General features: G+C 69.7%; 44 protein-coding genes (1 of these 44 running past the window's edge). 17 read left to right on the top strand and 27 right to left on the bottom strand.

The genetic code is table 11. The features are described from left to right. Positions 1–427, bottom strand: the start of a protein-coding gene (locus AB0915_RS12940; RefSeq protein WP_366691114.1) for an adenosine deaminase. 728 nt of this gene lie to the left of the window's left edge; 427 of the gene's 1,155 nt are visible here — the first part of the coding sequence; it begins with the start codon at positions 425–427; its stop codon lies beyond the left edge, outside the window. Between the two features lie 187 nt (positions 428–614). On the opposite strand from AB0915_RS12940, the gene AB0915_RS12935 reads away from it, so the two are divergent. Further along, positions 615–1,292, top strand: coding sequence for an alpha/beta hydrolase (locus AB0915_RS12935; RefSeq protein WP_366691132.1), 678 nt, complete (start codon positions 615–617; stop codon positions 1,290–1,292). Between the two features lie 211 nt (positions 1,293–1,503). On the opposite strand, the gene AB0915_RS12930 is transcribed toward AB0915_RS12935, so the two are convergent. Next, positions 1,504–2,457: a LysR family transcriptional regulator gene (locus AB0915_RS12930; protein ID WP_366691113.1), complete on the bottom strand. Its 954-nt coding sequence runs from the start codon at positions 2,455–2,457 to the stop codon at positions 1,504–1,506. Positions 2,458–2,519: 62 nt separating this feature from the next. On the opposite strand from AB0915_RS12930, the gene AB0915_RS12925 reads away from it, so the two are divergent. The 4 genes from AB0915_RS12925 (at position 2,520) to AB0915_RS12910 (ending at position 6,015) form a co-directional block, all read left to right on the top strand. After that, the gene (locus AB0915_RS12925; RefSeq protein ID WP_366691112.1) at positions 2,520–3,824 is read left to right on the top strand and encodes an MFS transporter; all 1,305 of its coding nucleotides are present in this window, start codon (positions 2,520–2,522) and stop codon (positions 3,822–3,824) included. Between the two features lie 87 nt (positions 3,825–3,911). Then, positions 3,912–4,631 carry a L,D-transpeptidase gene (locus AB0915_RS12920; RefSeq protein ID WP_366691111.1) on the top strand — a complete coding sequence of 240 codons (720 nt, stop codon included), beginning with the start codon at positions 3,912–3,914 and terminating at the stop codon, positions 4,629–4,631. A 125-nt stretch (positions 4,632–4,756) separates the two neighbouring features. After that, the gene (locus tag AB0915_RS12915; protein WP_366691110.1) at positions 4,757–5,746 is read left to right on the top strand and encodes a sigma-70 family RNA polymerase sigma factor; all 990 of its coding nucleotides are present in this window, start codon (positions 4,757–4,759) and stop codon (positions 5,744–5,746) included. Next, complete coding sequence (locus AB0915_RS12910; protein WP_366691109.1) at positions 5,743–6,015, top strand: hypothetical protein; 273 nt, start codon at positions 5,743–5,745, stop codon at positions 6,013–6,015. Before AB0915_RS12915 ends, AB0915_RS12910 begins: the two co-directional genes overlap by 4 nt. A 24-nt stretch (positions 6,016–6,039) precedes the next feature. Here the strand turns inward: AB0915_RS12910 and AB0915_RS12905 are convergent, their stop codons facing one another. Continuing rightward, positions 6,040–6,393, bottom strand: coding sequence for an STAS domain-containing protein (locus tag AB0915_RS12905; protein ID WP_366691108.1), 354 nt, complete (start codon positions 6,391–6,393; stop codon positions 6,040–6,042). A gap of 319 nt (positions 6,394–6,712) precedes the next feature. Between AB0915_RS12905 and AB0915_RS12900 the strand changes: the two genes are divergently transcribed. After that, positions 6,713–9,985 (top strand): S8 family serine peptidase, encoded by a 3,273-nt coding sequence (locus tag AB0915_RS12900; protein ID WP_366691131.1) that lies wholly within the window; start codon positions 6,713–6,715, stop codon positions 9,983–9,985. A 98-nt stretch (positions 9,986–10,083) separates the two neighbouring features. Here the strand turns inward: AB0915_RS12900 and AB0915_RS12895 are convergent, their stop codons facing one another. From AB0915_RS12895 to AB0915_RS12835, 13 genes are all read right to left on the bottom strand, one after another. Continuing rightward, entirely contained in the window at positions 10,084–10,674 is a 591-nt protein-coding gene (locus tag AB0915_RS12895; RefSeq protein WP_366691107.1) for a Uma2 family endonuclease, read from the bottom strand. A gap of 97 nt (positions 10,675–10,771) precedes the next feature. Next, complete coding sequence (locus AB0915_RS12890) at positions 10,772–12,049, bottom strand: thymidine phosphorylase (RefSeq protein ID WP_366691106.1); 1,278 nt, start codon at positions 12,047–12,049, stop codon at positions 10,772–10,774. A gap of 193 nt (positions 12,050–12,242) precedes the next feature. Further along, positions 12,243–12,641, bottom strand: coding sequence for a cytidine deaminase (locus AB0915_RS12885; RefSeq protein ID WP_366691105.1), 399 nt, complete (start codon positions 12,639–12,641; stop codon positions 12,243–12,245). Then, positions 12,638–13,927: an ABC transporter permease gene (locus AB0915_RS12880; RefSeq protein WP_366691104.1), complete on the bottom strand. Its 1,290-nt coding sequence runs from the start codon at positions 13,925–13,927 to the stop codon at positions 12,638–12,640. The genes AB0915_RS12885 and AB0915_RS12880 overlap by 4 nt, the downstream gene beginning before the upstream one ends. After that, entirely contained in the window at positions 13,924–15,039 is a 1,116-nt protein-coding gene (locus AB0915_RS12875) for an ABC transporter permease (protein ID WP_366691103.1), read from the bottom strand. The genes AB0915_RS12880 and AB0915_RS12875 overlap by 4 nt, the downstream gene beginning before the upstream one ends. Then, entirely contained in the window at positions 15,036–16,628 is a 1,593-nt protein-coding gene (locus tag AB0915_RS12870; RefSeq protein WP_366691102.1) for an ABC transporter ATP-binding protein, read from the bottom strand. The genes AB0915_RS12875 and AB0915_RS12870 overlap by 4 nt, the downstream gene beginning before the upstream one ends. A 347-nt stretch (positions 16,629–16,975) precedes the next feature. Then, positions 16,976–18,019, bottom strand: coding sequence for a BMP family ABC transporter substrate-binding protein (locus tag AB0915_RS12865; protein WP_366691101.1), 1,044 nt, complete (start codon positions 18,017–18,019; stop codon positions 16,976–16,978). Between the two features lie 138 nt (positions 18,020–18,157). Next, on the bottom strand, positions 18,158–19,447 hold the full coding sequence (locus tag AB0915_RS12860; protein WP_366691130.1) for an amidohydrolase: 1,290 nt from the start codon (positions 19,445–19,447) through the stop codon (positions 18,158–18,160). A gap of 254 nt (positions 19,448–19,701) precedes the next feature. Beyond that, entirely contained in the window at positions 19,702–20,391 is a 690-nt protein-coding gene (locus AB0915_RS12855) for a hypothetical protein (protein WP_366691100.1), read from the bottom strand. 158 nt (positions 20,392–20,549) lie between these two features. Continuing rightward, positions 20,550–21,605 (bottom strand): hypothetical protein, encoded by a 1,056-nt coding sequence (locus tag AB0915_RS12850; RefSeq protein WP_366691099.1) that lies wholly within the window; start codon positions 21,603–21,605, stop codon positions 20,550–20,552. Positions 21,606–21,616: 11 nt separating this feature from the next. Beyond that, positions 21,617–22,552, bottom strand: a complete 936-nt coding sequence (locus tag AB0915_RS12845) for an N-acetylneuraminate synthase family protein (protein ID WP_366691098.1) — start codon at positions 22,550–22,552, stop codon at positions 21,617–21,619. Between the two features lie 12 nt (positions 22,553–22,564). Continuing rightward, the gene (locus tag AB0915_RS12840; RefSeq protein WP_366691097.1) at positions 22,565–23,806 is read right to left on the bottom strand and encodes an N-acylneuraminate cytidylyltransferase; all 1,242 of its coding nucleotides are present in this window, start codon (positions 23,804–23,806) and stop codon (positions 22,565–22,567) included. A gap of 35 nt (positions 23,807–23,841) precedes the next feature. Further along, positions 23,842–25,149, bottom strand: coding sequence for a DUF6716 putative glycosyltransferase (locus AB0915_RS12835; RefSeq protein WP_366691129.1), 1,308 nt, complete (start codon positions 25,147–25,149; stop codon positions 23,842–23,844). Positions 25,150–25,400: 251 nt separating this feature from the next. On the opposite strand from AB0915_RS12835, the gene AB0915_RS12830 reads away from it, so the two are divergent. From AB0915_RS12830 to AB0915_RS12820, 3 genes are all read left to right on the top strand, one after another. Next, a complete protein-coding gene (locus AB0915_RS12830) occupies positions 25,401–26,378 on the top strand; it encodes a glycosyltransferase family 2 protein (RefSeq protein WP_366691096.1) in 978 nt (325 codons plus the stop codon). Further along, positions 26,378–27,760 carry a polysialyltransferase family glycosyltransferase gene (locus tag AB0915_RS12825; protein ID WP_366691095.1) on the top strand — a complete coding sequence of 461 codons (1,383 nt, stop codon included), beginning with the start codon at positions 26,378–26,380 and terminating at the stop codon, positions 27,758–27,760. The genes AB0915_RS12830 and AB0915_RS12825 overlap by 1 nt, the downstream gene beginning before the upstream one ends. A gap of 229 nt (positions 27,761–27,989) precedes the next feature. Next, entirely contained in the window at positions 27,990–29,135 is a 1,146-nt protein-coding gene (locus tag AB0915_RS12820; protein ID WP_366691128.1) for an acyltransferase, read from the top strand. Between the two features lie 197 nt (positions 29,136–29,332). Here AB0915_RS12820 and AB0915_RS12815 read toward each other — a convergent pair whose 3' ends face one another. Both AB0915_RS12815 and AB0915_RS12810 read right to left on the bottom strand, forming a co-directional pair. Beyond that, positions 29,333–30,172, bottom strand: coding sequence for a barstar family protein (locus AB0915_RS12815; RefSeq protein WP_366691094.1), 840 nt, complete (start codon positions 30,170–30,172; stop codon positions 29,333–29,335). 95 nt (positions 30,173–30,267) lie between these two features. Continuing rightward, positions 30,268–39,876, bottom strand: coding sequence for a polymorphic toxin-type HINT domain-containing protein (locus AB0915_RS12810; protein ID WP_366691093.1), 9,609 nt, complete (start codon positions 39,874–39,876; stop codon positions 30,268–30,270). A gap of 246 nt (positions 39,877–40,122) precedes the next feature. Here AB0915_RS12810 and AB0915_RS12805 point away from each other — a divergent pair, with 246 nt between their 5' ends. Beyond that, entirely contained in the window at positions 40,123–42,048 is a 1,926-nt protein-coding gene (locus tag AB0915_RS12805) for a tachylectin-related carbohydrate-binding protein (RefSeq protein ID WP_366691092.1), read from the top strand. A 63-nt stretch (positions 42,049–42,111) separates the two neighbouring features. Here the strand turns inward: AB0915_RS12805 and leuE are convergent, their stop codons facing one another. The 3 genes from leuE to AB0915_RS12790 all read right to left on the bottom strand — a co-directional run bounded on the left by leuE (position 42,112) and on the right by AB0915_RS12790 (position 45,169). After that, positions 42,112–42,807: a leucine efflux protein LeuE gene (leuE, locus tag AB0915_RS12800; RefSeq protein ID WP_366691091.1), complete on the bottom strand. Its 696-nt coding sequence runs from the start codon at positions 42,805–42,807 to the stop codon at positions 42,112–42,114. A gap of 80 nt (positions 42,808–42,887) precedes the next feature. Then, on the bottom strand, positions 42,888–43,499 hold the full coding sequence (locus AB0915_RS12795) for a Uma2 family endonuclease (protein ID WP_366691090.1): 612 nt from the start codon (positions 43,497–43,499) through the stop codon (positions 42,888–42,890). 89 nt (positions 43,500–43,588) lie between these two features. Beyond that, complete coding sequence (locus AB0915_RS12790; protein WP_366691089.1) at positions 43,589–45,169, bottom strand: methylmalonyl-CoA mutase family protein; 1,581 nt, start codon at positions 45,167–45,169, stop codon at positions 43,589–43,591. Between the two features lie 224 nt (positions 45,170–45,393). On the opposite strand from AB0915_RS12790, the gene AB0915_RS12785 reads away from it, so the two are divergent. After that, complete coding sequence (locus AB0915_RS12785) at positions 45,394–46,290, top strand: L,D-transpeptidase family protein (RefSeq protein WP_366691088.1); 897 nt, start codon at positions 45,394–45,396, stop codon at positions 46,288–46,290. Positions 46,291–46,478: 188 nt separating this feature from the next. On the opposite strand, the gene AB0915_RS12780 is transcribed toward AB0915_RS12785, so the two are convergent. The 5 genes from AB0915_RS12780 to AB0915_RS12760 all read right to left on the bottom strand — a co-directional run bounded on the left by AB0915_RS12780 (position 46,479) and on the right by AB0915_RS12760 (position 51,926). Next, positions 46,479–47,597: a hypothetical protein gene (locus tag AB0915_RS12780; RefSeq protein ID WP_366691087.1), complete on the bottom strand. Its 1,119-nt coding sequence runs from the start codon at positions 47,595–47,597 to the stop codon at positions 46,479–46,481. Further along, complete coding sequence (locus AB0915_RS12775) at positions 47,576–48,310, bottom strand: RNA polymerase sigma factor (protein WP_366691086.1); 735 nt, start codon at positions 48,308–48,310, stop codon at positions 47,576–47,578. Before AB0915_RS12775 ends, AB0915_RS12780 begins: the two co-directional genes overlap by 22 nt. Positions 48,311–48,644: 334 nt before the next feature. Continuing rightward, positions 48,645–49,217, bottom strand: coding sequence for a hypothetical protein (locus tag AB0915_RS12770; RefSeq protein ID WP_366691085.1), 573 nt, complete (start codon positions 49,215–49,217; stop codon positions 48,645–48,647). Positions 49,218–49,359: 142 nt separating this feature from the next. Then, complete coding sequence (locus AB0915_RS12765; protein ID WP_366691084.1) at positions 49,360–50,100, bottom strand: DUF4328 domain-containing protein; 741 nt, start codon at positions 50,098–50,100, stop codon at positions 49,360–49,362. Between the two features lie 215 nt (positions 50,101–50,315). After that, the gene (locus AB0915_RS12760; RefSeq protein WP_366691083.1) at positions 50,316–51,926 is read right to left on the bottom strand and encodes a family 20 glycosylhydrolase; all 1,611 of its coding nucleotides are present in this window, start codon (positions 51,924–51,926) and stop codon (positions 50,316–50,318) included. 258 nt (positions 51,927–52,184) lie between these two features. On the opposite strand from AB0915_RS12760, the gene AB0915_RS12755 reads away from it, so the two are divergent. The 6 genes from AB0915_RS12755 to AB0915_RS12730 all read left to right on the top strand — a co-directional run bounded on the left by AB0915_RS12755 (position 52,185) and on the right by AB0915_RS12730 (position 57,134). Beyond that, positions 52,185–52,784: a 2-oxo-4-hydroxy-4-carboxy-5-ureidoimidazoline decarboxylase gene (locus tag AB0915_RS12755; protein ID WP_366691127.1), complete on the top strand. Its 600-nt coding sequence runs from the start codon at positions 52,185–52,187 to the stop codon at positions 52,782–52,784. Positions 52,785–52,978: 194 nt separating this feature from the next. Beyond that, on the top strand, positions 52,979–53,359 hold the full coding sequence (gene sdhC / locus AB0915_RS12750) for a succinate dehydrogenase, cytochrome b556 subunit (RefSeq protein WP_345515112.1): 381 nt from the start codon (positions 52,979–52,981) through the stop codon (positions 53,357–53,359). A gap of 5 nt (positions 53,360–53,364) precedes the next feature. After that, the gene (locus tag AB0915_RS12745; protein ID WP_037688285.1) at positions 53,365–53,838 is read left to right on the top strand and encodes a succinate dehydrogenase hydrophobic membrane anchor subunit; all 474 of its coding nucleotides are present in this window, start codon (positions 53,365–53,367) and stop codon (positions 53,836–53,838) included. A 29-nt stretch (positions 53,839–53,867) separates the two neighbouring features. After that, positions 53,868–55,622: a succinate dehydrogenase flavoprotein subunit gene (sdhA, locus tag AB0915_RS12740; RefSeq protein WP_366691082.1), complete on the top strand. Its 1,755-nt coding sequence runs from the start codon at positions 53,868–53,870 to the stop codon at positions 55,620–55,622. Then, entirely contained in the window at positions 55,622–56,380 is a 759-nt protein-coding gene (locus tag AB0915_RS12735; RefSeq protein ID WP_366691081.1) for a succinate dehydrogenase iron-sulfur subunit, read from the top strand. The genes sdhA and AB0915_RS12735 overlap by 1 nt, the downstream gene beginning before the upstream one ends. 178 nt (positions 56,381–56,558) lie before the next feature. Next, positions 56,559–57,134 carry a hypothetical protein gene (locus AB0915_RS12730; protein ID WP_358859619.1) on the top strand — a complete coding sequence of 192 codons (576 nt, stop codon included), beginning with the start codon at positions 56,559–56,561 and terminating at the stop codon, positions 57,132–57,134. Between the two features lie 200 nt (positions 57,135–57,334). On the opposite strand, the gene AB0915_RS12725 is transcribed toward AB0915_RS12730, so the two are convergent. Beyond that, a partial coding sequence (locus AB0915_RS12725; RefSeq protein ID WP_366691080.1) for a MarR family transcriptional regulator occupies positions 57,335–57,671 on the bottom strand: 337 nt, incomplete at its 5' end.

Here is a 57,671-nt window from a genome sequence, read left to right as displayed (position 1 = left end):
GACGGGCCCGGCGCTCGCCCTCGCGGAAGCCCTCGTTGACCGCCTCGACAACCTCTTCGAGGGTCAGCCCGGATTCCAGGTGCTGCTCGGGGGCGTACCGCACCTCCGCGTACACGACACCGTCCGCGGCCAGGTCCTCGGCGCACTCGGCGGCCACCCGGAACAGGCCCTCCCGGGTCTGCATGACGGCACAGGTGTGGGCGAACGTCTCCAGGTAGCGCTCCAGCGAGCCGGAGTCGGCCGCCTCACGGAACCAGATGCCGAGCTTGTCCGGCTCGGTCTCGGGAAGGGCTTCGTAGCCCGCGTCACGGGCCAGGTCGACAATCGTGCCGGGGCGCAGACCGCCGTCGAGGTGGTCATGGAGCAGCACCTTGGGGGCGCGTCGGATCTGGTCGGTGCCGGGCACATGGAGGGTCGGGCTCATCATCTGGGCACTCTAACGCCTACGCGCGTAGAGCGCTGCGCGCCGATGCGTAACAGTGACCGCGAATAGGGGTGGCGTACACCTCTTCTTCTGACACTGTTCCGTCATGGGACAGCGCGCACTTCCCCTGCCTGCTCCGAGGCTGGGACGGGCCGTGAAGACGGCCGGAGCACAACCTGCGGTCAGCGGCGTGGTTCTGCTGCTCCCGGACGGCGAGGCCGACTCGCACCGCCGCCCTTCCCCTCTGTCGTACGCGCTCCAGCTGCCGCTCGCCCGCACCCTGGCCCGCGCGGGCCAGGACGACGGGCTGGCCGCGCATGTCGTGCACTACCGCTGCCGGGGCTGGAACGCCACGGACGCGCAGCTCGCGGCGGACGCGGAGTGGGCGGTGGAGGAGGTCGTACGACGCTACGGCGACATCCCCGTCTGTCTGGCCGGCCACGGCATGGGCGGCCGGGCGGCGCTGCGCGCGGGTGGCCATGCGGCGGTCAACTCCGTTCTGGCGATGGCGCCTTGGCTTCCCGGGGACCCGTCGGGGGAGCCGGAGCCGGTGAAACATCTGCTGGGCCGCCAGGTGTTGCTCGTCCACGGCACGAACGACACGCGGTCCGACCCGGAGTTGTCGTTCCGGCTGGCCCAGCGCGCCAAGAAGGCCAACCGGGACACCTGCCGCTTCGAGGTCCACTCGGACGGCCACGCCCTGCGCCAGCACCGCGCCGAAGTGGTGGCACTGGCCGTGGACTTCGTCCGAGGATCACTGTTCGGCCGGGCCTACGCCCGCCCGGTCGCCGATGCCCTGGCGGCGCCCCCGCCCCTGGGGCTGCGGATGCCGCTGGCGGCGGGGTTCGGGCGGTCACTGGGGCGGTAGGCCAACCATCACTCTCCACCGGAACAGCCGCAAAGATCACAGTCTCGGTCCATCCCTCGTCAACCACCCCCGCTTCCACCGCACACAGCGGCAGATCGAACACGTCACCGGTTTCACCTTCACCACCTCGTCCACCGACTCGAACAAGAAGGCCGGCTTCTACGACAAGAACGCACTCATCTGAGGGCTGCCGAGGGCTGCTGAGGGCTACTCACTCCGGCAGCAGACGCCCCCGGCGTGACAGCAGGAACTGCTTGAACGCCGCCACCGGGGGTGTGTCCGGGTGGCCGTCCAGCCAGGCCACGCCGATCTCGCGGGCCGCGCGGGGGGCCGTGACCGTCAGTTCGACCACGCCCGGGCGGGCCACCGCCGGGGGCGGCAGCAGGGCGACGCCCAGGCCCGCCGCAACCAGGCCGCGCAGGGTCTCCGCCTCCTCGCCCTCGAAGGCGACACGTGGCTTGAAGCCCGCCTCCGCGCACAGGTCGTCGGTGATCCGCCGCAGGCCGTAGCCGGGTTCGAGGGTGACGAACGCCTCGTCCGCCGCCTCCACCAGGCGGATCCGCCTGCGGGAGGCGAGGCGGTGGTCCTCCGGGACGACCAAACGCAGCCGCTGCTCGTCGAGGCGGCGGGCGACCAGGTCGGGGGCGTCTGGGACGGGAGAGGTGAGGCAGAGGTCGAGGCCGCCGGCCCGGAGGCGTTCGATCATCGCCTCGCCGTAGTTCTGTACGAGCTGGAAGCGGACCCGGGGGTGGTCGGCGCGGAAGGCGCGGAGCAGGGCGGGAACGGTCTCGGAGCCCATGGTGTGCAGGAAGCCGAAGGCGACCTTGCCCGCCGTCGGGTCGGCGTCCGCGCGTACCGAGTCCGCGGCCCGCTCCACCTCGGTGAGGGCCCGCTCGGCGGAGCCCAGGAAGGTGCGACCCGCGGGGGTGAGCGAGACGGTACGGCCCTTGCGGGCGAACAGGGCGACGCCCAGGTCCTGTTCCAGCCTGACCATGGCCCGCGACAGCGTGGACTGCGGGACACCGAGCTCGTGCGCGGCGCGCGTCACATGCTCGTGGCGGGCCACTGCCTCGAAGTACGCGAGCCGCGGCGCGAGCACTGCCCGAATGTCTTCTTCGTAACTACTCGGTGACAGCCGAGGCTGTGAGCTGCGTTCATGCGCCATGGGATTGATTATCGCAAGTTCGTGCATTGGACGCATGAATCAGAGAGACCTACTTTCGAGGTATGCCTCCTGCCAGTACCAAGGCGTCCACGCTCACGCTGGACGCCTCAGCCCCGTCCTCGCCCGTCGCGCCCGTTTCCTCCCCTGACCAGCTGGAGCCGGGCCGGCCCGGCTACCGCCGGATGAGCTTCGCGCTCTTCGCCGCCGGTGTCGCGACGTTCGCACTCCTCTACTCCACGCAGGCGCTGCTGCCCGCCGTCTCCGCCGGATTCGGCGCCACGGCCGGACAGGCCAGCTGGACGGTCTCGGCGGCGACGGGTGCGCTGGCGCTGTGTGTGCTGCCGATGAGCGCGCTCTCCGAGCGGTTCGGGCGACGGCAGATGATGACCGCGTCGCTGACGGTCGCGGTACTGGTCGGGCTTCTCGTCCCCTTCGCCCCCTCGCTGGGCTGGCTGATCGCCCTGCGCGCCGTCCAGGGCGCGGCCCTCGCCGGACTTCCCGCCTCCGCGATGGCGTACCTCGCCGAGGAGGTGCGGCCGAGGGCGCTGGTCGCCGCGATCGGACTGTTCGTGGCGGGCAACAGCATCGGCGGCATGAGCGGCCGCATCCTCACCGGCTGGATCGCCCAGCTGTGGGGCTGGCGGGCGGCGCTCGGCGCGGTCGGGCTGCTGGCCGTGGCCTGCGCGGTCGTCTTCCACTTCATGATCCCGAGGGCCCGTCACTTCACGCCCGGCACGCTGAACCCGAAAGCCCTGGCCAAGACAGTGGGCGGGCACCTCACCGACCCGCTGCTGCGCAGGCTGTACGCGATCGGCGCACTGTTCATGACGGTGTTCGGCGCGGTCTACACGGTGATCGGCTACCGGCTGGTCGGGGAGCCGTTCAACCTCCCGCAGGGCGTCATCGGCTCGATCTTCCTGGTCTACCTCGTCGGTACGGTGTCGTCGGCCGCGGCGGGCAGGCTCGTCGCCCGGCTCGGCCGCCGGGGCGCCCTCTACCTGGCCGTCTCCACCACGACCGCCGGTCTGCTGCTCTCCCTCGCCGACCAGCTGACCGCCGTACTTCTCGGTCTGGTCCTGATCACGGCGGGCTTCTTCGCCGGGCACGCGGTCGCCTCGTCGTCCGTGAGCCGGACCGCGACGACCGGCCGGGCGCAGGCATCGGCGCTCTACCAGTCCGCGTACTACCTGGGCTCCAGCGCGGGCGGCACGCTCGGCGCGATCGCCTTCCACTCCGGTGGCTGGGCCGGCACGGTGACGCTGGGGCTGCTCGCGGTCCTCGGCGTCGTCTCGATCACGCTGTACGGGTCGCGGGTCGCCCGCGCCGAGCGGCGACGCCTCGTCCCGATGGCTTCCATACAGAACTGAGACATACACCCGCACAACCGCCGACTCCCCTTCGCGCGTCTATCAGGCGTAATCAACGCAACTCGGCGCGAAGGGAAGTCGGCGTACATGGCAGTCGTAGGGAAAATAAGGGGAGTCCGGACGCGGCGTGCGGTCGCGCTGTCCGTCGCCGGGCTGATGGCGGCGCCGGCGCTCGTCCTGGGCGGTGGCACGGCGGCGCAGGCGGCATCCTCCTGCACCACATCCACCGGGCCGTACCAGAAGCAGGTCGAGAACTATCTGAACCGGCCGGTCGACGGGAAGCAGTCGGCCGCCGACTGCAAGGCGATCCAGTCCTTCCAGCGCACCTACGGGGTCACCCCTGACATCGGGTACGCGGGACCGGTCACCTGGCAGACGATGAAGACGCTCACGGCCCAGAAGGCGGCCGGCAAGAACCCCAACAAGGACAAGAAGTGCCCCACGAACAAGGGGCGCATCGCGTGTGTGGACCTGACCCGGCAACTGAGCTGGATCCAGGACGGATCGAAGCTGAAGTTCGGTCCGGTGCCGATCCGCAGCGGGCGGAACGGGTACGAGACGCGCACCGGTTCGAAGAAGATCTACATGCGGCACATCAAGCACTGGTCGTCGGTCTACCACGTGTGGATGCCGTACTCCCAGTTCTTCGACGGCGGGCAGGCGTTCCACTCGGTGAATCTGAAGATGTGGAACCCGCCCGGCTCGCACGGCTGCGTCAACATGCGGGACGCGGACGCGAGGACGTACTGGAACCTGCTGAAGAACGGCGACGACGTGTACGTGTACGGGCGCAAGCCCGGAACGTGACCGGAATCGGGGACGTGGCCGGAGAGCGGGCGGCTTCGGCGCTTCCCGCCCTCCGTTGTCAGTGGCCTGCGGTAGCTTCCCAAGTGCCGAAGTGAGCGGCGTCACGGCACAACAGGGGTGGAACGATGAGTGATCTGACGGCACCAGCGGATATCGACAGCCGTCTGGAGGGACACCGGGTCGAGCTCACCGGTTACTGCTACCGCATGCTCGGCTCCGCCTTCGAGGCGGAGGACGCGGTACAGGACACGCTGGTGCGCGCCTGGCGGAACTTCGACACGTTCGAGGGCCGTTCCTCGCTGCGTTCCTGGCTGTACCGGATCGCCACCAACGTCTGCCTGGACATGCTGAACGCGGGCAAGAAGCGGGCCCGCCCGGTCGACCTGACGGACCCGACACCGCTCGCCCAGGCCGCGCTCAACCCGCTCCCGGAGAACACCTGGCTGGAGCCGATGCCGGACGGGCGGATCCTGCCGTCGGTGGCCGACCCGGCGGAGGCCGCGGTGGCGCGGGAGTCGGTGCGGCTGGCGTTCGTCGCCGCACTGCAGCATCTGCCACCCAGACAGCGTGCCGTGCTGATCCTGCGCGAGGTGCTGGCGTGGAAGGCGAGCGAGGTCGCCGAACTGCTCGACACGTCGGTCGCCTCGGTCAACAGCGCCTTGCAGCGGGCGCGGGCCACGCTCACGGACCATCGGAGCGCGGCCACCGACACCGCTGATCCGCTCGACGAGAAGCAGCGGAGGCTCCTTGAGCGGTACGTCGCGGCGTTCGAGGGCTACGACATGGCGGCGCTGACCGCGCTGCTCCGCGAGGACGCCGTGATGACCATGCCGCCGTTCGACCTCTGGCTCCAGGGGCACGACGACATCACGGGCTTCATGAGCTCCCTCGGTGCGGGCTGCGCGGGTTCCCGCCTGGTGGCGACCATAGCCAACGGCACCCCGGCGTTCGCGCACTACAAGCCGGATCCGGACGGTCCGGGATTCGTGCCGTGGGCGGTGCAGGTCATCGATATCTCGGACGGTGCGATCACCGGCCTGCACTGCTTCCTCGACGCGCCCCGCTGGTTCCCGCTCTTCGGCCTGCCCGACCACCTCGAGGCCGAGGCGGCGTGACGCGGCGGCTGCGGCTGCGGCACGCGCTGGTGGCGGGCTGGGTGGTGCTGGCGCTCGGCGGCTGGGGGGTGACGCAGTGGCTGGGTGAGCCCGTCGCCACCGAAGGGCCCGGCCGCGCCACTCCCCCCGCCTCCGGCGCCGAACCGGGACCGCAGCCGGAGCACTGGTATGACGGCTCCTGCGCAGGCGACGCGAATGCGCCGCCGGCACCGCACCCCCCGGCCTCGGCGGCCCCGCTGGTGGCCGTGGTCTGCGCGCGGGCCGGCTGACGCCGGGGAGCGGGGCCGGGCACCTCAGCCCCGCTCCCCCAGGTCCACCACATCGGCCAGCCCCACCAGGTCCAGCAGATGCTGCAGTCCGGGCGGCACTCTGCGCAGCCGCAACTGTCGGCCGCCCGCCCGGCGCGCGATGAGCCCCAGCCGCGCTATCGCCTCGACCAGGGCCAGATCCGCCTGTACGACCCCGCCCACATCGCAGTCCACCTCCGCGTCCGGGTCACGGACGGCCCCCTCGGGGTCGTGGAGCAGTGCCTCCAGCTCGGCGCAGAGTCCCGGCACGGTCGCGCGGGTGACGCGGCCGGTGACGACGAGAACGATCGGGGTCTTGGATTCCACATCAGGGAGACCGGTCCGGCGGCCGAAACTCATCGCTGCGCCGCCGCGCTCTTCCTCTCCGGCGCCGACCTGCTGTCCGCCACATCCACACGTCCGGTCCAACGGCCTCCCCACCCACCGCGGATCGATGAATTTCCGTCAACTACGTTCAGCAGCAGCACGCGTGTGAACCACTGAGGTCAATTTCCCCTCTAGGTACGTGAACCGGCGAGCACCGGTGCCACATCGGCGCGTGCGGACCAATGGTTCCGAGAGATCACCTCATTCTCCAGGGGGAAAGTTGCGCAGACACGTGAGAAACGCGTGTGTTTCGACCATCGCCACGGCAGCCGCCGTGGCGCTCGCGGCCGGGATGACCACACCGGCCATGGCGCAGCCGGAGCAGGCCCGTCCGGCCACCGGAACCAAGTCCGTGACCCGGCATCAGCTGACGCTGATCACCGGCGACCGGGTCTCGGTGGACGCGAAGGGCCGGGTCGTGGACTTCCGTCCCGCCAAGGGGCGCGAGCAGATACCCGTGCAACGGGAAATACATGGCGGGCACACCCTGCTCATACCGGCCGACGCCCACCGGCTGATCAGTTCCGGCAAGCTGGACCGCCGGCTGTTCGACGTCACCGAGCTGAACCGTCCGGAGAACCGCCGGGCCCAGCGCACCGGCCTGAAGCTGATCGTCGGCTACAAGGGTGCGCAGGCCGCCGCCGCGAAGGCGGACGTCCGGGACGCGGGCGCCACCCGGGTCGTCCGGACCCTGAAGTCGCTGAACGCCCAGTCGGTGACCACTCCGAAAAGCGACGCCAAGGACATCTGGCAGGCGCTCACCAGCAAGACCTCCCAGGGCGCCCAGCGCACCACCGCGGCCGGCATCGACCGGGTCTGGCTGGACGGGGTGCGCCGGGCGAGCCTCGACAAGAGCGTGCCGCAGATCGGTGCGCCGACCGCCTGGAAGGCCGGTTACACCGGCAAGGGCGTCAAGATCGCCGTCCTGGACACCGGTGCGGACGCCACCCACCCGGACCTCAAGGGGCAGATCCTCGAGTCGAAGAACTTCTCCGAGTCGCCCGACACCAAGGACCGGTTCGGGCACGGTACTCATGTGTCCTCGATCGCGGCCGGTACGGGCGCCAAGTCGGGCGGCAGGTTCAAGGGGGTCGCACCGGACGCCAAGCTGCTCGAGGGCAAGGTCCTCGACGACAACGGCTTCGGTGGGGACTCCGGCATCCTGGCCGGCATGGAGTGGGCGGTCGCGCAGGGCGCCGACATCATCAACCTGAGTCTCGGCGGCCCCGACAGCCCCGACATCGACCCGCTCGAAGCAGCGGTCAACAAGCTGTCGGCCGACAAGGGCGTCCTGTTCGCCATCTCGGCGGGCAACGAGGGCGACGGCGCAGGCACGGTCGGCTCCCCGGGCAGTGCGGACGCCGCACTGACCGTCGGCGCTGTCGACGACAACAACAAGCTGGCGGACTTCTCCAGCCGCGGACCGCGCGTCGGCGACGGCGGCATCAAGCCCGATGTCACCGCACCCGGTGTGGACATCACGGCGGCCGCCTCACCCGGTTCCGTGATCGACCAGGAGGTCGGCCAGAACCCGCCCGGCTATCTGACGATCTCCGGCACGTCGATGGCGGCCCCGCATGCCGCGGGCGCCGCGGCGCTGCTCAAGCAGGAGCACCCGGGGTGGAGAAACACCGAGCTGAAGGGCGCGCTGACGGCCTCCACCAAGCCGGGCGCGTACACGCCGTTCGAGCAGGGCACGGGCAGGATCGCCGTCGACAGGGCGATCGCCCAGACCGTCATCGCCGACCCGGTCTCGGTCGGCTTCGGGGTGCAGCAGTGGCCGCACACCGATGACGCGCCGGTCACCAAGCAGGTGACGTACCGCAACCTCGGGACGACCGATGTCACCCTCGACCTCGCGTTGACCGCCACCGGCCCGAAGGGCAAGCCGGCTCCGGCCGGCTTCTTCACCCTCGGCGCCGAGCACGTCACCGTCCCGGCGGGCGGCACGGCCGAGGTACCGCTCACCGTGAACACGAAGCTCGGCGGCACGGCGGACGGCGCCTACTCCGCCTATGTCGTCGCCACCGGCGGCGGCCAGAGCGTCCGCACCGCGGCCGCGGTCGAGCGGGAGATCGAGTCGTACGACCTCACGATCAAGAACATCGGGCGTGACGGCAAGCCCTCCACGTACTACGACAACAGCCTCTGCGGCCTCTCCGGCTCCGCGGCCGGCGTCTGGCTGAACCCGGCGAGCCCCGACGGGACGGCAAAGGTCCGTGTCCCCAAGGGCGGTTACTTGCTGAACTCGGCCGTCTACGTCGACCCGAACGACTTCGCCAAGGGCACCGACTGGATCACCCAGCCGAAGCTGGACGTCACCAAGAACCTCACCGTGACGCTCGACGCCCGGAAGACGAAGCCGGTGACGTTCACGCTTCCCGCCACCGGCACGAAGTCCCTGCTGGCCGCCCCCGACCTCCAGTTCGACACCAGGGACTTCGGCCTCAGCTTCGGCTGGTTGCTGAACTCGTACAAGGGCTTCCGTACCGCGCACGTCGGCCCGAAGGTCACCGACGGCTCGCTCTCCCAGCACTGGCTGGGCACCTGGGCCAAGGGATCCTCGACCCGCTACGACGTGGCGGTCGGCGGTCCGGTGACGCAGGCGGCGACCGGCTACACCCGGAAGTTCACCAGCAGTCAGCTGGCGAAGGTCACGATCGGTCTCGGCGCGTCCGGCATGGGCAAGACCGGATCGATCACCGCCTGGGGCACGCTGCCCGGCGTGGACGGGGGCTGGGCCACGTCGACGGGGCAGCCGGCCCCCGGGACCCAGACCGTCTATGTCTCCACCGCCGACAAGGTGCAGTGGAACTTCGACTTCGAACAGCGGGGCAAGCGGGACCGCTTCCCGGACGCCGAGGCGAGTTACTCGCTCGGTGACCCGCAGACCCTCAAGGCGGGCAAGACGTACCGGAAGCGGGTGAACACCGCGGTGTTCGGCCCCGCGCTCACCGAGGGGTACGGGTTCTTCCGCAAGGGCAACGAGATCCTCGGCGTCCTGCCGCTCGTGGCCGACGGCAACGGGAACTTCGGCAGGTCCGCGTACAGCTCGGTGAAGACCGTCCTGTACCGCAACGGCGCCAAGTTCGCCCAGAACAAGGACCCGCTGGAGGGCGATGTCCCCTTCACCGTGCCGTCCGGCGTCGCCGACTACAAGGTGACGACCTCGGTGCAGCGCAACGTGAGGATCTCCGCCGTCTCCACCCGGATCGACGCGAGCTGGACGTTCCGGTCGAAGAAGACCAGCGAGTTCGTCCAACTTCCCGCCTCCACGGTGCGGTTCACGCCCCCTGTCACGCTGGACAGCAAGGTCACGGCCGGCCGGACCGCGTCGGTGCCGGTGAAGGTGCAGGGTGCGGCCGCCGGCAAGAACCTCAAGTCGCTGACGGTGTATGTCAGTTACAACGCCGGTAAGACCTGGAAGAAGGTCACGGTCAAGTCCGGCAAGATCTCCGTGAAGAACCCGGCCAAGGGGAAGTCGATCTCCTTCAAGGCCAAGGCCACGGACAAGCAGGGCAACACGTCGTCGGTGTCGATCTACAACGCCTACTTCGGCAAGTAGGCACCCCGACGGCGACGCATGACGGCGGCCCGCCAGGACGGATCACTCCGTCCCGGCGGGCCGTTCGCGCACCGACGGGACCGGTGCGGCATCGCTTCTCAGCCGGCCGGGAAGACCTCGGTGTCCAGTACCAGCGCGAACGGCTCGGGAAGCGTCAGCTTCCCCCCGTACTCGACCGCGTCCAGGACCCGGTAGGTGCCGTCGGCGGGTTCCCCGTACAAGGTGGCGGTGGGGCGGCCGGAGTGCCAGGGGTCCAGGAGCAGGAAGAGTTCGACACCGGCCTTCGCGTACCCGTGTGCCTTGCCGATGCGGTCGTGGTTGGCGTTGGCCTGCGAGGTGATCTCGACGACGAGCCGGGCCTCTTTCGCCGGTACGCGGTTGCCCGGCCCGGTCGCCACGGCACGCGGCACGACGACGAGATCGGGGACGTAGAGCCCGGCCCGGCCCGGCACGGCGACACCGAGGGTCTGATAGATCCCCCAGTCCTCCGGAATCACGGTGTAGAGCCTGCGCTGCAGCAGTTCCGCGGTGGTGTTGTGGTCCTTGGACGGCGGTGGCGACACGGTGACGATCCCCTCGATGATCTCCACCTTGCAGCCCTCGGGTGCGTCCGTCTCCTCCCAGATCCGGACGAGGTCGTCCCAGTCCTGGCCGTGGCCCGGCGCGGGGTCGACGGTGAGTGCGCTCATGGCGGTCTCCTCTATCGGTGCGTCACCGAGTCCAGCATGCCGAACGGGACCGGCGGCAGTCCACCGGTCCCGTTCACCCGGACGGGTAAGCCGCAGGTCAGGCGATACGTTCCCGCACCACGGGGGTGGCCGTGAAGTCCGTACCGGCCGGGGCGATGTCGTACGCGGAGGGCAGGGCCTTGAGTGCGTAGTCGAACTTCTCCGGGGTGTCCGTGTGGAGCGTCAGCAGCGGCTGCCCCTCGGTCACCGGGTCGCCCGGCTTGGCGTGCAGCTCGATGCCCGCACCCGCCTGCACCGGGTCCTCCTTGCGGGCCCGGCCGGCGCCGAGGCGCCAGGCGGCGACGCCGATGTCGTACGCGTCCAGGCGGGTCAGTACGCCGGAGGACGGCGCCGTGACCACGTGCTGTTCGCGGGCGACCGGGAGCGCGGCGTCCGGGTCGCCGCCCTGGGCGGAGATCATCCGGCGCCAGACGTCCATCGCGGAGCCGTCGGCCAGGGCCTTCTCCGGGTCGGCGTCCTTGAGCCCGGCCGCGTCCAGCATCTCGCGGGCCAGGGCAAGGGTGAGGTCGATGACGTCCTTCGGGCCGCCGCCGGCCAGGACCTCGACCGACTCGCGCACCTCCAGGGCGTTGCCCGCGGTCAGGCCGAGCGGGGTGGCCATGTCGGTGAGGAGCGCGACCGTCCGTACGCCGCTGTCGCTGCCCAGCGCGACCATGGTGGAGGCCAGTTCGCGCGCGTCCTCGATGGTCTTCATGAAGGCGCCGGAGCCGACCTTGACGTCCAGGACGAGCGCCCCGGTGCCCTCGGCGATCTTCTTGGACATGATCGAGCTGGCGATCAGCGGGATGGCCTCGACGGTGCCGGTGACATCGCGGAGCGCGTACAGCTTCTTGTCGGCGGGGGCCAGCCCGTCACCGGCGGCGCAGATCACGGCGCCGGTGGTGTCCAGGACGTTCAGCATCTCGGCGTTCGAGAGGTGGGCGCGCCAGCCGGGGATGGACTCCAGCTTGTCGAGCGTGCCCCCGGTGTGGCCGAGACCGCGGCCGCTGAGCTGCGGCACGGCGGCGCCGCAGGCGGCGACCAGCGGGGCGAGCGGCAGGGTGATCTTGTCACCGACGCCGCCGGTGGAGTGCTTGTCGGTGGTGGGGCGGGAGAGCGCGTCGAAGTTCATCCGCTCGCCGGAGGCGATCATGGCGGCGGTCCAGCGGGCGATCTCCGTACGGTTCATGCCGTTCAGCAGGATCGCCATGGCCAGCGCGGACATCTGCTCGTCGGCGACCTCGCCTCGGGTGTATGCGTCGATGACCCAGTCGATCTGCTCGGGGCTCAGCTCGCCGCGGTCCCGCTTGGTGCGGATGACGGAGATGGCGTCCATGTCCTGGGTGTCCTTCCGGCCGGTACGTGCGCAAGAGTCCCGAATGACTCTACGCGCATAGAGGGTGGAAACGGGTGTGGCCCTCCCGAAGTTTCAGGAGGGCCACGGGAGTTCTGGGCCTGTTCTTTCGGATCAGGCCGGGCTCGCGGGTACTGGCGCGCACCCTGATCCGGCCTGATCCGAAAGCAAAGTTCTACCTGAGATGGTCCGGCCCGAACGCCTGCGGCAGCATCTCGTCGAGCGTACGGAGACCGTCCGGGGTCTCCAGGACGAGCTCCGGTCCGCCGAACTCGTACAGCAGCTGACGGCACCTGCCGCAGGGGACCAGGATCTCGCCCGCCCCGTCCACACAGGTGAAGTGGGTCAGCCGGCCGCCGCCGGTGGCGTTCAGCTGCGAGACCAGGCCGCACTCGGCGCACAGGCCGAGTCCGTACGAGGCGTTCTCGACGTTGCAGCCGACCACCGTGCGGCCGTCGTCGACGCGTGCCGCGACGCCGACCGGGTAGCCCGAGTAGGGGGCGTACGCCCGGGACATGGCGTCCCGGGCAGCAGCGCGCAGAGCGTCCCAGTCGACGTCGCCGGCCGCGGTCACTTGCCCTGGCCCTTCCGGTACCGCATGCCGTCCGCCTTCGGCATCCGCAGCCGCTGCGCGGAGAGCGAGAGGACGAGCAGCGTGACGATGTACGGGGTGGCGCTCACGAACTCGGTGGGCACCGTGTCCGTGGCGAGGTACCAGACCAGTACGGCGGCGGCGATGACGGCGCTGACCGCACCCTGGACGAAGCTCTTGCGGTAGAGCTTCCAGACGGCGAGCAAGGCCAGCACGACCACCAGCAGGAGCAGCAGCGCGTGGACGGACTCGCCGCCGTTGCGCAGCTGGAGCGCGTCGGCGAAGCCGAACAGGCCCGCGCCCATGGCGAGTCCGCCGGGCCGCCAGTTGCCGAAGATCATCGCGGCGAGACCGATGTATCCGCGGCCGCCGGTCTGGCCCTCGTTGTAGATGTGCGAGGTGACCAGGGAGAGGAAGGCGCCGCCGAGTCCGGCCATGCCACCGGAGATGATCACCGCGATGTACTTGTAGCGGTAGACGTTCACGCCGAGCGACTCGGCGGCGATCGGGTTCTCGCCGCACGAACGCAGCCGCAGCCCGAACGAGGTCTTCCACAGGACGAAGAAGGTCACGGCGAAGAGGACCGCGGCCAGAACCGTCAGCAGCGACACATTGGTGACCAGACCGCCGAGGACACCGGCCACGTCGGAGACGAAGAACCAGTGGTGCTTCTCGATCGAGTGCAGCCAGTCGGACAGGCCGGGGATCGTCACCGAGGTGATGTCGTCGGACGGTGGCGACTGCTTGGGGCTGCCGCCCTTGGCCGCCGCCTCGCCCGTGTTGAACCAGAGCTTGGCGAAGTAGGTGGTGAACCCGAGCGCCAGGATGTTGATGGCGATACCGGAGATGATGTGGTCGACGCCGAACGTGACGGTCGCGACGGCGTGCAGCAGCCCGCCGAGCGCGCCGCCGATGACACCGGCCAGCACGCCGAGCCAGGGGTTGGTCTGCCAGCCGGCCCAGGCACCGAAGAACGTACCGAGGATCATCATGCCTTCGAGGCCGATGTTGACCACACCGGCCCGCTCGGCCCACAGGCCGCCGAGACCGGCGAGCCCGATCGGCACGGCCATCGCGAGCGCCGCGCTGATCTGCCCGGCCGAGGTGACGTCCTGGGCGCCGGTGATGGCGCGTACCGCGGACAGCGCGAGCAACGCGCCCGCGACGATCAGCAGAACGACGGGGAAGGAGAGGCGGGTGAGGCCGCCCTTGCCACCGGAGACCTTGGTGGCCGCGGGCGGCGGGGTGGAAGTCGCCGTGGCGGTCACGCCGACACCTCCTGCTGGTCGGAGTTACGGGCGGCCTGTGCGGCGAGTTCCGCGCCGACCTTGCTCTGCTGGCGCTTGAGTCCGTAGCGACGGACGACTTCGTAGGCGATGACGACGCACAGGACGATGACGCCCTGGATGACGCCGACGATCTCCTTGTCGTACCCCTCGAACTCGAGCTTTCCGGTTCCGCGCTCCAGGAAGCCCCAGAGCAGCGCGCCGAGCGCGATGCCGATGGGGTGGTTGCGGCCGAGGAGGGCGATGGCGATACCGGTGAAGCCGATGCCGATGGGGAAGTCGCCACTGTACTCGTAGCTGTCGTTGAGCAGCGTCGGCATGCCGACCAGGCCGGCCACCGCGCCGGATATCAGCATCGACGTGACGACCATCTTCTTGACGTTGACGCCGCTGGCCTCGGCCGCGGAGCCGGACTGGCCGACCGTACGCAGATCGAAGCCGAATCGGGTGCGCGAGAGCGTGAACCAGTAGGCGATGCCCGCGACGACCGCGACCACGATGAAGCCCCAGACGGGCGACGGGGTGGTCGGGAACTCGAAGAAGTGCGAGGACTCCGGGAGCGGGGTGGTGGAGATCTTCGTGCCGGCCTCGTCGAGGTGACCGAGGCGGCCCTGCTGGAGCAGATAGCCGATGATGGCGGTCGCGATGGCGTTCAGCATGATCGTCGAGACGACCTCGCTGACGCCCCGGGTGACCTTGAGGACGCCGGCTATACCGGCCCACATCGCGCCGACGATCATCGCGGTGAGGATGATCAGCGGGATCTGGAGGGCGCCCGGCAGGGTCAGCGCGCCACCGACGGCGGCGGCGAAGAAGGCGGCGAGGCGGTACTGGCCGTCGACGCCGATGTTGAAGAGGTTCATCCGGAAGCCGACGGCCACCGCGAGACCCGCGAGGTAGTACGTCGTCGCCTTGTTGAGGATGTAGACCTGGCTGTCCGACTTCACCCCGTAGTCGAACATGATGCCGAACGCGCTGAACGGTTCCTTGCCGGTGGCGGCCAGCACGAGGGCGGTCACCAGGAAGGCGACCACGATCGCGAGTACGGGGGCCGCGATCCCCAGGAGCAGCCGCTCCTTGTCGAACTTCTTCATCGGTCCTCTCCCCCGTCCCGGGGGTCGGTGTCGGCGGCGTCCGGACCGGACTCCGCATCCGTCCCGGGCTCGGCGGGCGCTTCGAGACGGCCGGAGGCCGCTCCCGTCATCGCCGAGCCGAGCTCCTCCGGGGTGATGGTCGCCGGATCGGCGTCCGCGACCAGGCGGCCGCGGTACATGACGCGCAGGGTGTCGGAGAGCCCGATCAGCTCGTCCAGGTCGGCGGAGATCAGCAGCACCGCCAGGCCCTCGCGGCGCGCGTCGCGGATCTGGTCCCAGATCTGCGCCTGCGCGCCGACGTCCACGCCCCGGGTGGGGTGCGCGGCGATCAGCAGCTTCGGCGCGTGGCTCATCTCGCGGCCGACGATCAGCTTCTGCTGGTTGCCGCCGGAGAGCGAGGCGGCGGTGACCTCGATGCCGGGGGTACGGACGTCGTACTCGCGCACGATCCGCTCGGTGTCCGCGCGGGCGGCCTTGAGGTCGAGGAACGCGCCCTTGCTGTTGGGGCGCTCGGTGACATGGCCGAGGATGCGGTTCTCCCAGAGCGGGGCCTCCAGCAGCAGTCCGTGCCGGTGGCGGTCCTCGGGGATGACGGCCATGCCGTCCTCGCGGCGCTTGCGGGTCGGCGTCCGGGAGATGTCGGCGCCGTCCAGGGTCAGTACGCCGGTGTCGAGGTGGCGCATGCCCATGATCGCGTCGACCAGTTCGGACTGGCCGTTGCCCTCGACGCCCGCGATGCCGAGGACCTCACCCTTGTGGATGGTGAAGGTGATGCCGTCGAGCACCGCACGCACCACCCCGTCCGGGTCGGTGGCGGTCAGCCGCAGGTCGTCGACGGTGAGCATCGGCGTGTCGGTGACGGTCGACTCGCGGGTCTCCGGCGACGGCAGCTCGCTGCCGACCATCAGCTCAGCGAGCTGCTTGGGCGTGGTGGTCGCCGGGTCGGCGGTGCCCACCGTCGTACCGCGCCGGATGACGGTGATCTCGTCGGCGACCGACAGCACCTCGCCCAGCTTGTGCGAGATGAAGATGACGGTCAGGCCCTCGGCCTTGAGCTCACGAAGGTTGTCGAAGAGTGCGTCGACCTCCTGCGGCACGAGGACGGCGGTCGGCTCGTCGAGGATCAGGGTGCGGGCGCCGCGGTAGAGGACCTTGAGGATCTCCACGCGCTGGCGGTCGGCGACGCCGAGGTCCTCGACCATGGCGTCCGGGCGGACACCGAGGCCGTACGCGTCCGAGATCTCCTTGATCTTTGCGCGGGCCCGGTCGCCGATCCCGTACAGCTTCTCGGAGCCGAGGACGACGTTCTCCAGGACGGTGAGGTAGTCGGCGAGCATGAAGTGCTGGTGCACCATGCCGATGCCGCGCGCGATGGCGTCACCCGGGTTGTGGAACGAGACCTGCTCGCCGTCCACCGCGATGGTGCCCTCGTCCGGCTTCTGCATGCCGTAAAGGATCTTCATCAGAGTGGACTTGCCGGCACCGTTCTCGCCGACGAGAGCGTGGACGGTGCCGCGACGCACGGTGATGTCGATGTCGTGGTTGGCCACGACCCCGGGGAACCGCTTGGTGATGCCGCGGAGCTCCACGGCATGGGGACTGCTGGACGCGTTGATGGCGCACTCTCCTTGGCAGGAGCGGAGGGCGGAGGGCGGAGGCGGTGGGGTGGGAGGCGGTGGGAGCGGAAAAAGGTACCGCGCCCGGCACGCGCTACGCGCGTAGTGCCACCGAATCGTTGGCCACCTGACAGCAGGTGACCGGCAGTGCGCGTACGGCTACATTCCGGGCCCGGCCGGAAGCCGTACGCGAATCGGGGCCCGGCCGATCGGCCGAAGCAGCCAGGGGGCGCCTGCGACATTCCGCCGTCCGCCCGAAGGGCGGGCCAGGCGGAACGACGCGGGCACCCCCTGGCCCGGGCTCCGATCGGCAGATCGGATCAGGTCGTGGTCTTGACCGTGACCGTGCCGTCGACGATCTTCTTCTTCGCCTCGTCGAGCTTGGCCTGGATGTCCTTGAGGTGGTCACCCGTGGTGGTCAGCGAGACGCCGCCCTTGGCCAGGGAGTACGACTGGACGCCGGTCAACGGCTTGCCGTCCTTGACGGACTTGATCAGGTCGTAGACACCGCCGTCGACGTTCTTGACGACCGAGGTCAGGATCGTGTCCTTGTACTTCGCCAGCGCCGGGTCCAGGGCCTGGTCGGAGTCGACACCGATGGACCAGGCGCCCTTCTTGCCCGCGACGGCCTCGATCGAACCGGCACCCGAGCCGCCCGCGGCGGCGAAGATGACGTCCGCACCCTTGTCGAGCATGCCCTTGGCGGCTTCCTTGCCCTTGTCGGGGCTGCCGAAGCCGGACAGGTCCGAACCGGTGGACAGGTACTGGATCTGCACCTTGGCCTTCGGGTTCGTGTCCAGGACACCCTGCTGGAAGCCCGCGGCGAACTTCTTGATCAGCGGAAGGTCCACACCGCCGATGAAGCCGACCTGGCCGTCCTTCGACTTCAGCGCCGCCGAGACACCGGCGAGGTACGAGCCCTGCTCCTCGGTGAAGACGATGGAGGCGACGTTCTTCACGTCGGAGACCGAGTCGACCAGGCCGAAGTTGACCTTCGGGTACTTCGCGGCGATCTTGTCGACCGCGTCCTTGTAGGCGAAGCCGATGGCTATGACCGGGTTGTAGCCGCCCTCGGCGAGCGACTGCAGACGCTGCTCACGGTCGGCCGGGGTCTCACCGTTCTTGGCGGTGAGCTCCTTCGTCTCGGCCTTGAGCTCGGCCTTGGCCTTGTCCAGACCACGCGCGGCGGAGTCGTTGAACGAGTTGTCGCCCCGGCCGCCCACGTCGTAGGCCATGCCGATCTTCATCTGGCCCTTGTCCTTGGAGCTGGTGCTCTCGTCGGACGAACTGCCGCACGCGCTGGCGGTGAGCGCGAAAGCCGCGGTGATGGCACACGCAGCGGTGATCTTGGATACCCGGCGCAAGGGAAGGCTCCTTCAAACCTGACCGAAGCGCCTCTTCCGGCGCTGGTTTCGCCGAGATCGTAACGCGCGTAGATGTCAGATAAAGCCCTGTACGGAAGCCGTTATCGGATCGTCGCGAACCTGGGGTGACCTGTCCGGTTACGGACGGTTGCCGTCGAGCAAAGCCGCAGCGGTGAAAAGCTCCACGCCAACGGTGATCGCCTCCTCGTCCGCGTCGAAATCGCCCCGGTGCAGATCAAGGCGCCGGGTGTCACCGGGCGTGCGCACCCCGAGCCGCGCCATGGCCCCCGGAACGTGCTCCAGATACCAGGAGAAGTCCTCCCCGCCGAGACTCTGCTCGGTGTCCTCGATCGCATACGATCCGCGGCGCCCTGCCATCGCGGCGGCCAGCAGATCGGTCACGGCCGGATCGTTCACGACGGGCGGGACCCCGCGGATGTAGTCGATCACCGACTTGGCCCGGTGCATTCCGGCCACCTCGTCGATCGCGGCGTGGACCAGGTCCGGCGCCTCCCGCCATGCCGCCAGATCCAGGCAGCGGACCGTTCCCGACAGTTCGGCATGCTGCGGGATCACATTGCACGCGTGCCCGGCCTCCAGCCGCCCCCAGGTCACGGCGAGCCCGGCCCGCGCGTCGACCCGCCGCGCCAGCAGCGCGGGCACCTCGGTGGCCACCTTGGCGGCAGCGGTGACCAGGTCGGTGGTCAGATGCGGCCGGGCGGTGTGCCCGCCGGGCCCGTCGAGCGTGACCTCCAGCCGGTCGCAGGCGGAGGTGATCGCCCCGACCCGCAGCCCGATCCTTCCCACGTCGACCTTCGGGTCGCAGTGCACCCCGATGATCCGCCCGACGCCTTCCAGCACCCCGTCCTCGATCGCATCGGGCGCACCGCCGGGCAGCACCTCCTCGGCGGGCTGGAAGATCAGCCGCACGGGGTGCGGCAGCAGCCCCTGCCGGTCGAGCTCGGCGAGCACGAGCCCGGCGCCGAGGACGGTCGTCGTGTGAATGTCATGCCCGCAGGCGTGCGCCCGATCGGGGACGGTGGACCGGTACGGGACGCCGTCCTTGGTGTCCGGAATGGGCAGGGCGTCGATGTCCGCGCGCAGCGCGAGCATGGGCCGGGTGTCGCTGCCCGCCCGTCGCCCACCACCACCCTTGTTCGAGCTTCGCGCCCCTCCCGATGTACCCACGTCGCACAGGAGCCCGGTTCCGGTGGCGAGCACCCGGGGCCGGAGCCCGGCCTTCTCCAGCCGGGCCTTGAGGGCAGCGGTGGTGCGGAACTCCTGGTTGCCGAGCTCGGGGTGCATATGCAGATCGCGCCGGAACGCGATCAGCTCGGCCCGCAGGGGTTCGGGCAGCGTGCCGGGCAGGGCGGCGTCCTCGGGCAGGGCGGCGTCCTCGGGCAGGCCGGCATCGGAATCGCGGGACATCAACTGGTTCACCTGGTGAAGGGTAGGCCCCTTCACCCCTCAACTGGCCACAGATCAACAAAAGTTCAGCCGCATAGAGGAACAAAATGTGGCGTCGGAGCGTGTGCCGTGAGATGTAGGTGGGTAAACTCGCCCATTCCCCTCCGACGCCCCGCTGTCCGACTCCGTAGTGCGCCCGCCCATCGGATCCTCAACCGCAGGTAGACGGGCGGGCGGCGGGCAGGCAGCAGGGCTGGTCCCGGCGACCACATCGACTACGGCGCTGTCTCGGAGAAAGACTGCTCCGTGCTGCGCGCCGCGCCCGGTCGTCCCTGAGGCCGGCCCAGCCGCTCTCCGCCCTCGGGCAGCCCCCGGCGCATCGGCAGCAGCGCCGTCCCGAGGCACACGGCACCGACCGGCAGCAGATCCAGGGTCATGGCCGCCAGCAGGATCCCGGCCAGCACCAGCACCGGAGCCCGCCCCTTGACGACGTCCCGCCGGAAGAACGTCAGCAGCGTGACGAGGGTCAGCAGCCCGAGCCAGAACAGCATCGGCACCACGGTGTAGACGAGCGGCATCACACCGGGCACGTCCTGCACCCGCCCGAATATGTCGTTCATGGCCGGCTTGTCCACGGTGAGGAACCCGACCGCCAGGTCGACCACCGACTGGACCACCAGTGCCGCCGCCCCGAGCAGCCCCGTCCAGGTCGCCGCGTCGACCGCGACCCGCTTGCCGCCCCGCACCCCTGCCATCCTCCGCAACCCCAGGAACACCGGCACGAACGCGAGCAGTCCGGCCACGGACAGCACATGCGCCACCGTCCACCACGCACCGGGCCCGTAGTCGCTCACAGCCTGACCGGCCAGCCGCACCACTCCGTACCCGGCCATCAGGGCCGGGCCCGCGATGAATGCCCTGCCGACCGTCTCGTTCCGACGCTCCGCCATCGTCCGCATGTTCATGCTGCGATGCTCGCGCCCGGGCGCCCCTGCCCACCATCAGGGCTTCCCCCCAACAAACCCTGACCGCAGGCCACTTCCGAGTCAGCGTGGCTGAGGTGGTTCGGTGAGGGCGCTCGGGCAAGCCGCCCGGGCACCCTCAGCCCTTCGCAGGGGCAGGCTCAGGCCTCGGTCACCGCCGTCGCCCGCCACGGCGCGAGGCGCTGCACGTCCCGGGCCGTCTCCGTGACACCGCTCAGGAAACCCTGCGCGCGTGGCGACGCCGTGTCGCGCAGCCACTCCGGGGCGATGTCGCAGACCGCGACCTTGACCTCCGTGCCTGCCAGCGCCAGCGGCAGCGTGTGGACCACCGTGGACGGGAAGCTGAGGACCGTGCGGCCGATCGGGCCGCGGCGGGCGATGAGCTCCAGAGGGAGGTCCGGGCGGACGATCTCCAGGCCGGTGGCGGCTTCCAGGGCGTGGAGCTTGTCGGCGGACTCCCGGCGGTGGGCGAAGTAGCGGGTCGCGCCGTGGGTACGGGCCAGGGCGGCGACCGCCTCCAGGTACTGGGCCTGGTCGATCACGCCTGTCTCGGCCAGGGACGTGCCGACCAGGTCCGCGCCCTTGGTGAGGAGCGGCGGGCCGAAGCGGGCGCGGGTCCAGGCGAAGGTGTTGGGAGTGACCGTCACACCGGCCGGAGGCTCGACCGGCATGGCGGTGAACACCTCGACCTCGCGGGTCGCGGAGGGGGTGAAACGGCGGCGGGCGGTGGCCGTGACCGGGGCCAGGATCAGGTCGCGCGGACCCGAGCTGCCCCGCCGGTGCCAGCGCACCAGCCTTTCGCCAAGGGCGAGTTGGGCGACGAACTCCATCGTTGCCGTGCCGTCGTCGACCACTGTGAGCCGGCGGGCGCGGACCATGGACAGGAGGAGCTGCACGTAGCGGGAGAACGGGTCGCCGATCACGATCCGGTCCGCCCTGCGCAGCAGTCCCGTCAGGGCCCGGAGGGTCTTCAGTGGCGCGCCGGCCCCGCCGCGCGCCTCCTGCCAGCGGACGTTGACGCCTTCGTCGCGAGCCAGCTCCGCCATCCGGCGCAGCTGGCCGCGCGACATCGGGTCGACCGGGGGGAGGACGACGACCGTTATGTCCGCCAGGACATGGTCGTCGCCTCCCTCTGTGAAGGCCCACTCCAGGACGTTCAGGAGCTGGACCGGGCTCTCGACGAAGGCGAGGTTCACCGGTCGGCCCGTCAGACCGCGACCGGCTCGGCGGCCGGGGCCGCCTCGGTGCTCTCGGCGACGACGCCCGCGACGCGGCGGAGCTTCTTCATCGGGCCGAGCTCCGACTCGTACACCTTCTTGACGCCGTCACCGAGGGAAGCCTCGATGGTGCGGATGTCGCGGACCAGTCGGGTCAGGCCCTGCGGCTCGACGGAGGCGGCCTGGTCGGAGCCCCACATGGCGCGGTCGAGGGTGATGTGGCGCTCGACGAACGCGGCGCCGAGGGCGACGGCGGCGAGGGTGGTCTGCAGGCCGGTCTCGTGGCCGCTGTAGCCGATCGGGACGTTCGGGTACTCCTGCTGGAGGGTGTTGATGACGCGGAGGTTCAGCTCCTCGGCCTTCGCGGGGTACGTCGACGTGGCGTGGCAGAGAAGGATGTTGTCCGAGCCGAGGACCTCGACCGCGTGGCGGATCTGGCGCGGGGTCGACATGCCGGTGGAGAGGATGATCGTGCGGCCCGTGGCGCGCAGCGAGCGGAGCAGCTCGTCGTCGGTGAGGGAGGCGGAGGCGACCTTGTGGGCGGGGACGTCGAACTTCTCCAGGAAGGCGACGGCCTCGGTGTCCCACGGGGAGGCGAACCAGTCGATGCCGCGCTCGGCGCAGTGGTCGGAGATGGCGCGGTACTCGGCCTCGCCGAACTCGACGCGGTGGCGGTAGTCGATGTACGTCATCCGGCCCCAGGGGGTGTCGCGCTCGATGTCCCACTGGTCGCGCGGGGTGCAGATCTCCGGGGTGCGCTTCTGGAACTTGACGGCGTCGCAGCCGGCTTCGGCGGCCACGTCGATCAGCGCGAGCGCATTGTCGAGGTCGCCGTTGTGGTTGATGCCGATCTCGCCGGTGATGTAGACGGGCTGACCGGGGCCGGCGGTGCGGGTGCCGAGGGTGCGCAGGCGGGAGGTGCTCATGAGGGTGTTTCCTTACTTGGTGGTGGGGTTGGTGGGGGTGGAAAGGTGGCCGGTGAGGGTGGGCCCGAGCAGCCACGCCGCGATTTCGCGGATGGCGCCGAAGCCGCCGGGGGTGGTCGTGACGGCGCGCGCCGCGGCGCGTACCGAGTCATGGGCGCTCGCTACGGCGACGGGCCAGCCGGCGAGGGCGAAGCAGGGCAGGTCGTTGACGTCGTTGCCGACGTAGAGCACCCGCTCGGGGGCGATGCCGTGCTCGTCGCACCACTGCTTGAGAGCGAGGTCCTTGCGGTCGATGCCGTGCAGGACGGGGACCTTGAGCTTGTGGGCGCGGGCCGCGACGACCGGGTTCTGTTCCGTGGAGAGGATCAGCAGCGGCATTCCGGCCTTGCGCAGGGCGGCGATGCCCAGACCGTCTCCGCGGTGGACGGCGACGATCTCGCGTCCGTCGGAGTCGATCAGGACCCGGTCGTCGGTCTGCGTGCCGTCGAAGTCGAGGACGACCGCGTCGATGTCCTCGCGGGTCGGCAGCGGTGACGGGTCCAGGAGCGGTGCGAGGGCGCGGGCGCGGGCCAGGTCGTGCGGGTCGTCGATCTCCAGGACCCGGGCGGGGTCGGTGGTGACCAGCGCGGTGTGGCCGAAGAAGCGGTGCCGGTGGGTACGGAAGCCCGCGACGTCCATCGCGTAGGCGGCGCCGGTCTCCAGCAGGTCCTGGGGCCGGTCCTGGCGGCGCGGGCGGACGGCCTTGTCGTGATTGACGCCGTAGGTGTCGTCCTCGACCGCGCTGCCGTCGCGCCAGATGAAGCCGTGGAACGGGGCGACGGTGACGGCCGTGTCGGCGCCGTCGCGGACGACCGCGGCGGCCACGCCGTCGATGTCCTCGCGGGTGACGAACGGGCTGGTGCACTGGACGAGCAGCACCACGTCGGCGATGCGCTCGTGCATCGCCTCGTACGCGTCGAGTGCGTGCAGGACCGCCGCCTCGCTGGTCGCGGTGTCGCCCGCGATGGCCGGCGGGCGCTGGACGCAGTGCACGCGCTCGGCGGCGCCGAGCGCCTCGCCGGCCGCCCGGGCCGCGTCCGCGATCGCCGCGTCGTCCGTGGTGACGACGACGTCCGTGACCTCGCGGGCGGTCAGGCAGGCACGGACCGCACGGGCGACCAGCGGTATGCCGCCGACCTGGGCGAGATTCTTGGCCGGGACGCCTTTGGATCCGCCGCGGGCGGGGATCACGGCGAGCACGGTGGGCGGCGTCATCGCTGCTCCTGGTGTCGTGGTGGAAAGAGAGGTGGTCATAGCTCGCCCATCCGACGGATGACGGGGGCGACCCGTTGGACGCCCTGCCGATACGCGCCCCGCGCCGCTTCCCGTACCGCGTCGCGGACGGCACCCCGCACCCCGCCGGTCTCTCGCGGCGCGGCGGCACCGGGCAGCGGGTGGCCGTCGGGGGCCAGGTGGTGGCGGGCGAGGATGCCGGGCAGGTAGCCGGGGGCGGTGGCGGATGTGTAGTACGGGGCGAGGTCGGGCAGGCGGGCGGTGGCGAGCAGGGCGTCGACGCGGGCGCGGGCGTGGTCGTAGGCCGTGGCGTACGTGCCGTCGGCGGCGACGCCCTGGCCGGCCAGCCACTCGCTGTCGGGCTCCGGACGGTGGCCGCCGTCCAGGTGGTCCCAGGAGGTGAGCAGACCGGAGCCGATGAAGTGGTGGTTGCCGAGGGCCTCGCGGACGCCGAGGTCGCTGAGGATCGCGGTGGGGATGCGCCGGTGCAGGGACTCCAGTGCGGCGGTCGAGGAGACCGTGACCAGCAGGTCGGTGCGGTCGAGGACCTCGCCCATGTGCCCGTACACGAGGCGGAAGTTGGGCGGCAGTCCGCCGGGCAGCCTCTCCGCGAGCCGCTGGTAAGGGAGTTCCTCGATGTGCGTGGTGTGCTCGCCGGGCTTGGAGCGCAGCTTCAGCAGCACCTCGCGGTCCGGGTGCAGCCTGGCGTGCTCGACGAGCCTGCGCAGCAGGTACGTACGGTCGGCGCGGGACGCCGGTACGGAGGGCTGAGCGGCGAACACCACGGTGTCGCGGCCCTTCTGCGGCCGGTGCGGGGCGCCGCCGAGGAACGGCAGTGCGGCCTCCGTGACGGCCGAGGCGTCGGCGCCCACTCCCTCGTACACGGCGCGGAAACGCTCCGCGTCGTGGCGGGAGTTGGCGAGAACGACGTCGGCGCCGTGGCGCAGCAGCAGACCGTCGGCGAGCTTCTCGTAGACGACACCGACATATCCCGTGACGACGACGGGTCTGGCGGGCAGTTGCAGCGCGGCAAGGCCGTGCAGCATCGCCTGGACGGCTCCCCCGACGAGGGCGAGTACGACGACGTCGTAGCCCTCGTCCCGAACCGTGTGCAGGAATTCGACGGCCGTCACCTCGCGCACCCGGTCGGTGTCGATACCGACGTCGCCGACCTCGGCGAGCTGGCGCGGGGTCGGGGTGGCCCGGCCGCGCAGCAGGAGTCCGCTGATGTCGGTGCGCCGCACCGGTCCCGAAGAGGCGCCGGTGGTGAGGCGGCGCGCGGTGAGCGCGCCCCATTTCCACCGGGTGTCGGAGTCTGCGAGCACGGCTACCCGGAGGGCGGTCGTCTTATCGGTACGTGGGGGCACGTCCCAGAACTTAGGAAGGCTTTTTGATTCGCGGCCCAACATGACGGCAACAGCTGGTTAACAGCCCGCCGACAGGCGGCGAATCAGCTCCGCGAATGCGCCGCAAGCGGCACGGAATCGACCCGGTTCATCATTCCGACATTCTTCGTTCACCTGTCGTCCTCCCCGGGGCAAAGGCAAATGACGTGCCCCCGCCTAGCGTGTGGCTCGTGGTTAAGCTCTCCGTCATCGTGCCGTTCTACAACGTGCAGACATATGCTCCCGACACCCTGAGAAGCCTGCGGGCCAACGCCCGCGAGGACTTCGAATTCATCCTCGTCGACGACTGTTCGACCGACGGGACTCCGGAGATCCTCATGCGCGCCGAGCGCGAGCTCCCCGGTGCCGTCCTGGTCAGACACGAGAAGAACGGAGGCCTGGCCACCGCACGCAACACAGGGATCGACGCGGCGCGCGGCGAGTACCTCACGTTCCTCGACGGCGACGACTGGGTGGCTCCCGGCTACTACGACCAGCTGCTCGCCGCCATCACGGACCTGGGCTGCGATTTCGTACGCACGGACCACGTGCAGTTCACGGACCGGGCGCGCACCGTCCACCGGGTCCCGCACGGCCTGCGCGGCACCGTCATGCGGCCGCGCGACGTGATTCTGCCGTCCGACAAGTCGACGCCCGTGGACTACGCGTACGCCTGGGCCGGCGCCTATCACCGCAGGCTCGTCGAGTCAGGACTGCTCCGCTTCCAGGACGGGCTGCGCACGGCCGAGGACCGGCCCTGGATCTGGCGCCTGCACCGCGAGGCCGATTCCTTCGCGGCGATCGGCCTGCTGGGTGTCTTCTACCGGCGTGGCGTGGCGTCCTCGCTCACCCAGATCGGCGATGTGCGGCAGCTCGACTTCATCCGGGCCTTCGATCAGGTACTCGAGGAAACGGCACGGGACGCGGAGGCAGAGCGCCTGCTCCCAAAGGCAGTACGGACCTATTGCGCTGTCATGGCACATCACCTGGAATCCATCGAAAGGTTCGAACCAGCAGTGGCACGGAAATTGCGCTCCATGAGCGCGGCGTCTCTTCGGCGTATGCCCCAGGAAATTCTCGCCGATACGCTGAATTCGCTGGGCGACCGCCGTGCGGCCCAGTTGCGCCGCGTACGCCGTCGCTCCGTGTCCCGGGAGGTCGCGGCCTGATGGCTGGCATGTACACCGCACCGGCCGGCCGGTCCACCACCCAGATCTTCTCCGCGTGCACGCAGTATGCCGCCGCCACGGTCGTCGCGGCGTTGCGCGCGGGCCAGTTCGGTCCGCGCTCCGAGCACCGGCGCATTCTCGTCGTGAGCGACACCTCTCCCTCTCCCGAGCTGGGCACACCGCTCCATCGCAGGCCCGGATTCGAGAAACTGGAGTCCGAATTCGACACCGTGCACTCCTGGAACGAGTTCATCCAGCCGTTCCACCCCGCGGGATGGTCGCCCCGGGAGCAGGACGCCTCGCTGTGGGAGCGGGCTGTGCGCAAAGCGTGGGATCTCGGAGACGGACCGGTCGAGATCGCCTGCGAGTCCATCCAGGCCAACCCGTCCCAGGCCCTCGCGCAGATCTTCGGCGAGAGCCCGGTGCACATCTACGCCGACGGTCTGATGAGCTACGGTCCGACCCGCAACAAGGTCGACCCGATGATCGGCACCCGCATCCGCCGGCTGCTTCACCTGGACCTGGTGCCGGGCCTGCGGCCGCTGCTGCTGACCGAGTTCGGCGTCGAGTCCGAGATCGTACCGACCGACGTCTTCCTGAAGGTGCTGGACGAGCTTGCCGGATCGACCGAAGTCAACGGTCCCTCCGAGCCCGCACCGGCTCTGCTGCTCGGCCAGTACCTTTCCACGCTCGGCATCCTCACTCACCAGCAGGAGGAGGAACTGCACGCGCGGATGCTGCGCGGCGCCGTCGCACTCGGCCACACCCGGGTCGTCTTCAAGCCGCATCCCAGCGCGCCGGCCCACTGGGCGCAGCGGCTGGAGCAGGAGGCGGAGCGACTCGGTGCCGAACTCACCGTTCTCGACAGCCCCGTCCTCGCCGAGACGCTCTTCCGGAGCATGCGGCCGGCTCTGATCGTCGGGTGCTTCTCCACCGCGCTGCTCACCGCCGCCACGTTCTACGGACTCCCGGTCGCCCGTGTCGGCACCGACACCCTGCTGCAGCAGCTCACCCCGTACCAGAACAGCAACCGCATCCCGCTGACCATCGTCGATGCGCTGCTGCCCGACCTGGAGGACGCGCCCGCCGTCACCGGCTGGTCGCTTCCCTCCGCCGAACAGGTCCGGGGTGAACCGACCGACCTGGTCAGCGCTGTGGGCTACGCCATGCAACCGCAGATACAGGACGCGCTACGCCCCCATGCGGAGCGCTACCTCAGCCGGCACCACGGCAACATCTGGCGCTATTTCAAACGGCGTCGGCTGACCGCACTGGGGCTGCCCGGCGCCGTCCCCGCGCAACTCGCGTTCATCCCGCGCAATGCGACGGTGCGCCGGATCGCCCGCAAGGCCCGCACCTTGAAGCGAGCGGCAGCGAGCTGATCCGCGCTCTCCCGATCCTCGAAGCGAGCGGCGAGCTGATCCGCGCTCTTCCGCAGCTTCATGACGGCAATTGCCCTGGTTGCTTCCGGTTACGGCAGAAGTTCCGGCCGGTTACGCGAGCGGACCTGGGACGGCCGGTTCCAGCGAACCCACATGTCCCGGCCGGTTCCGGGAAAGGAGCGTCCCCGTGGCCGAAGCGCCCACAGCACCCGCGCCTCCAGCGGCTGCCATAACACCTGCCCCTTCCGCTGCCCCGTCCCCGGCCCCGCGGAACCCGCGCTCCGGCGGAGACGGAAACCGCATGCGGGCCCTGGACGGACTGCGCATCATGGCCGCACTCATGGTCTGCGCGTACCACTACGCGGGGAAGGGAGGGCCGGTCGCGCAGTCCTGGGGACAGTCTCCGGCCCATGTCTTCCCGACACTTTCCCAGGCGGCGGTCTACGGCTGCCTCGGAGTGCAGTTCTTCTTCATCATCAGCGGCTTCGTCATCTGCATGAGCAGCTGGGGGCGTTCAGCGGGCGACTTCTTCCGGTCCAGGGTCGCGCGCCTCTATCCGGCGTACTGGGTCGCGATCGTCCTCGTCACGGCGGCCGCATGTGTCCTGCCGGTCGTGGTCAAGCCATTGCGCTCGGACGAACTGCTGCTCAACCTGACGATGCTGCAGCAGCCCATGGGCGCGGACCGGGTGCTGGGCGTGTGCTGGACGCTCTGGGTGGAGCTGCGCTTCTACGTGCTGTTCGCGCTCTTCGTCGTCTGGCGTGGTGTCACGTACCGCAGGGTGGTGACCTTCTGCTGTCTGTGGACGTTCGCGGGGGTGCTCGCCCGGGTCGCCCAGACCCCGCTGACGGACGAACTGGTCATGCGCGACCACGCGCCGTTCTTCATCGGCGGCCTGGCCCTGTACCTGATCCACCGGTACGGCAGCGACCTGCTGCTGTGGGGAATCGTCGTGATGAGCTTTCTCCTCGGCCAGCGCTACTCCGTCACCGCGCTCTGGCACCCGGGCATGAGCGGCGACTTCCACCGCTCGCCGTACGTGATCCAACTGATCGTCGCCGCCGCCTTCCTCTCGGTCGCAGCGGTGGCACTGGGGTGGCTGCGCTGGGCGAACTGGCGCTGGCTCACCGTCGCCGGCGCCCTGACCTACCCGTTCTACCTGGTGCACGAACATCTCGGCTGGTTCGCCATCCGGATCCTGCACCGCGGCTGGGGCCTGCCTCCGATCCCGACACTGCTCGGCGCGGTCGGCTCGCTGCTGATCCTCGCCTGGCTGATCCACCGGTACGTGGAAAAGCCGGTCGGCCCGCGCCTGAAGCGAGCCATGACCACCCAGAGCGCCCGGTTGCACGCGGCGTTGCGCATGGGTGCGTGAGCGGGATGCGACGGAGTGGCCGTGCCGACGGGGGCACCGACACCGGCGTCTCCGCCACTGTCTACGCCCACGTCCGACTCCGCCTCCAGCACGACGCCATCGACCTCCTCGGCCACACACTCCACAAACCTGCCGAGACCACCGATCAGTCCGCCGACTGCGACTGCACGTGGGGAATGATGGCTCGCGATCAAGCCTCACGCCAGCTCGACAGCCACCCCGCGACGCTCGAAGCATTCGAGAATCAAACCCATCACAGTTTTGCCCTCGATATAAGTAGGCAAGGTTCCGAGTGCATCCATTGCAACCGCGGAGTCCTGCCAAACGAGCCGGAACGGGGCTGCTGGGCCGTGTCCGCCGAAGAGGCAGTCATCGAGGGCGGCCAAGTTTCCACCGTAATATCCGCCGGGCCCATTCATAGCTTCGCCGATAGCACAGTAGAAACTGGCGAGATCATCCACATGGGCACCTGCTAGCACATACTCCCCGGCGGGATTCTTTTCCTGGGACGATTCTCTCCCGCACATTCGAGCAACTTCGATCCAGCCCTCTCTCTGCCCCCGTGGGAGATTCACCCAATCATTCATGGTTGCGGGTGCACGGCGGCCCCAGGCTTCCCACAGAGCGCCCGCACTTGCCTCAGGAATTACGTTAAGCCAGCAGGAAATGACGGCTGTTACAGTGAGATCCGGATTCTCTGTCCAGCCTTCCAGTGTGGCGGACCCTGCAAAATACGAACCTATTACCTTCCCATGTGCACCGTGGATACCGATCCACACATTCCCCAGCTGTCCTTCGCTGAACGATCCAGCGGTCCAGGATCTTTTTAGGGTATCGGTAGGAATCAGGCCAACCAGCCGAGGATGAAGCCAGGCTCCGCCGCCACTCAGCTCGCCGACTGTTTCATCATCGAATTCAGAGAGCGCATCGGATGACCCAATGAAGAAATCATCAAGACCAGCAAAGTTTCCGAGATGAGTGCCTTCGTCATCATCCAGATGGAGCGAGAATTCGAAGGATGCGGCTGATGTGCCCATCGAGGCGAGTCCATTCAAATGAGGGCGCTCGAGGGGCCTGCGCTATACGCAAAGCCCCTCAGGCGTGCACCTGCGCATTAGCGAATACGGGCGATCTAGTTTCCGTAGCCCTCAGGGAACTCCTGAATCGTCCTGTAGTGGTTGTCGCTCCATCCCATGCGGCCCGACTCTTCGTGCTGCAAGATTCTCATTTCGTTCCCGGGGCGATTCGATGGCACGACCCACTCCTTCGAATCCTTCCAATGCCTCTGGGTCGGCTTGTCGCCACGAAATATCTTCTGCACGCCATCATCGTCGAGCTGAGGAATACCTTCCCCTCGCTTGACGGCCGTGTAGTGATACTTCACTTCCTTGGGAATAGGGAGTTCCCTCGGCCCGGAAGAAACCTTCTTGGCGCAGTTGTGAACGAGGACCGGAGTGGCACCCGCGACCACATAGTACGTATGCGCCCGGTCGACGCTCAGGTTGTAGACCGCCGCCGCCTGCGTCCAGCCGCGGACCGCTTCCACCTGGACGTGGGTGCCTGAGCCGGTCTCCAGCCACTGGCCCGGCTTCAGGTCCTCGGCCTTCAGCCACTTGCGTGCGGACGGGACCCAGAACGGGTGGCCGGCGGTTGCGGTCAAGGTGTCGGTGGCGGTGCCCTGGAGGCCGTCCGTGTCGAGGGTCAGGCGAACCAGTTTCTTCTGGCCCTTGCCCTTGATCGTGGCGGTGACCTCCTGGGTGGAGGTCTTGCCGGTGGTGGGGTCGGTGGCCCGTACCTTGTCGCCCGCCTCGACCTGTTCGATCGGTTGCCGGCTGCCGTCGGCCATCACCACTTCGGTGCCCGGTACGAAGCTGTTGCCCACCAGGTCCGAGGCGAGCTGGACGCATTCGACCGCCGACTCGACCCGGTCGAGTGTCTCGTCGGCCTTCTTGGCGGCCTTCGCGATGTCGTCCGCGTACTTCGCGGCCTTCGCCGTCATCCGGCCCGCCTTGGCCGCCCGGACCGCGCCCGCGCCGACGCCGCCGAGGGCCACACCGGCCACCGTCGCGACGGCCCAGGCGCAGGCCTCCATGTCGCCGGTGGTGACGCAGTCCCTGATGTCGTTGAAGCCGGTGACATCGCCGACCACGTTGCCGACCGTCTTGACGCCCTCCCACACCGCGCCCCAGTCGACGGAGTCGCGAACCGTCTCGACGACGGCGCCGACCTGTTCGACCACCGCCTCACGGATGGCGTCCGTCGCCTTCGCCACGTCCGCGATCACGTCCTTGGCCGCGCCGACGAGGATCGCCGGCAGATTGGGATCGGCCGTCACCACCGCCTTGGCCACCGCGATGAGCGGCCGGGCCGCGGCCACGATCTCGGGGATCGGGTTGTGCTTCGCGACGAAGGCGGCCGCCTCCCGGGCCTTGCGGCTGACCGCGGCCCGGGTCTCGTGGTAGATCCTGCGCGCCTCGGCCGCCTTCTCCCGGGCCCATTGGGTGAACCCGGTACTGCGTCCGACGCTCTTCGCGATCCGCACGCCGGCGTCGACGATCCGCTTGAGGCCGGACTTGCGGTAGATGTAGCTCGCCGCCTTGCCCGCGTAGCTGAGGGCCTTCTTCAGTGCGGAGATGGGGTGGCGGACCGTGTAGACGACCGCCTTGACGATGTTCTTGGCGGTCTTGACGGCGGCGCGGACGTACTTGTTCTTCTTGATCTTGTTGTACGCCTTCTTGCACCAGCCACAGCTGGGCCAGTGCCCGTCCGGGTCGGTGAAGTCCATCGGTGAGCCGGCACCGTAGGTGTAGCGGTTCGCGAGGATCGAGGCTCCGGAGGCGTACGTGTAGGAGTCCCGGGAGTCGAAGACCCCGGTGCCCGGGTCGTACCAGCGCGCCCCCATGTTCACCTGCGCGGTGTCGGGGTCGGTCCAGTCGCCCTGGTAGCCGGCGTTGCCCGCCGTGCCCGGCTGGGCGTCGCTCGACGCGGACGGCTGCCCGAACGGGTCGAAGGCCGTGGAACCGGTCAGTGCGGTGGCCGCGCCGTCGGTCGCCGACATGTCGCCGACCACGTCGCCGTGCTTGTCCGTCACCGTCAGCTGCGCCGCGCCGGTGCCCTCGGCGACCGAGAGCAGTTCGTCGGACGCGCCCCTGCCGTACGTGGAGTTGTTGTCCTTGACCGGGTCGGGGGCGAGGCCCGCGTAGCTGAAGTCCGCCTGGTTGCGGGAGGCCACCCGGTCCAGGGAGTCGTAGGTGTACTCCGTCCCGGACTCCCCCGCCTTCGTCAGCCGGTCGAAGGCGTCGAAGGTGAATTCCTCGGTCATCCCGGCGCTGGTCCGGCTGGCCAGGGTGCCGCGCGGGGTGTGGTCGTAGGTGTAGTCCCCGTCGGACAGCAGCCGGTTGCGTTCGTCGAAGGTGGCTGTCTTGTCGCCGTTCTTGACCCGGTTGCCGCTCTTGTCCCAGCCGTACTCGGTGGTGGTGCCGTTCTCCGTCCAGGAGGTCAGGCGTCCGGCGTGGTCGTATCCGTAACTGTTCTCACCGGCCTTGGCCGTTCCGGTGGTCTTCTTGGAGGTGAGGTGGTCGTCGGAGTCGTAGCCGTAGTCGGTCGACGCGATGGTGGCGCCTCCGCTGCTCTTGACGGTGTCCGTGTCGATCCGGCCCAGATCGTCGTAGGCGAAACTGCGCGACTGGCCGGCGCCGTAGTCGATCTCCTTGACGGAGCCCGCCCCGTCGTAGCGGTAGGTCTGGTTGGCGCCGGTGAGCGGGTCGGTGGCGGAGGTCAGCTGCCTGCGGGCGTAGCCGAAGCTCGCCGTGCCGGCGGCGTCGATGCGGGAGGTGAGCAGACCGTCGGCGTCGTACTCGTACGTCGCGGTGCCGGACGGCCCCTTCGCCTCGATCAGCGAGCCGCGGTCGTTGTACGCGTAGGTGTTGTCGCCCTTGGGGGACGAGGCCCTCGTCAGCCGGCCCGAGGAGTCGTAGCCGAAGTTCTTCTCCGCGGTGGCGGCCTCGGCGCCGCTGCCCGTCTCGTGGACGAGCAGCCCGGCCCGGTCGTAGCCGCGCTCGCGGGCCACGCCGCCGGGGGCGCTGAGCTTCACCGGCTGGCCTGCGGCGTCGTACGCGGTGGTCCAGGTGCGGTCCTGCGGTGCGGGGTCGCGGCTGGTCGCCGGTTCGACGACCGACTCGGCCAGGCCGAGGGTGTTGACCGTGTAGAGGGTCTTGTTGCCGCGGCCGTCGGTGTAACGGGTGCGGTTGCCCAGGGCGTCGTACCCGAAGGAGGTGGTGACGGACTCGGTGTCGGAGACGGGTTCGGTCTGCCCGGTCAGCCTGCCGAGGGCGTCGTAGTCGTAGCGGGTGGTGCGGCCCAGCGGGTCGGTGGAGGTGGTCAGGTTGCCGGCCGTGTCGTAGCCGTAGTCGACCTTGCGCAGCAGGCTGTTGGTCGCGTCCAGGTCGGAGTCCCGGACCAGTTGGCCGAAGGCGTCGAAGAGCTTGGCCGAGGTGCGTCCCATGCCGTCGGTGCTGCGGACCTCGCGGCCGCTCATGTCGTAGCCGAACTGGGTGACCACGCCGCCCGGGTCGGTCGCCCGGGTCAGTTGGCCCAGGTTGTCGTAGCCGTACAGGCTGATGCCGCCGCCGGGTTCGGTCTGCTTGACCACGTTGCCCGCGTCGTCGTACTCGTGGCGGGTGGTGAACGCGGCGGGCAGCGGCTTGCGTTCGATGCGGGTGGTGGTGACGGGCCGGTCGAGGTCGTCGTACGTGGTCTCGGCGCGCGCCCCGGACGGGTCGGTGACCGACAGGAGTTCGCCGGTTCGGGTGTAGGTGTACGACCACCGGGCGTGCTCGTCGTCCTTGCCGACGGGTACGTCCTTGTCGATGAGCCGGTTCTGCCGGTCGTAGTGGAACTCGGTGACCCGGCCGAGCGGGTCGGTCGCGGTGACCACGTTGCCCAGCGCGTCGTAGCTCCGGGAGGTCGTCGGGGTGACGGTCTCGGTGGAGCCGGGGGCCCGGTAGCCGGGGGCGGTGGCGGTGAGGGTGCGTCCCAGCCGGTCGTAGGTGGTGCGGTTGGTGTTGCCGAGGGCATCGACGGATTCGGTGACCGCGCCGAAGCTGTCGTAGCCGGTGTAGGTGGTCGGGCGGGAGGTGACAGTGTCCGCGCCGCCGGACTCGGTCGCCACGGAGGGCGAGGTGGCCGACAGCGGGCGGCCGACCTCGTCGTAGGCGTAGTCGGTGCGGTTGCCCGCCGGGTCGGTGCGGTAGGTGACGAGGCCGCGCTGGTCGTATCCGTAGACCGTGGTGCGGCTGTCGGTGCCGTTCTGGACGATCTCCTGCTGGGCGTTGCCCGCGTTGTCGTAGACGTACCGGACGGTCTCGGGTGTGACGCTCGTGGGCCACGGCACGTTGGAGGGGGCGCCGTTGGACGTGGTGGTCTCCACGTTGCCCGCGAGGTCGTAGGTGTACGTGGTCCGGCGGGCGAGCCCGGCCGGGTCGGTGACCTCGGACTTGGTGCGGCCGACCGCGTCGTAGGTGTACTCGGTGACGAGCCTGCCGTTGTTCGCCTTCTCGGTGAGGACGTTGCCGGCGCCGTCGTAGGTGTTGGACTCGACGACGATGTCCCGGCGGGTGCCGTCGGGGTTGTGGAATCCCTTGAGGGTGAGGGACTTGAGCAGGTCGTCGCCGAAGTACTCGTAGACGAGGTCGCGTCCCATCGCGTCGGTGTTGCGGACGACCCGGCCGCCCATGTCGTACGCGTACGACTGCAGGACGGTGTACTCCGGGTCCCCGCCGTCGTCGTCCCAGTCGCGCATCCGGGTCTCGGCCATCATGTTGCGCGCGGTGTACACGTAGTCGAAGTGGTTGCCGTTGGCGTCCACCATCGAGGTCTTGTTGCCGAGCGTGTCGTAGCCGTAAGTGGTCTCGCCGCCCTCGGCGTCGGTCACCTTCTCGGGCCGGCCGTACGCGTCGTACTCGAAGGTCATCACGCGTGCGGGGTCACCGCCGAGCACGTCGCCGACCTCGGTGCGCACGGTGTTGCCGTCGGCGTCGTAGCCGGTGACGGTGCGCTGCTGGTGCTTGGAGAGGGTGACGACGTTGGTGGCGGCCGGTTCGGTGGTGGAGACGAGCCGGGACAGCTTGTCGTAGGCGAGGGTGACGGTGGCGCCGGACGGCTGGGCGTCCGAGATGGCGGTCTCGGTCAGTTTGCGGCCCAGCGCGTCGTAGGTGAACTTCGTGACCAGGCCGGAGGGTTCGGTGACCTGGGCGAGGTCACCGCTATTGAAGTAAAGGTAGCGGGTGACCTTGCCGCACGGGTCGGTGGAGGTCAGCGGCAGCCCGGTGGGGGTGTTGCCGCCATTGACGGCGGGTTCGGCGCCCGTGGTGTAGGTGTTCTTGACGGTGCCGCCGTCGGCCGCCGTCTGCTGGGTGAGCAGCCCCCGGACGTCGTACTGGTACTGGGTGCGGAAGCGGGTGTCGGTGGGGCCGGAGGACCGGCCGTCGAGGGTCTGCGAGGGCTGGTCGGCACGCAGGTCGATGTCGCCGACCGGGGTCGGGTAGGTGGTGTACGAGGTCTGGCAGTCGTCCTTGGCCCGGCAGGTGGTGCGGCTGGTGACGTTGCCCCGGTCGTCGTAGCCGAGGGTGACCCGGTCGCCGTTCTCGCTGATGATGCCGGTCTGGAAGCCGTTGTCGTCGTACTCGAAGAGACGGATGGCGACACCGTCGGCGGGGTGCCGGATGAAGTCCGGTTCGCCGCCGCCGTCACCGGGCGGGTTGGTGCAGAACGCCGGGTCGCCCGGGTCGGGCTGGGTGCAGACCTCCTGCGGCGGGTCGGTGTCCGACGGACTTGGTGAAGGGTTGGAGTCGCGGGCGCCGAGCGCCATCGGCTCGCCGTAGCGGAGCATCCGCGAGGTCAGGCCGTCGTACTCGTAGAAGTACGGCGAGTCGACCGGGTCGTGGACCTCGACGGTGCGGCGCAGGTCCGTGTCGTTGCCGAAGACCGCGGGCGTACCGATCTTCCAGGTGCCGCCGTTGCGGTCGGTGTACTCCTGGACGCGGTCGCGGGCGGTGTCGTACGTGACCTCGGAGGCGGTGCGGCCCGACGGCAGCGTCGTCCGGGTCAGGACATCCGCGGTCCGGGTGCCCTCGCGGTAGTGACCGGCGACGGCCGTCGCACCGAGCGGGTGGTGGTAGACGGCGACGTCGTCGATGGCGCCGGCGAAGGAGCGGGGCCCGGTGCTGCCCCAGCCGGGCCATGAGGCCGTAGTGGTGGCGTGTGCGGCGCCGATCTGGTTGTAGGTCAGGTCGCCGGCGACGAGCTGCTTGCCGGTGAGGGTGCCGGAGAGCTTGCCGTCCAGGTAGAGGCTCTGGGTGGAGCCGGACGCCGAGAGCACGGCGTGGTGCCACTTGCCGTCGTTGACGTTCTTGGTGATGTCGGTGATCGGGGCGACGGTCCCGGTCCAGAACTGGCCGCGCAGCTTGCCGTCGTTGCCGACGTACAGGGCTGGCACACCGGTCCCGGGCGCGGTGCCCCAGGCCTTGTTCTGGTAGCCAACCAGCGGGCCGCCGACACCGGTCGCGGGCGTCTTGAACCACACCTCGACGGCCGTGTCCCGGCTCTTCTTGAGAGTGCCGGAGGGCAGCACGATGCGGGAGGTGTTGCCGTTGAATCCGGCCGCGGTGCCCGGGTCGCCGGAGAGGGCGCCGGCCGCGCCGAGGGTGACGTCGGTGGAGGTGCCGCGGTCCTTGCCGAGGTTGGCCTCGACGGCGCTGTCGGCGGCCGTGCCTTCGGCCTCGCCCAGCTTCCAGTAGGACTCGGGGCGGGAGTCGAGCACCGTGCTGCCGTAGTGGCTGCCCGCCCCGTACTCGTACCGGGTGCAGCCGCCGGTCGGGTCGCAGACCTTGTCGAGCAGGTCGCCGGTGTAGGTGTACGACCAGGTCAGCGGGGCGCCGTCGACCTGGTTGGTCGACACCGCGGTGACGTGGGAGCCGGTCCAGGTGAAGTTCAGCGCGCGGCCGCTGCGGGGGTGCGCGGCGCTCTGGATCTTCCCGCCGGACCAGGTGTAGGTGACCACGTTGGACGAGGCGTCCGTGATCTTCGTGAGCAGGCCGCCGGTGCTGAAGTCGTACGTGGTGCCGGACTTGTCCTGGAGCCGGTAGGTGCCCGCCGTGGCGTCGAGGGTCAGCTTGGCGTACCGGCCGGGCGGCGGGGCGAAGGTGCCGTCGGGGTTCTTGCCGAAGCGGACGTCCTGGCCGTCGGGGTAGCGGATGACGACGTTGCCGCTGCCGTCGTCGTCGGCGGTGAGCCGCATGTCGTACCGGGTCGACCAGCCCGCGCCGAACGCGAGGTCGCGCCGCGGGTCGAGGCTGTTGTACGTGCGGACGAGAGTCAGGTCGGGCCCGGTCGTGGTGAGCGACGCGTCGATGGCGGAGGAGGAGAAGTTCCCGACGTTCGGGTCGAACTCCTTGCCGGGCGCCTCGGACAGCCGCGAGGTGATCTCGGGCTGCGGCACGGCGGCGACCAGCGCGACCTGCGCGGTGGGCACCTCGTTGGACGCGTCCTTGACGAAGCCGCGCCACAGGTAGGTGGTGCCCCACTTCAGCCGGCCGGCCGGGACGGGGTAGGCGGACGACGTCTGGTAGGCGGAGGTGGTGCAGCCAGTCGGCTTGCCGTCCTTGCCGGCCTCGCAGATCTCGTACTTGTACTGAAGCGCCGAGCCAGGCGGGGCGTCGATGTCGACCCCGCTCGCCCACAGTTGCGGGGTGAGGGTCTGGGCCTGGTAGCCGTTGGGCGGGAACTGCTCCTTGACCACCGGGGCGATGTCGAAGACCTGGAGGGTGAGCCGGCCGGGCGGGACCTGTTCGTCGGTGAAGACCTTGCCGCCGGTGCGCACCATGGTGAAGTCGAGCAGATACGTACCCGGTGGCAGCGCCTTGATGGTCGCGTCGAGCGTGGTCTTCGCCCCGTGGGCAACACTGCCGGTCAGGTTGGCGGACCGCTGCTGGGTGACCAGCTTGCCCTTGGCGTCATAGGCGCGGTACGCGAGGTAGTAGGTGCTCGGGGTCCAGGTCTCGGCCCCCGTGTTCGTCACCGCGACCTTGACCTTGCCCGCCTGGTTCTGCAGCACCGGCGGGTCGGGGACGGGCTTGGGGAAGGCGTACGTGGCGCTGTACGGGGAGTGCGTGACGAACAGCTTCGGCGGGTTCGCGGTGGCGTGGCCGGTGAGCTTCTTGAAGGAGAGCGTGTCGGTGGCCGAGGCGCGCAGCGACAGGCCGTTGTTGGGCTGGGTGCCGTCGGCCCAGCGCTGGACCAGGTCGCGGCCGCCCTTGCCGAGGTCGAAGAGTTCCCCGGCCGCGGGGCAGCTGGACTTGGAGGCGCCGAAGGCGACGTGCCCGTACGCGAACGACCTGGTGGCCAGCGCCCCGCCGACCGAGGGGCCTGGATAGGAGGTGCCGGTTCCCGCGGTCCAGGACTGGGTCACCGGGTGGACGGAGACCGGTCGCGCCTTGCAGGAGGCGGAGTCGAAGTTCACGATCTGGAGCTGCGCCCCGAAGATCCGGTGATTGCGCAGCCGGTCGTCGAGGCCGGGGAAACCGAGGTAGGAGTAGGTCGCGCCGGACGGACCGCGGCCGACCTGGAGTTCGTCGGTGCCGACCACGGACGGGCCGCCGTCCCGGACGTACATGGACGTGGACGCGGCGCCGGTCTCGACGGACGGGTCGACGCGGACGGGGAAGGCGCGGTCCGGGTCGGTGAGCCAGCCGCGGTCGGCGTTCACCTTCAGGGCGGGGCGGCCATCCCGGTCGACGAGGGTGTAGCGGACCGCAAACGAGGTGGCGCCGCGGGCGTCCGTCATGAACCCGGCCGGGATGACGGCCCTGGTGCGGCCGTCGGAGCCGGTGAGCACGACCGAACCGTCCCGGACGGTGGCGTCGAGGCCGTCGAGCGCGAGCGGGAAGACGAACTCGGCGGGTGCGGACGCGGAGTGCAGGACCAGGGTCTCCTTGACCCCGCCGGCCTGCGAGTCCAGCCAGAGATCGGTGCCGGGCAGGACCTGCTCGTAGCTGACCCGGGTGCCGTCCGCCGTGCCCGGTGCGGCGGCGGCGCCGCTCAGCCCGTAGCCGAAGGACTCACCGGACGGGAGGGTGAGGGAGGCCAGCTGCGGGGCGTCGGCGCGGGAGGCCAGGCTGAGGCCGACCGAGTCGGCGGTGTTGGTCCACCCGGTGGCGTCCTCTCCCGTGCTCCGGCCGGTGCGGGCGCCCTGGGCGGGGCCCTTGCGCTCGGTCAGCTTCGAGTCGATCGAGTGCCAGTCACCCTTGTTGTCACGGTAGTTGATGGGGGTGGTGGAGATCTCGCTGGTGCGGGTGCCGTCCTGGTTGGCATAGGTACGGCTGCGCGCGTCGCGCTCGGAGACGATCTCCGTACTGGTCCCGCGGTCGAATCCGGTGACCCGGGCGGCGGGCGGCTCGGCGACCTCGGCAATGTTGGGCCGGACAGCGGGCCGGGCCGGTTGCGGGGCTCCGAGCGGGTACTTGGCGCGCAACGACTGCGGCGGCTCGGTGTTGCTCCGCCCTTCCGCGGTGTGGCTGAGCCCTTCGGCGCTCCCCCAGCGCTGGTCCGGCCCCTCGGCGGCCTTCGGCGGTTCCGGGAACAGCGGGAAGCCGGTGCCGGCCAGGGCCAGCGAGCCGATCGCGAGCACCACGACGACGGCCAGGCCGACGGACCTGCCCCAGATCCCACGTACCGCACGGGGCATCAGCAGACGGCGCGCGATTCTTCGGTACGCAGGCACGGACCCCCCAAGTGCGTTACGGAACAGACCAGTTGATGCTGAGTGCCGTGAGGGAGGTGTGTCGACACATGCACCGACTGTTCATGTACCCGTCAACCTGGAAAGCGCTGTCTTCACCCGGCCACTACCGCACCGTTCACCTCTGCTCGCCTAGCGTCCGGCTGCATGACTTCCAACTCGATGCCACGCAAAGCACGTTGGACTGCGGCCATGACCGCCACCGTCGCCGCAATCCCGCTGCTCGTGGCCCTGCCCGGCACCGCACACGCGGCGGAGGCCGCCACTTGCACCACCACGGGCCCCGTGTACGCCCTGGACTCTGCGGGCAAGCTGCTGCGTTACGACATGCCGACCCCGGTCAGCGGCGGCAATCTGGCCTCCCCCAGCACGATCGACACGACCTGGAGCGGCTACGGCCGGATGCTGGCGGGCCAGGGCGCACGCTTCTACGGAATCAAGTCCGACGGCCTCTACCTGAGCCACCGGGTCAGCTCGACCGGCGCCTGGGACATCCACCACAAGAAGATCAGCCCCAACTTCGGCTGGCTGACCAAGGCCGAGGACCGCGACCAGATCACCATCGACCGGGGTGACCGGATCTGGGTGCTGGACAACGCGGGCGCGCTGCGGACGTACAAGTACGACTCCGCCGCCGACACCTGGAGCGCCGACAGTGGGAAGATCATCGACCAGGGCTGGGAGCGCTACGACCTGATCGTCGCCGCCGATTCCGGCGTGGTCTACGGCCGTTCCGCCACCGACGGCCGGCTCTACCGCTCGCGCTACGACTTCACCAGTCAGCGCTGGCTCGAGCGGCACGTGGTGGAGAGCCTGGCCGACTGGCACCAGTATTCCAAGGGGATCACCTCGATCGGCGGTGACACCCTGGTCGGCGTAACCGGGACCGGCGCCGCCGACTACTACCGCTTCGATGAGAACATCCGCGACTTCCCGGTCTACAACAAGACCGTCGGCAGCGCGGGTTGGCAGAACTACTCCAACGTCGCCGGGGCCCCGGACGCCTGCCGCATCACCGCGAACCACACCCCCGCCTCCCCCTCGGTACCGCTGGAGAGCTTCACCCCGGCCGCGGTGACCCAGTCGTCCACGGGGTCCCTGGAGTTCGCGTACACGGACAACATCGGCCGCCTGGTGCACGGCCGGATGGCGGACACCTCGGACTACAACGGCGTGCAGTGGACCACCGTGTCCGGCAACGAGGCCTTCACCGGACGCCCCACCCTCAGCGAGCACACCGACGGGCGCATCGTCCTCACCGCGCAGAACACCTCCGGCAGCATCTGGCAGCGCAACCAGACCGCCAAGGCCTCCGCGGACTGGAACGACTGGAACGACCTGGCCGGCGCCATGGCCCACCACCCGGTCACCGCGAAGACCCCCGACGGGCTGCTCGTCCAGTTCGCCGTCGACAGCAACGGCAAGCCCTGGTACCGCATCCAGCAGCGGGCCAATGTCGACTTCATGGGCTGGATGCCGCTCGCCGGATCGGGGCTCGACGGCACCCTCCAAGCCGTCACCGTCCGCGACGGCATCCAGCTCTTCGCCACCACCACCGGCGGAACGCTGACCACCGCCCGGTTCACCAAGGACGGCAGCATCTCCGCCTGGTCCGGCCTCGGCGCACAGAACGTCAGCGGCACGCCCTCCCCCGTCGTCTACCCGGGGTACCGCATCCGGGTGTTCGCCAACGACGGCCAGGGCCACATCGTCACCGCCGCCCAGTCCGCCGAGAACGGTGCCTACGGTTCCTGGGAGACCGTCGACGGGCTGACCGCCGACGGCGAGCCGAGCGCCGTCATCTCCCCGCTGACCGGCCTCACCGAGATCACCGCGCGCGGCACCGACGGCACCATCCACAACACCGGCGAGACCACCCAGGGCAGTGGCACCTGGCGCCCCTGGCAGCAACCGACGTCCGAGGCCGCCGCCACCGCGCCGACCGCCTTCACCTACACGAACAGCAACGGCCCGACCTGGGCCTACACCTTCCGTACCGCCGACAACCAGACCCGCATCTACCAGGTCCGGCAGAGCTTCGCGCGCACCGCCGCAAGCACCACGCAGGACGCACCCCGGTTCCAGGGCCAGGCCCTGCCCAAGCCGTCCGACAACTGATCCGAGGCGTGGGGGCGGGCCGAGAGGGTGGCGCCGCCCCCGGCCCGCTGGGCGTCACCGCGGTCACACGCTGCTGAGCGAAAGCTTCGCGGCGAACCCCAGGAACAGCACACCCGCCGCCGAAGTGGCCCCGGCCGACAGCCGCTTGCGGCGACGGAACGCGGCGGACAGCCGGGTGCCGCCGAATATGAGCGCCGACAGGTAGAGGAAGCTCGCGATCTGCAGCAGCGTCCCGAGCAGCAGGAAGGACAGCGCCGGATAGGCGTACCCGGGGTCGACGAACTGCACGAAGAAGGAGATCAGGAACAGGATCGCCTTCGGGTTGAAGAGGCTCACCACCAGCGCCCGCCGGTACGGCCGCTCCACCGCCCCGGCCGCCGTCCTCGTCCCGCCCGGTCCGGCGGCCTCGTCCGGTCCGGCGGCCTCGTCCCTCAGCTCGGCGATCTGCCGGTGCCGCTCGCGCCACATGGACGCCGCGGCCCGCAGCATGCCGATCGCCAGCCAGGTCAGATAGCCCGCGCCCGCGTACTTGACGACGGCGAAGAGCACCGGCGTCGTCTGCAGCAGGGAGGCGGCGCCGAGCGCGGACAGCGTCATCAGCACGGTGTCACCGGTCCACACACCGGCAGCCGCCACATACCCGGTCCGCACACCGCGACGGGCGGCGACCGAGAGCACGTACAGCGAATTCGGCCCCGGCAGCAGAACGATCAGCACGAGGCCGACGAGATAGGTCGGAAGGTCAGTGACACCCAGCATGAGCAGGAGTGTCGCACGGGGGTACGACACTCCGCTCGGGTGTCTCAGCGGACGGTTCGGGGGTCCGGAAAGTCCCGGGGTCAGTCCTCGTCGCCGTCCAGGAGGCGGTCCACGGAGAGCTTCATCTCAACACCGACCACGTCCGGCACAGTGAACGAGGTCCCGCGCTTGTGGGACACCTTGTTCTTGTACTCGCCGCTCCGTGGATCGCTGCAGAGCAGCACCTGGTCATGCTTGCGATCGACCACGACGTAGACCGGAATGCCCGCCTGGGCGTAGTCCTCAACCTTGGGGCCGAGGTCGTCAGCCCAGTTGGCCGAGGTCACCTCCACCACCATGCGGAAGGCGTGGGCGGCGTAGCAGTTCTTCATTGCATGGGCGTCCCGAAAGTCTGCCTCGACGACCGACAGATCGGGAATCGCGTAGTCGTCCGGCCCGGTGGGCAACCACAGGCCGACCGCCTGGACGAGCCTGAGCCCCACCGTGCGCGCCTTGGCGCCGAATTCCTCGCTGAGCCAGGACAGCGCCAGCGCGTGCGTTCCGTCCGCCGGTGGTGTCACAGTGAGCCTCCCCTGGAGAATCTCCACGCGATGCCCAGGCAGCGAGCGTGCGAGCTGCTCGGCTGCCTCGCCGAGCGTCAGCTCGGGCTGTTCCTGCTCCCGCACCTGCTCCTCGTGCTGTATTACGGCCACGGCATCCTCCTTTCGGGGACCACTGTTCACGAGCTTATCCGTGGCCACGGACATTCGGCGAGAGATCACCCTCGCGGGTGCACATCGCCTCAGAACGCGTCCGACGGCACGTACGCCCCCCACACCTCCCGCAGCGCGTTGCACACCTCACCGACGGTCGCCCGCGCCGCCAGTGCGTCCTTCATCGGGTACAGGACGTTGTCCGTCCCCTCGGCCGCCTTCTTCAGCCGGCCCAGTGCCTCGTCGACCGCGCCCTGGTCGCGCTCGGCCCGCAGCTTCGTCAGCCGGGCCGCCTGCTGGGCCTCGATCGCCGGGTCGACGCGGAGCGGCTCGTACGGCTCCTCCTCGTCGAGCTGGAAGCGGTTGACGCCGACCACGACACGCTCGGCGCTGTCGGTCTCCAGGGCGATGCGGTACGCGCTGCGCTCGATCTCGTTCTTCTGGAAGCCGCGCTCGATCGCGCTGACCGCGCCGCCCATGTCCTCGACCTTGCCCATCAACTCCAAGGCGGTGGCCTCGACGTCGTCCGTCATCTTCTCGACGACGTACGAACCGGCGAACGGGTCGACGGTCGCGGTGACGTCCGTCTCGTACGCCAGGACCTGCTGGGTACGGAGTGCGAGCCGGGCGGACTTGTCGGTCGGCAGGGCGATCGCCTCGTCGAACGAGTTGGTGTGCAGCGACTGCGTGCCGCCGAGGACCGCGGCCAGCCCCTGGACCGCGACGCGCACCAGGTTGACCTCGGGCTGCTGCGCGGTGAGCTGGACGCCCGCGGTCTGGGTGTGGAAGCGCAGCATCAGCGACTTGGGATTCTTCGCGCCGAACTCCTCCTTCATCACCCGGGCCCAGATCCGGCGGGCGGCACGGAACTTGGCGACCTCTTCGAGGATGGTCGTACGGGCGACGAAGAAGAAGGAGAGACGCGGGGCGAACTCGTCGACGTCCATGCCGGCCGAGACGGCGGTACGGACGTACTCGATGCCGTCCGCGAGGGTGAACGCGATCTCCTGCGCGGGCGAGGCTCCGGCCTCCGCCATGTGGTAGCCGGAGATCGAGATGGTGTTCCACTTCGGGATCTCGGCCCTGCAGTACTTGAAGATGTCGGCGATCAGCCGCAGCGAGGGCCCCGGCGGAAAGATGTACGTGCCGCGGGCGATGTACTCCTTGAGGACGTCGTTCTGGATGGTGCCGGTCAGCTTGTCCGCCGGGACGCCCTGCTCCTCGCCGACCAGCTGGTAGAGGAGGAGCAGCAGGGCGGCGGGGGCGTTGATCGTCATGGACGTGGAGACCTTGTCCAGCGGGATACCCCCGAACAGCACCCGCATGTCGTCGATCGAGTCGATCGCCACCCCGACCTTGCCGACCTCACCGGACGCGATCGGCGCATCGGAGTCGTGACCCATCTGGGTGGGCAGGTCGAAGGCGACGGAGAGACCCATCGTGCCGTTGGCGATCAGCTGCTTGTAGCGGGCGTTGGACTCGGAGGCCGTGCCGAAGCCGGCGTACTGCCGCATCGTCCACGGCCTGCCGGTGTACATCGTGGGGTACACGCCGCGCGTGAAGGGGTAGGCGCCGGGCTCCCCCAGCTTGTCGTCGGCGTCCCACCCGTCGAGTGCGTCCGGCCCGTACACCGGCTCGATGGGCAGTCCCGACTCCGACTCGCGCGTCATCTGCTGTGCCTCCCACTGAAGCTACTAACTGGTAACCAACGATCCTCGCGACGGACTGTAGCGGCGGGCACGCGACCGGTGGAGGGGCACCGGCTGGGACCTTGCTCACAGGGTGCGTCCTACGGCCTTCGCCACCGCACTCACCATCATGCGCGGGCTTTGGCAACCGGGCAGAGCGGGAATCCGTCCCAAGAGACAACGAAGGAATCAGGGGGCCGAGGCTGATGCGGATACACAGAACCCGGCACGGCGCAGGAACGACACACCGGGCAGCCGCTACGGCGGTGAGCGCCGTAACCGTCCTGACGCTGGCCGCCACGACCGCGGGCTGCCAGACGCATGCCTCCGGCGGTTCCGCGGCGAAGCCCTCGTCCCCGCCGAAGACCTCCGCCCCGGCGGCCGACGACGCCAAGCCCGCCGCGACCCCCTCGCCGCCGACCGCCGCGCCCTCTCCGCCGGCGCCCACCGCATCGAAGCCCGCTCCGCAGGGCCGGACGCTGATGGCCACCGGCTCCGAGGGCAAGCAGGTTAGGGAACTGCAGGCCCGGCTCCGTCAGATCGGCCACTTCGACCGCAGCCCGACGGGCTACTACGGGACGCTCACCGTCGCCGCCGTGCAGTCCTTCCAGGGCAAGCGCGGTCTGTCCCGTACCGGCCGAACGGACACCGTCACCTGGCAGAAGCTGGTCGCCATGACGCGGAAGCCGACGGCCGCCGAGCTGAACCCGCCGACCACCCGGCCCGCCGCCAGGCCCGACAAGCGCTGTATGACAGGGCGGGTGCTCTGCATCAGCAAGAACAGCCGGACCCTGTCATGGATGATCGACGGCCAGGTCGTCTCCTCGATGGATGTGCGGTTCGGCTCGCAGTACACGCCGACCCGCGAAGGCACCTTCTCCATCTACTGGAAGTCCCGGCACCACGTGTCGACGATCTACCACACGGCCATGCCGTACGCGATGTTCTTCAGCGGTGGTCAGGCGGTGCACTACTCGGCGGACTTCGCGGCCCGCGGCTACACCGGCGCGTCGCACGGCTGCGTGAACGTCCGGGACGAGGGGAAGATCGCCGCCCTCTTCGACCAGGTGCGCAATGGCGACAAGGTCGTCATCTACTGGTGAGCAGAGGCGAGGAAAGGGGGCGCGGGCGGGACCGGGGGAACGTGTCCCACCCGCGCCAGATGCGCTGAGCCGAAGGTACGGGGGGAACCCCGGCTCTGTGCGCTGCCGATGACCAGTCGGCTCACTCCGTACAGCGCCGACGGACCGAAAAGTGTCACACCCGGTGCCGGCGGGGCGGCCGGACCGGCTCAGCCGTCGACCGGGACAGCCGGAGCCGTGGCCTTCGGGGAGGCGACACCGGTCGGGGACGCCGAGGCCGACGGGGCCGGGGTACCGGGCGCGAACCAGAGCGACTGGAGCGCGTTCGCACTGCCGTCGGCCCGGTCCGCCGCGTTTGCGCCGGCTTTGTTCTGCTCGTCGCCGCCGCTCTTCCCCTGCCCCTGGTCGTCCTCGTCACCGGCCTTGTCGACAATCTCCTGACAGAACTGGTCCAGGTTGTCGGCGCCGTCGGCCAGCTTTTCGAGGCGGCGTCTGCGGGTGTCGTTGAGCTTGCCGTCGCGGTAGTCACGGCACGCCTGGAGGGTCCCACCCGACGTGTCGTCCTGGCCGCCGTCGGGCGTGCCCTCGCTGTCGGTCGCGTCCGGGGAACGGGGGCCGACGCTCCCGCCGTTCGGCGCGCCGCTCCCGTCCGGCGTTCCGACCGGGCCGGGCGTGCCGTCCCGGTCGCCCTCGCCCTGGTGGGTTCCACCGGAAGAATCCGGGGACGGGTTCACGTCAGGCGATCCCGATGGCGGAGCGGTCGTCCTGTCGGACGCGTCCCCGGAGCCCCGTTCCTCCGGAAACGCCGACGCCGATACCGAGGAGGCCGGCAGCGGGTTGGCGTGTTTGCCGAACGGACCAGGAAGCACTCCCGTGCCTGCCGCGACGGCCACCCCGCTGAGCGCGCAGCCGGCGAGGGAGGCGGCAAGACCGAAACGGACGGAACGGCTCCAGTGCGACGCACGCCTGTGGCCGCCCCAAAAGGACAAAGGGCTGATGCGCACCGGTCCCAGCGTCTGCGGCCCACTGCCCTTCGCGGTGTGTCCCGCCGACCGGACGTCCGCCGATGCCGTCGCCCGTGTCCCTGCACGCGCGGTGCGCGGGACCGTCCGGAACGCGGCCAGCGCGGCGGCCTCGCCCGGCAGTTCACCGGTGGCCGGACGGGCGCTGCGGGCAGCCGCGCCCAGCGCGGCCGCGAGCCGTTCGGCGTCGGCGCGCGCATGGCCCTCGCCGGGATCGACCGGCTCGCCGCGGAGCAGTCGCTCCGCCGCGTCCCTGTCAAGCCATGCGTCCTGCTCGTCGGCCATCACATGTCCCTCTGCGTCCACGGACGCGAATCCGTCACACCGGCGGAGGTCGCCAGACCGGTCCGGGAAAGGCGCTGCGTGGGTACGGCGCCGAGTTCCGCCGCATGATCTGCCGCGCTCCCGTGCGGCAGAATTCCCCGCGACGCGCCCTCCTCGCCGCTCTCCTCGCCACCGTCGTCGTCGCTGTCCGCGCGGAGCAGCTCCGCCAGCCGTTTCAGTCCGCGGTGCGCGGCGGTACGTACCGCTCCCGGCCGCTTGCCCAGCGTCTCCGCCGCGCTCTTCGCATCCAGGCCGACCACCACGCGCAGCACGACGGCCTCGGCCTGATCCTGCGGCAGTTGGGCGATGAGGGACATGGTACGGCCGGTGGCCAGGGCCTCGATCGCCTCGTCGGCGGTGTCGGACTCGGCCGGTTTCTCCGACAGTTCGGTCTCGTCGCCGCCGATCGCCGGGCGCCTGCCGCGCATGCGCAGATGGTCCAGAGCCCGGTTACGGGCAATCCGCGCCGCCCAGCCGCGGAACCGGTCGGCGTCTCCGCTGAACCGGTCGAGGTCGCGCGCTATCTGAAGCCAGGACTCGGACGCCACGTCCTCGGCATCCGGCTCCCCCACCAGCGTTCGTATGTAGCCCAGCAGCCGCGGCTGCACAGCGCGGTACACAGAACGGAAGGCGTCCTCGTCCCCGTCCTGTGCCGCGAGCACCGCGGCGGTCAGCTCCGCGTCGTCCCCCAGCACTCCCTCAACCCGCCCTGCTGTCCTGAATCACAGCTGGTCACCACTACCGCGCCACCCTGCGCGACTCCGCACGCTACGTCCTCCGCAGGGGCCGCGTCCATGACTTGTACAAGCCGCAACGTCCTTGGACACAGTGAGGTGTGACAGAAAACGCACTCACGGCGCAGAGAAGAGCACGGGGTCGTCCTGCGGCCCCGCGGAAGACGACCGGGGCCTCTCCTGTGGGGGGTGGCGGCCCCGGTCGTCCTCGTTCTTCCGGGGAATCCCCCGAGGCCGCCCGGGGAGGGGCACCAGTCCAGGCAGTCGCGAACCGCCGGACACCGGACGGACCCGGTCACTCCCCGCCCGGTCCACGCCCCCTCGCCCTCCGCGCCGTCGCCGCGCGCAGCACTCGTTGTCCCTCCGTCGACGCGTCCCGCACCTGACGCAGGCCCACAGTCCCCGTACCGGAATCCGCGAGCATCTCCAGGATGAGGATCTGGCGGCGTACTTCCCCGGCCACCAGCGGTCCCGCCCCCGCCGGATCGCCCTCACGGCAGCGCCTCAGCAGATCCGCCCCGGCACCGGGCGTCGCGTCCTGCCCGAGGTGGACCTCAAGGGCCAGCAGCGAGCACGCGTCCGCCCACTCCCGGAGCCCCGGCCCCGCCCGGTCCGCGGGCGCATCGTCCAGCAGCTTCCGGATCTGCGGCGCCGCCCCCTCCGTATCCGCCGCGGCGTCCAGCACCGCGCGCACCTCCGCAAGGCGGTCCGGCCACACGGAACCGTCCGCGCATCCCGCCCAGAGCGGGCGCAGCGGATCCGGATCGGCCCCGGCAGCGGGCTGCGGCAGGCAGCGGTCGAGGCAGGCGACCGCGCTCGCGACGAGCCCCCTCTCATCGGCGGCGGCGATCAGTTCCAGCAGGCTCATCGGCGTCTCCCGTCAGCCCGTCCCCTTGCGTGCACGCAAGGGAACTTGGCGCTTCCTGTTACCGCATTCAGCGCCGAATGGCTCAAAATCATCACTGCGGGAGGCCGAATAGCGTCGCCCAGCGGGTGCACCCCCGCAGATGTCAGTGGGCCCGACCCGCTGAAGGCTGCACGGTGAGCGGATACACGCCGAGCGCCGCCCGCTCCCCCTGCATCCGGGTCAGCTTGCGTACGAAGAGGATCGCGAGCACCGCGGCCACGGCGTCGAGCGTGTCGGCCACCATCAGCTGCCCCGCCGCGTCCATGACCTCCTGCGGCTCCTCGGCCTTCATGTACTGCCGGGACGCGTACCGGCCGAAGACCAACGAACAGACCCACGCTCCCCACCACAGGTTCATCACAGTGGCCGGGACCGTGCGCCGGCTGCCGTCGGTGTTGGTCTGGGCGCTCGCGGTCCAGATGCCGCCCGCGATCCGGCGCGGCAGCACGAGGTTGGCGAACGGGACGAACCAGGCGCCGACCGCCCACCCGGGCTTCATCTGCTGCATGCTCGGGCCGAACACCTCGGCATTCAGCCGCACCCGCCGGAACCAGATGATGAAGACGACGGCGGTGGCCAGGGTCGTGACACCCTGCAGCGCGCCGGCTGACCCGTACAGATTGTCCGCCAGAGTCGCCTCCGCCTCGTCATACGTCGCGAAGTCGTTCTCCAGCCCGCCTCCCAGCAGGCTGCGGATGTTCAGCCCCGCCGCCACGGCGAGCAGGTCCACCACGGCGACGACGGCCAGCAGAATGACGACGGCCATCGCGAGCCCGTTCGGCGAGCGCAAGTACTGCTGCGGTGCGACGAAGGCCGGGACCGGTGGCACGGACGCCTGGGACATCGGCGTCGCCGGCCCGGCCGGGCCGGCGCAGAGAAGACAGTGTCCGTCCGCGGTGACGGGCGGTCTGAGACGGCAGGTGGAGCACAGCATGAAGTGGAACCCCCCAGGATTCTGAGCCGGGAACGCAGGAAACGCGCGCCTCTCCCCGAAACACGCGGCCTGCGAACGTAACCCCGGCCCACTCCACTGTCCACAGGGAATCCGCCCGGTCCCGCTCAGCCCGTCCCGTCGATCCGCGCGGCCAGCGCCCGGAACTGATCCCAGCTCAGCGCCGGTTTGCCTGGATCCCACAGCTTCTGGGCCGTCGCCCGCAACGGCATCCGGATGCCCTGCGCCACTTGCTGCGGAGTCTGCGCGTTCGGCAGGTCGCCCCAGACCGCGAACCGGCCGCCCAGGATCTGCTTCGAGTAGCGGGCCGGTACCGGCTGCGTGCCGCGCAGGACGAGCGGGGTCCACTGTTCATAGATCCGCTTCCCGGTCGGGTAGACGAACGCATGGGGCTGGCCGAGCACGTAATAGAGGAACTCGTCGTTGAGGTTCACCACGCGCCGGCCCTCGTTCAGATACTCCTCCGGCGGCCGGGCGCCGTACTCCTTGCCCGTCCAGTACTCGACCTCGATGTTCTTGTCGGCCTGGACGGTTCCGCCGCGGAAGAAGCCGTCGTTCCAGGCCTTGGGCTGCAGCCCGTGCGGGCGCACCACCGCCGCGCGGTCGTTGAGCCAGCCGGTGGCGAGATCCTTGATCCCGGCCGCCGGTCCGTACTTCTGCTGGGCGGCGCGCTGGAGCTGCGGGTACGAGGCGGCCGGGTCCTTCACCATCAGCGCGCGGTACTCGTCCCCGCCCAGGTGCCAGAACGCACCGCCGAAGAGCTGCGCGAACTCGCCGATCAGCTGGTCGACGAGTTTCGACGCGCCCGGATTGGAGATGTCGAGCGATCCGATCGAGCGCACGCCCGCCGTGTTGCGCAGCTGGAGGTCCGGATGGGCGCGCAGGACGGCGCCCAGATGGCCCGGTGAGTCGATCTCGGGGACCACGTCGATGTGCAGCCGGCCCGCGAGGCCGAGAATCCGACGGACCTCCGCCTTGGTGAGGTGCTGGGGCGACACCACCTCGGGGTGGGTGTCGGACTGGATCCGGAACGCCTGGTCGTCGGAGAAGTGCAGGCCGAGCTGGTTGAGCTTGAGGTCGGCCATGTCGCGCAACCGGTCCTCGATCCAGCCGACCGGGTAGTACTTGCGCGCGATGTCGAGGTTGAGTCCGCGCTGCGGCCGGTCGGGACGGTCGCGCACCTCGCCCTCGGGCATCGTGCCGTCGGCGCGCAGCGACTGCTTCAGCGTGCGGGTTCCGTAGAAGACACCCGCCTGGTCGGGTCCGGTGATGACGACCCGCTGGTCGTGGGTCTTCAGGGTGTACGACTCGGGGGCCCCGTCACCGGGGGCGCCGAGGGCCAGCTCGACATCGCCCGTACGGGCCGGGACGGCGCCCCGGTAACGGATCTTCAGCTCTTTGGCGAGCAGCTGCGCCTCGTCCGCGAGCGATCCGCTGCCCCTGGCGATCACGACGCCGCTGGTCGGGCCCGGCCGCCAGCCGGGGCCGCGGGCGGCGATGTGCTCGCGTACGGCGGGGATGGTCCGAGGCGCCGTGGAGAGCGGGTAACTGCGGGTCGGCGAGGGGGTGAGGGAGGCGTGCGAGGAGACGCCGGCCACGGACGCCTCCCCCGAGCGTCCGGTGTCCGCACCTTCCGGCCAGACGACGACGGTGATCGTCACGGCGGCTGCCGCGACGAGGGCCGCACCGGCCGCGAGGGCTCCGCGTGAGGGCGACATCGGTCAGAAACCTCCGGTTGTGGCGGGTAAAGGGAAGAAATAAGGAGATAGCCGGGCATTCTCCTCGACGAATCGTCCATCAGACGTCCCGAAACTCTCCCTTCCGGGTGAAATTCGTGCATCCGTCGCACAACCGTTGCCTGGCCCCGATAGCGTTGGGGCACATTCGTCCCTCCCTTCACCCTGTGGCTCCCTGGTCTCCGATCCCCCTCACCGCACCAGGCTCATAGGGATGCCGATGTTTCGAGGAGTCCCACGCTGTCCAGGCCCAGCGAGTCCCACGCCGGCCTCCCGGAACCACCGCAGCGGCGGGTCGGCCCGCCCGCGCTCCCCGCCCAGAACCGCGGCCCGGCCCCGGCCTGCGTCAGTGCCCGTCCCCTCGGCCTCGACCGGTTCAACACCGCACCCACCGCCGACGCCGAAGCCGCGCTGCTCGGCTGCTGCGGCAGTGCCCGCTGGGCGCAGCGGCTGGCCGCTCACCGCCCGTACCCCGATCTGGACGCCCTCCTCGCCGCCGCAGACGAGGCGGGGTACGACATGGCGCCCGCGGATCTCGCCGAGGCGCTCGCCGCCGAGGTCTCCCCGGGACTGCACCACGCCGCACCGCACTCCGCGCACCTCGCGCTGAGCGCCGCGCATGCCGCGTACGAGAGCCGCTTCGGCCATGTCTTCGTGATCTGCCTCGACGCCTTCCGCCCCGCCGAGCACCCGGACCAGGTGCTGGCCGGCATCCGGGCCAGGCTGGGCCACGACCCGGACGAGGAGCGCGTGGTCACGGCGGACGAGATGCGCCGGCTCGCCAGGGGCCGCATCATCGAGCTGGTGGCGGGCGCCGGGTCGCATGATCCGAACGCCTGACAGGCAGAACTTTCGAACCACGCCCTAGCCCGTCCGTGCCTGTTTCATTGCCACTTAGATCACACCAGAGGCCCCGGCGCGAGCGAACCGACAAACCGTCGCTACGATGGCCGGGGCCGGTGGACCGTACCCGGCCGGGTCAGACCGACAGTCAAGCCGGCCGACCCCAATCCCCGCTCCCGGAGGGTTCTTCCGTGCCGGCTGGAACGCTGTACCGCGGCCGGGAAGGCATGTGGTCCTGGGTGGCTCATCGAGTCACCGGTGTCCTCATTTTCTTCTTCCTGTTCGTACACGTCCTGGACACCGCTCTCGTCCGCGTCTCCCCCGAGGCCTACGACAACGTCGTGGCCACGTACAAGACCTGGCCTGTCGCGCTCCTCGAATACGGCCTGGTGGCCGCGATTCTCTTCCACGCGCTGAACGGTCTCCGTATCGTCGCCGTGGACTTCTGGGCCAAGGGCCCGCGCTACCAGAAGCAGATGCTCTGGTCCGCCATGGGCATCTGGATCGTGCTGATGGTCGGGGCCCTGTACCCCGTCCTCGGCCACGCCGTACGCGCAGTCTTCGGGAGCTGAGGCCAATGTCCACCGAGTCCTCCGCAATCGGCGCCGTCGAAGGCGTCAGCCTCTACGACGTCGACCACCCGGCCCCGGTCATCGAGCCCCCGCGCAAGCGGACGGGCAAGACGCCCAAGGCTTCGCGCACCAACTTCGAGATGTACGCCTGGCTCTTCATGCGCCTGTCGGGCATCGTGCTCGTCGTCCTGGTCATCGGCCACCTGCTGATCCAGCTCGTGCTGGACGGCGGTGTCTCCAAGATCGGCTTCGCCTTCGTGGCGGGCCGCTGGGCCTCGCCGTTCTGGCAGGTCTGGGACCTGGCGATGCTGTGGCTGGCCATGCTGCACGGCGCCAACGGCCTCCGTACGGTCATCAACGACTACGCAGAACGGGACAACACCCGCTTCTGGCTGAAGATGCTCCTGTACACCGCCACGGTGTTCACCGTCCTGCTGGGCACGCTGGTGATCTTCACCTTCGACCCGAACATCCGCTAGGCGCCGGGCCAGAGGGACCAGAGGAAATCATGCAGATCCACAAGTACGACACCGTCATCGTCGGCGCAGGCGGCGCCGGCATGCGCGCGGCCATCGAGTCGACGAAGCGCAGCCGTACCGCCGTGCTCACGAAGCTGTACCCGACCCGCTCCCACACGGGCGCCGCGCAGGGCGGCATGGCCGCCGCGCTCGCCAACGTGGAAGAGGACAACTGGGAGTGGCACACCTTCGACACGATCAAGGGCGGCGACTACCTGGTCGACCAGGACGCCGCCGAGATCCTGGCGAAGGAGGCCATCGACTCCGTTCTCGACCTGGAGAAGATGGGCCTGCCGTTCAACCGCACGCCCGAGGGCAAGATCGACCAGCGTCGCTTCGGTGGCCACAGCCGTAACCACGGCGAGGCCCCGGTCCGCCGGTCCTGCTACGCCTCGGACCGCACCGGCCACATGATCCTCCAGACGCTGTACCAGAACTGCGTCAAGGAGGGTGTGGAGTTCTTCAACGAGTTCTACGTCCTGGACCTGCTGCTGCAGGAGGTCGACGGCGTCAAGAAGTCCGCGGGCGTCGTCGCGTACGAGCTGGCGACCGGCGAGATCCACGTCTTCCAGGCGAAGGCGATCATCTTCGCCTCCGGCGGCACCGGCAAGTTCTTCAAGGTGACGTCGAACGCCCACACCCTGACCGGTGACGGCCAGGCCGCCGCGTACCGCCGCGGTCTGCCGCTGGAGGACATGGAGTTCTTCCAGTTCCACCCGACGGGCATCTGGCGCATGGGCATCCTGCTGACGGAGGGCGCCCGTGGTGAGGGCGGCATCCTCCGCAACAAGGACGGCGAGCGCTTCATGGAGAAGTACGCGCCCGTCATGAAGGACCTCGCGTCCCGTGACGTCGTGTCCCGCTCCATCTACACGGAGATCCGTGAGGGCCGCGGCTGCGGTCCCGAGGGCGACCACGTCTACCTCGACCTCACGCACCTGCCGCCGGAGCAGCTGGACGCGAAGCTCCCGGACATCACCGAATTCGCGCGTACGTACCTCGGCATCGAGCCCTACACGGACCCGATCCCGATCCAGCCGACCGCGCACTACGCCATGGGCGGCATCCCGACCAACGTCGAGGGCGAGGTGCTGGCCGACAACACCACCGTCGTCCCGGGCCTGTACGCCGCCGGCGAGGTCGCGTGTGTCTCCGTGCACGGAGCCAACCGTCTGGGGACCAACTCGCTGCTCGACATCAACGTCTTCGGACGCCGGTCGGGCATCGCCGCCGCCGAGTACTCGGCGAAGAACGACTACGTCGAGCTTCCCGAGAACCCGGCACAGCTGGTCATCGACCAGGTCGAGCGGCTGCGCAACTCGACGGGCACCGAGCGGGTCGCGACGCTCCGTCTGGAGCTGCAGGAGTGCATGGACGCCAATGTGATGGTGTTCCGTACCGAGCAGACCATCAAGACGGCCGTCGACAAGATCGCCGAGCTGCGCAAGCGCTACCTGAACGTGTCCATCCAGGACAAGGGCAAGCGGTTCAACACGGACCTCCTGGAGGCCATCGAGCTGGGCAACCTGCTCGACCTGGCCGAGGTCATGGCGACCTCCGCGCTGGCCCGTAAGGAGTCCCGCGGCGGTCACTACCGCGAGGACTACCCGAACCGCGACGACGTCAACTTCATGCGCCACACCATGGCGTACCGCGAGGTCGCGGCCGACGGCACCGAGTCGATCCGGCTCGACTACAAGCCGGTCGTCCAGACCCGCTACCAGCCGATGGAGCGTAAGTACTGATGGCTACCCCGACTCTGGACAAGGTGGAGGCGGAGTCCGCCGTCTCCCCGTACATCACGGTCACTTTCCGGATCCGCCGCTTCAACCCCGAGGTCTCCGACGAGGCCATGTGGCAGGACTTCCAGATCGAGATCGACCCGAAGGAGCGTGTCCTCGACGCCCTTCACAAGATCAAGTGGGACATCGACGGCACGCTGACGTTCCGCCGTTCCTGCGCCCACGGCATCTGCGGCTCCGACGCGATGCGGATCAACGGCAAGAACAGGCTCGCCTGCAAGACGCTGATCAAGGACATCAACCCGGAGAAGCCGATCCAGATCGAGGCCATAAAGGGCCTCACGGTCCTCAAGGACCTCGTGGTCGACATGGACCCGTTCTTCCAGGCGTACCGCGACGTCATGCCGTTCCTCATCACCAAGGGGAACGAGCCGACGCGTGAGCGTCTGCAGTCCGCCGAGGACCGCGAGCGGTTCGACGACACCACCAAGTGCATCCTGTGCGCCGCGTGCACCTCGTCGTGCCCGGTGTTCTGGAACGACGGCCAGTACTTCGGCCCGGCGGCGATCGTCAACGCGCACCGCTTCATCTTCGACTCGCGTGACGAGGGCGGCGAGCAGCGCCTGGAGATCCTCAACGACCGTGACGGTGTGTGGCGTTGCCGCACCACCTTCAACTGCACGGACGCGTGCCCGCGTGGCATCGAGGTCACCAAGGCGATCCAGGAAGTGAAGCGCGCGCTGATCACGCGTCGCTTCTGACCCTTCGGGTACGCCAGTTGCACAGGAGGCCCCGTTTTCCGCAGGAACGCTGCGGGAGGCGGGGCCTCCTGCTGCGCTGTGCGGATCCGTTCGGTACGGTCGTGCGGAGCCGGAGACCGGTTCACCGCCCGGGGCAGCAACGCGCGGGGCGCACAGGCTTGATCGAGAGCGGGGAACGTTGAGCGATCCGAATCCGTACGCGGACGACTCATACAAGTGGGGACCGCCCCAGCAGCCGGGCAATCCGCCCACCGTGGCGGATGGTCAGGGATACGGCTACCCGCAGCAGCTGCCCGACGCCGCGGCCCAGCCGGGCCCGGCCTACGGCTATCCGGCCGTGAATCCGCCGGCTCAGCCGCCCCTGCCCGGTTACGGGTTCCCGCCGCAGCAGGGCCCGGGGGCCGGCGGCGGGGCGCCGATGCTGTCGCTCGGGGACATCACCGTCATGAACGACTCGATCGTGACGCCGTCCGGCACACTGCCGCTCAAGGGCGCGGTGTGGACGGCCACCGACATGTCGCGCACCGAGGAGAAGATCCCGACGGTCGCGATCGTGCTGGCGATCATCTTCGCCCTGCTCTGCCTGGTCGGGCTGCTCTTCCTCCTGATGAAGGAGAAGAAGACGACCGGGTTCATCCAGGTCTCGGTGACCAGCGGCGGCCGGCACCACTCGACGATGATCCAGGCGACCGGCCCGGAGACGTTCCAGATGGTGATGGCTCAGGTCAACACCGCGCGCTCGATGAGCATCTGACGCATCGCAGGCGAACGAGCGGACGGGGCAGGCTCTGCCCCGTCGCAGCGTCCGGCACGCCCGCTCGCCGCGTCGGCCACAGGCCCTGATAGCTCCTTCCCCAAGCTCTCAGCTTCGTTCGAACAGGGGAGACCCCACCCCAGGACGTCCGGCCGCCTTGCCATCGCGCGCACCGGACGGCGCTCCTTTCGAAACACGCCCTAGTCGGCTCCGTCGCGGTCCTCCGCGACGACCATGATGCGGCGCAGCATGTCGTTGAGCAGGATGCGTTCGTCCTTGTCGAGTACGCCGAGGAGCCGGTACTCCTCGTGGCCGAGGAAGTCCATCGTGCCGAGCCAGGTCGAGCGACCCTCCTCGGTGAGTTCCACGTCGACCCGCCGCCGGTCCGTGGTGGAGGGCGTACGGCGAATGAATCCGCGCCGTTCGAGCGCGTCCAGCCTGCCGGTGACGGAGGCGGGGGCGAGGTCGAGGTCGGCGGCGAGTTCGGAGGGGGCCGCCTTCCCGCCGCGTCCGGCGAGCTTGTGGAGCGTCTCGAAC

Source organism: Streptomyces sp. NPDC048411 (assembly GCF_040704695.1).
GTDB lineage: Bacteria > Actinomycetota > Actinomycetes > Streptomycetales > Streptomycetaceae > Streptomyces.
Note: the sequence above shows the minus strand (reverse complement) of the source record. Positions and strands in the feature narration are given on the sequence as shown.

What these genes read in the sequence shown, in the direction of transcription:
- AB0915_RS12815 (WP_366691094.1), bottom strand. Translation starts at nt 30,172, where the DNA reads ATGGGCACATCAGCCGCATCCTTCGAATTCTCGCTCCATCTGGATGAT.
- AB0915_RS12860 (WP_366691130.1), bottom strand. Translation starts at nt 19,447, where the DNA reads ATGTCCCGCGATTCCGATGCCGGCCTGCCCGAGGACGCCGCCCTGCCC.
- AB0915_RS12785 (WP_366691088.1), top strand. Translation starts at nt 45,394, where the DNA reads ATGCGGATACACAGAACCCGGCACGGCGCAGGAACGACACACCGGGCA.
- AB0915_RS12825 (WP_366691095.1), top strand. Translation starts at nt 26,378, where the DNA reads ATGGCTGGCATGTACACCGCACCGGCCGGCCGGTCCACCACCCAGATC.
- AB0915_RS12890 (WP_366691106.1), bottom strand. Translation starts at nt 12,049, where the DNA reads ATGGACGCCATCTCCGTCATCCGCACCAAGCGGGACCGCGGCGAGCTG.
- AB0915_RS12805 (WP_366691092.1), top strand. Translation starts at nt 40,123, where the DNA reads ATGACCGCCACCGTCGCCGCAATCCCGCTGCTCGTGGCCCTGCCCGGC.
- AB0915_RS12845 (WP_366691098.1), bottom strand. Translation starts at nt 22,552, where the DNA reads ATGAGCACCTCCCGCCTGCGCACCCTCGGCACCCGCACCGCCGGCCCC.
- AB0915_RS12920 (WP_366691111.1), top strand. Translation starts at nt 3,912, where the DNA reads ATGGCAGTCGTAGGGAAAATAAGGGGAGTCCGGACGCGGCGTGCGGTC.
- AB0915_RS12875 (WP_366691103.1), bottom strand. Translation starts at nt 15,039, where the DNA reads ATGAAGAAGTTCGACAAGGAGCGGCTGCTCCTGGGGATCGCGGCCCCC.
- AB0915_RS12770 (WP_366691085.1), bottom strand. Translation starts at nt 49,217, where the DNA reads ATGAGCCTGCTGGAACTGATCGCCGCCGCCGATGAGAGGGGGCTCGTC.
- AB0915_RS12900 (WP_366691131.1), top strand. Translation starts at nt 6,713, where the DNA reads ATGACCACACCGGCCATGGCGCAGCCGGAGCAGGCCCGTCCGGCCACC.
- AB0915_RS12930 (WP_366691113.1), bottom strand. Translation starts at nt 2,457, where the DNA reads ATGGCGCATGAACGCAGCTCACAGCCTCGGCTGTCACCGAGTAGTTAC.
- AB0915_RS12915 (WP_366691110.1), top strand. Translation starts at nt 4,757, where the DNA reads ATGAGTGATCTGACGGCACCAGCGGATATCGACAGCCGTCTGGAGGGA.
- AB0915_RS12855 (WP_366691100.1), bottom strand. Translation starts at nt 20,391, where the DNA reads ATGAACATGCGGACGATGGCGGAGCGTCGGAACGAGACGGTCGGCAGG.
- sdhA (WP_366691082.1), top strand. Translation starts at nt 53,868, where the DNA reads ATGCAGATCCACAAGTACGACACCGTCATCGTCGGCGCAGGCGGCGCC.
- AB0915_RS12790 (WP_366691089.1), bottom strand. Translation starts at nt 45,169, where the DNA reads ATGACGCGCGAGTCGGAGTCGGGACTGCCCATCGAGCCGGTGTACGGG.
- AB0915_RS12735 (WP_366691081.1), top strand. Translation starts at nt 55,622, where the DNA reads ATGGCTACCCCGACTCTGGACAAGGTGGAGGCGGAGTCCGCCGTCTCC.
- AB0915_RS12760 (WP_366691083.1), bottom strand. Translation starts at nt 51,926, where the DNA reads ATGTCGCCCTCACGCGGAGCCCTCGCGGCCGGTGCGGCCCTCGTCGCG.
- AB0915_RS12745 (WP_037688285.1), top strand. Translation starts at nt 53,365, where the DNA reads ATGTCCACCGAGTCCTCCGCAATCGGCGCCGTCGAAGGCGTCAGCCTC.
- AB0915_RS12840 (WP_366691097.1), bottom strand. Translation starts at nt 23,806, where the DNA reads ATGACGCCGCCCACCGTGCTCGCCGTGATCCCCGCCCGCGGCGGATCC.
- AB0915_RS12810 (WP_366691093.1), bottom strand. Translation starts at nt 39,876, where the DNA reads ATGCCCCGTGCGGTACGTGGGATCTGGGGCAGGTCCGTCGGCCTGGCC.
- AB0915_RS12925 (WP_366691112.1), top strand. Translation starts at nt 2,520, where the DNA reads ATGCCTCCTGCCAGTACCAAGGCGTCCACGCTCACGCTGGACGCCTCA.
- AB0915_RS12895 (WP_366691107.1), bottom strand. Translation starts at nt 10,674, where the DNA reads ATGAGCGCACTCACCGTCGACCCCGCGCCGGGCCACGGCCAGGACTGG.
- AB0915_RS12905 (WP_366691108.1), bottom strand. Translation starts at nt 6,393, where the DNA reads ATGAGTTTCGGCCGCCGGACCGGTCTCCCTGATGTGGAATCCAAGACC.
- AB0915_RS12765 (WP_366691084.1), bottom strand. Translation starts at nt 50,100, where the DNA reads ATGTCCCAGGCGTCCGTGCCACCGGTCCCGGCCTTCGTCGCACCGCAG.
- leuE (WP_366691091.1), bottom strand. Translation starts at nt 42,807, where the DNA reads ATGCTGGGTGTCACTGACCTTCCGACCTATCTCGTCGGCCTCGTGCTG.